We start from the raw sequence: 57,671 nt of genomic DNA on the forward strand, positions 1-57,671 counted from the left end.
AAAATGGATCTAGAGGAGCCTTGGTATTAAAAGCAGGGAATTATGATGTACATGGTACCTTGTTTTTAAAGTACAGTGGTATTGTTCTTAGAGGTGAAGGAGATGGAGTTGATACTTCTAAAAACACAGTCATTAAGGCAATTGGAAATACACCAGAAAATAGAACAATACTAATAGCTGGAGGTAATAAAAATCATGAATTAGATGATGATTGGGTTTGGGGGACACGTAGTTATATAACTAGTGATTTTGTTCCGGTAGGTGCTCATACATTTGAAGTTGATAATCCTTCAATTTATGAAGTAGGTGATAATATAATTATCAATCATCCTTGTACTAAAAAATGGATCGATGCTAATAATGGTGGGGTAGAAAATGATAAAACCAAATTTTGGCATGAAGGAGAACTGCCTATTCTTTATAATCGATACATAAAAAAAATTGAAGGCAATACAATTACAATTGACGCACCTGTTTTTAATCATTTAGATAAAAAGTTAGCGCAAAGTTTTATTTATAAATACAATAGAAAAGGCTTGTTAACAAATATTGGTATTGAAAAATTAAGGATTGATATTCAAACTTTAGGAAGAACAGATATAAAAAATCATGCAGAAAACGCGATTGTTCTGCGTCAAATAGAAGATTCATGGGTTAGAGATTGTACAACATTGCATTTTTGGAAATCAGGAATTTTGACACAAACAGCTTTCAGAATTTCTGTAATAAACAGCAAAGCGTTGGAACCTTATGGAGTTGTTACAGGAGGACAGCGTTATAATTTTAATGCTTCTACCTTTTCTCAACAAATATTGTTTTATCAATGTAAAGCCTCAGACGCTCGTCATGGTTATGTGTCAAACGGTAGGTCTTCGGTTTCTGGTATAGCAGTTGTGGAAAGCACTTGTTTAAGATCTTATACTGCAAGTGAAGGTCACCAAAAATGGAGTCAAGGCATGTTGTTTGATAATTTAACAGAAGCAGAAACTAGAGTTGAGACTGAAGGAGGAAACCGTGTTATGGGTTTCTATAATAGAGGAAATTGGGCTAATGGTCATGGCTGGTCAGCAGCTCATTCTGTATTGTGGAATTGTAATGCAAATGGAAAAGTAATTACTTTACAAAAACCCCCTACAGCTCAAAATTATGCTATTGGTTGTTTTGGTAAGGTTTCAGGAAATGGTCCTTTTGAAGGTCCAACAGGATTTATTGAAGGAACTAATAAAAAAGGTCTGTATCCTCAGTCTTTATTCAAGGCTCAATTTAAAGATCGTACGCATCAAGAATTTAAAGTACTTCCATAGCAATTATAATTAGACTAAAAGAAATAAACTAAATATTTAGTATGAAAAAAATAGTGATTACAACGATTGTCATTTTAACTCAGTTGGTGCTAAAAGCACAGCAGCCACAGTATAAGGCTAATTGGGAATCTTTGTCTAAACATACAAGTGCACCAGAATGGTTGGTGGATGCGAAATTAGGAATATATTTTCATTGGGGGCCTTACAGTGTCCCCGCCTACAGCAATGAGTGGTACGCTTGGTATTTGTATAAATCAGATAACAACCATGTCATTCAACATCATAAAAAAACATATGGAGATCCTAAAGAATTTAATTATCACGATTTTATTCCCAAGTTTACGGCAGAACATTTTGACGCCAAAAACTGGGCTAAATTGTTTAAAAATGCAGGAGCGCGCTTTGCAGGGCCTGTAGCACAGCATCATGACGGTTTTGCAATGTGGGACAGTAAAGTTAATCCATGGAATTCAAAAGATAAAGGTCCAAAAAAAGATATTACAGGAGCTCTATTGTCTGAATTAAAAAAAGAAGGATTAAAAACGATTACTACTTTTCATCATGCTAGAAATTTGCAACGAAATGCTGATAATCCAGAAGAATGGGAAGGTTTTACAAGTCATTTTGCCTACAATCCAAAATATGTAACATCTACTACAGATCCTGAGTTAAGAAAATTGTATGGAAACATGCCGGCTGATGAATTTCATGAGTATTGGTATGCCCAATTAAAAGAAGTTATTGATCAATATTCTCCAGATATTATTTGGTTTGATTCATGGTTAAATATGATACCAGAAGAACATCGAACTGCATTTGCTGCCTATTATTTAAATGAAGCAAAGAAAAAAAATCAAGAAGTTGCTATTGTTTCTAAACAAAATGATTTGCCTAGAAATTTAAGTATTTTGGATATTGAACAAGGAGGGAAAAAGGATGTTTCAGAATCTGTTTGGATGACTGATATAACTATAAGTATGGGGTCTTGGTGTTTTACAGAGAATTTAAAATACAAGTCGGCAGGTTTAGTACTTCGTAATATGATTGATGTTTGGAGTAAAAATGGGATTGTATTATTAAATCTTTCGCCACGAAAAGATGGAGTTATTCCTCAAGAACAACGAGAGGTTGTGTTAGAAGTTGGGGCCTGGTTGAAAAAATATGGAGAGGCAGTTTACAATACACGGCCATATCAAATTTATGGGTTTGGTAGAGCTAAAGAGTCTGATGGTCATTTTGGCGGTCAGTCTGCCGTCAACGAATACAATGCAAGCGATATTCGTTTCACTAGATCTAAAGATAAGAAAACGGTTTATGTATTCTTTTTAGGAAAGCCTAAAGCAGGTGATGTTATTGGGTTAAGAGCTCTTGGTCCACATCGTTATCCTTTATATTCTAAATTAAAACGAGTAACGTTATTGGGCAGTCAAGTGGAGGCCAAATTTAAAGTCGATTCAGACAATGTTTTTCTGACGATTCCTGATGCCGAGATGAATGATTTGACGACTGTTTTTAAGTTTGAACTAGAGTAAAAATTTATGAAAATTCAAATTTTAAAAAGGCCTATTCTTGTTTTATTGGGATTTTTTTTCTTTTTACTTAATTCTTGTAAAACGGAAAGTGATTCTAGGTATAAAATAAAAAAAGAAGTTGTAAAAACTTTTACAGAGGATGGTGCTTGGTGTTGGTTTTCTGATCCTAGAGCTATTTATGTACATGGTGATTTAAAAGGAATTCAAACAGGTTGGGTAAAATCAAACGGTTCAATAGAAACAGGTTTTTTAGACCTAAATGGTGTTATTAAAAAGCAAGTTTTAGCAGAGGAATTAGATAAAGATGATCATGCTAATCCTAGTTTTGTGGAACTATCTAATGGTAACACTGCGGTATTTTATACCAAGCATTTTGATAATATCGTACGGTATCATTCTAGAGAAATGAAACCAAACGCTAGTACAGATACTTTGTTTAGTAATCTAGTTAGAATAGATCCCTTCGATGTTTTAGAATTAGAAAAATTCCCTTTAAACAGAACCACATATGCCAATCCGTTTGTTTTAAAAGAAGAGGAAGGTGCCTTGTTTTGCTTTGGAAGATGGACTGGATTTAAGCCAAATATGATGTGGTCATTTGACAATGGAGAAACTTTTTCAAAATCTAGAGTACTTATCACAAATTACCCTTTCGATCCAGAAAATAGACCTTATGTAAAATATTATTCAGATGGAAAGTCTAAAATACACATGGTATTTACCGATGGGCACCCAAGAAATGAACCTCTTAACTCTGTTTATTACGCCTATTATGAAAAGGGTGCTTTTTGGAGAGTAGACGGCTCTAAAATATGTACGATAGAGAATTTACCGTTTGAACCTAAGGATGCCTCTGTTGTTTATAAAGCAGATGAAAATAATGGACGGAGTTGGGTTTATGATGTAGCCTCAGATATTAGTGGAAATCCTATAATAGCATACGCTAGGTATCCCAATGAGGAAAATCATATATATCAGTATGCCAAATACGATGGAAACGAATGGTTAGATGTTACAATTTGTAATTCTGGTAAATGGTTTGGGAATACACCTGAAAATCAAAGAGAGTTAGAGCCGCATTATTCAGGAGGAATGACAATAAACCCTTTTAATACAAATGTAATTTATACTTCGGAGACCATTTTTGGAGTTTTTGAAATTGTTCGCTACAAGTTTAACAAACAGGGAGCTATTGTGAAAAGAGAACTAATTACAAATAATTCAAAAAAAGACAATGTTCGACCATTTATCCCTAGAAATTATAAGAAAGGCGATCCTGAAGTTGTACTGTGGATGGAAAATGACAACTATATTCATTATACAAATTATAAATCAGCAATAAAGTTTTATAGGTACCAATAGTTAGCCCTTTTAATTAAGTGAAAGAATCGAATTTGAAAAACATTAAAATAAATAGAATATGATAAAATTAGAAAAACTCAATTTAAAATATATATTGATGATTTCCACGATTTCAGCACTAGGAGGTTTGCTTTTTGGTTATGATTGGGTGGTTATTGGAGGCGCTAAACCATTTTACGAACGTTATTTTAATATTTCAGACATTCCAGCTTTACAAGGGTGGGCAATGGGAAGTGCTTTAATCGGTTGTATTTTTGGAGCTATGGTTGCTGGAAAGATTACTGAACGTTTCGGTCGAAAAAAACCTTTAGGGTTAGCAGCTTTATTATTTTTAGTATCGGCTGGTGGTACTGGTTGGTTTAATGATTTTGATTTGTTTATTGTTTTTAGAATAATTGGAGGTTTTGGTATTGGCTTGGCTTCTACTATTTCTCCTTTATACATTGCTGAAGTTGCTCCATCAAATTATAGGGGGCGTTTGGTATCTCTTAATCAATTGGCTATTGTAATAGGAATATTGGCTGCGCAAGTAATTAATTTTTTAATTGCAGATCCAGTTACAGAAGGTATGTCTACTATCGAAATGGTAAACTCTTGGAATGGTCAAACAGGATGGAGATGGATGTTTTGGGCAGAATTAGTGCCAGCTACTTTGTTTTTTGTACTTATTTTTTGTATTCCTGAAAGTCCACGTTGGTTGTCTAGTAACAATCAAGTAGAAGCTTCAAAAAAAATATTAGCAATTATTGGAGGTAATGATTATGCAGAAAAGGTGCAAAATCAAATAGGGTTAGCTTTAAAGGATACGGTAGAAAAAGTAAGTTTAAAAAAGTTGTTTACGGGTAAAAATCGAAAACTTGTTTTTATAGGGATAATCTTAGCATTTATTCAACAATGGTGTGGTATTAATGTGGTATTTAATTATGCTGAAGAAATTTTTGCCAATGCTGGTTATGGAGTTAGTGATGCGTTGTTTAATATTATTTTAACAGGTGTCGTTAATTTAGTATTTACCTTATTGGCCATGCAGGTTATAGATAAATGGGGAAGAAAAAAACTATGGCTTTTAGGATCTTTAGGTTTAATGATACTGTATATTTTGATAGGTTTGTTTTACTTTTTCGAATTGAAAGGTTTTGTACTTGTAGTGTTGGTTGTAATAGCGATTGCAATTTATGCACTAACCTTAGCTCCTGTGTTTTGGGTTTTGGTATCTGAGATTTTTCCAAACAGAATACGAGGCGCAGCACTTTCGTTAACAACTACAGCTTTATGGATAGCATGTTTTATGTTAACCTACAGTTTTCCTTCCTTAAATAATATTCTTGGAGCCTTTGGTACGTTTTGGGTGTATAGTGGAATTTGCTTAGTGAGTTTTCTTTATGTGAAATTTAAAATACCAGAGACTAAGAATAAAACCTTGGAAGAATTAGAAGATATTTTTGATAAATAATATTACATACTAGTAAAATAACAATGCATATAAAAAATCTATAACTACCTGTTGGGTATGTGCGAATATTTTGTACTTATGGGAACTTGTTGTTTTATAAAATGTGATATGTTACTGAAAAATTTATATAATAAAATCAATTAGTCAGTTAAAAGCGGATATCAAAAAGAGAACCACGAAAATAACAATATGGTAAGCATAGCTTCTTTGTCTAAAGTAGACGAATTACTTACAGGACAAATAAAATTTATTGTTTAAGTTTACGCTGTTTTTAAAAAATATAACATGAGTCAAAATTTTAATATTCCCGTAGAAAAAAGTTACAATGCAAAAGACACTCGTTATGATAAAATGAGTTATCGTAGGTGTGGTCATAGTGGACTGCTATTACCTGCACTTTCGTTAGGACTTTGGCACAACTTCAGTTTTACAGATGATTTTGAAAATGCGAGAGACATTTTGCAAACGGCCTTTGATCATGGAATTACTCATTTCGATTTAGCTAATAATTATGGACCTCCGTATGGTGGTGCAGAAGCTAATTTTGGGAAAATATTTGAAAAAGATTTCAAAGCCTATAGAGATGAATTGATTATTTCAACAAAAGCAGGCTATGATATGTGGCCGGGACCTTATGGGAATTTTGGATCCAAAAAATATTTAATTTCTAGTTTAGATCAGAGTCTAAAAAGAATGGGCTTAGACTATGTTGATATTTTTTACCACCATAGGCCAGATCCAGATACGCCTTTAGAAGAGACCATGGGAGCCTTAGCGCAAATTGTACGTCAAGGAAAAGCGTTGTATGTAGGTTTGTCAAACTATCAAGCTCCGGAAGCAGCAAAGGCATTTAAAATTCTTGAAGATTTAGGCGTACCTTGTTTAATTCATCAACCACGTTATAATATGTTAGATCGTTGGGTTGAGGATGGTTTGCTAGATACTTTAGAGGATAGTGGTGTTGGATCTATCGTGTTTTCACCTTTACGTCAAGGAGTATTGACGAATAAATACCTAAATGGTTTTCCAGAAGATTCCAGAGCTGTTAAAGATGGACGCTATTTAAAAACCGATCAAATTAAGGAAACACTTGATCAGGTAAGAGCTTTAAATGAAATAGCCCTTGAAAGAGGTCAGACTTTAGCGCAAATGGCCATTGCTTGGTTGTTAAAAGATAAAAGGATAACCTCTGTATTGGTGGGGGCTAGTAGAAGTTCACAATTGCTAGATTCTATAAAAGCACTAGATTGCCAAGAGTTTGATGCAGCGACATTAGAAAGCATAGAAGAAATTTTAAAATAAGTCAATTTATTAAATACTTGAATGGCTGATTAGCTTAGTTATTTGAAGTTTTATTTTCATAAAAAAAGCCTCTCAACAAATTGTTGAGAGGCTTTTTTTGATCTATGGTCCACAAATAAATCATGCAGAAGCTGATAATCTGTAGCACTAATAAATAGAGCCTTCTTAAGAGACAGGACAATACAGGATGGCTTTGAATCTGCTTATCTATAAATTATACCCTATAATTTATAAAGAAAAAAATGAGGCCTAATTTGTTGATTAAATTTATTTTATTGTTAGCAGTATGTCTGTTTAACTGTAGCATTCCCAAACAGAAGATTGCTGTAAAAAAGACAGATGTAATTGAAGAATTAAAGAAAGGATTTAAAGCGCCTTCTAAAAAATATTACCCTGAAACTTGGTTTCACCTCAATGGAAATAATATTAGTAAAGAAGGCTTAACCTTAGATCTTGAAGCCATAAAATATGCAGGACTTCAGGGAATTCATCTTTTTAATAAAAATGGACGTCCGTATCCTGGTGTCGATCCTATTAAAATTCTATCTCCAGAATGGGAAGACATGATTCGGCATGCAGCCGATGAATGTGAACGTTTGGGGTTGAAATTTACCATGCAAAATTGTCCGGGCTGGTCTATGGCAGGTGGGCCTTGGGTTCCAGTAGCAGAAGCGCAACGTGAAATGGTAGAAACAGTGTATAGGTTTACAGGAGGGAAAAAGCAGGAAAAAACGTTACAATTAGATCCATTGTACCATACTCCAGATTACGATTATAAAGACATTCAGCTTTTGGCTTTTCCTACGCCAGAAGGAGATGATGCTGAACCCTTGAATCCTATAGCAATAGAAACAAATAATTCTTTGGTTCCTTGGAAAGCTATCTTTAATCCCGATTCAAAAATTAAAGTTACGCGTACTAAAACACAGTTGGATAAACCTTTAGAAGCCTATAGAGCTCAAGGGATTTCAAAAGTTAACAAGAAAGATACTTGGGTGAAAACTAAATTTCAACTCCCGGTTACATTACGCACTATTATTTTGCCTCAGTCTCGTCATATAATTATGGGCAAAGAATATCCTAAGGTAGATGTTGCTATTAAAGTGGAGGCGCTTATAGAAGGAAGGTTTGTTGAAATAACAACGGTAAATCTACCAGATGCAAATTGGAATGATCGTCGAAAACACCTAACGTTGGCAATACCTGAAACAACTGCTACTGCCTTTGTTTTTACTTTTAAAGGTATGCATAGCATTGCGCCAGAATTTATCCGTTTAAGTTCAAAATCAAAATTACATAACCACGAAGCCAAGGCAGCAAAAGTATTAAGGCGTCTTGAAAAAGAGGTAGCGTATCAGTATTCGAAAAATTCTATAGTGAAAGGAAATTCGATCGTTTATTTAAATGATAAAATGACTTCGAAGGGAAGGCTAAATTGGGAAATTCCTGAAGGAAATTGGACTGTAGTTCGCTTTGGTCATATCAATATGCTACTTACAAATAAACCTGCGGTGCCCGAAGCTACGGGTTGGGAATCGAGTAAGTTAGATAAAATGGCCATAGAAAATCATTTACGAAATGGAATGATTGGAAACCTGATGAAAGAGGGTGGGCCAATTGGCAATGGAAAATTACATGGATTATTAATTGATAGTTGGGAAAGTCATGTCCCTACTTGGACGATGAATTCTAACGCAATGTTTCAAGAATTTAAACAACGTCGGGGTTACGATTTAAAAAAGTATTTACCGGCTACCATGGGGTATATTGTCGATAGTCCTGAAATTACGACCAAATTTTTACGAGATTTACGTCAGACTATGGACGATCTATTTATCGAAAACTTCTTCCAGCATTTTGCCACCATAGCGCATGAAATGGGAGCAGAGGTTTATACGGAAGGAGCAGGAGGAGAGGTTTTACCTATAGATCCTATGCGTTATTATGGTGTAAGTGATATTCCCATGACCGAGTTTTGGTATCCTAAGGCACCTTCAAGTCAAAATGAATTTGCCAAACCTATTTTATCCGCTGCCTCTGCTACACATTTATACAACAAGCCTGTTTTAGCCGCTGAAGCCTGTACACAATTAGGAGTCAAGTGGAATGAGCATCCATTTAGCGTAAAGTATTTGATAGATTACAATTTCACAAAAGGGGTCAACCATTTGGTTTTTCATACCTTTTCTCATACACCTCAAACCAATGTATATCCTGGCTCAAGTTTTGGAGGGAATATTGGTTTTCCTTTTGTAAGAGGTCAAACATGGTGGAAATACATGCCCGATTGGATGAGGTATTTAGCACGTAATCAATATATGTTACAGCAAGGAGAATATGCCGCTGATGTGCTTTGGTATTATGGAGATCATTTTGACCGACCTCCGTTTGATTTGAATGATTTTCCAAAAGGTTATCGTTATGATTATTTAAATGAAGAAATTTTACAAGAAAAAATTGCAATAAAAAACGGGAAAATACATGTTAAAGATGGTGGTGATTATCGTGTTATTCTTTTAAGAGATTCCAAAGACATGTTGTTGTCAACAGCTGAAAAATTGAAAGAATTAGTCGAAAATGGAGCCGTGATTGTTGGAGAGAAACCAATAGATTCTCCTAGTTTAATGGACGATGATCATGATTTGAAAAAACTTATGGTAATTTCTAATGAGTTATGGGGGCGTACTGAAAGCGGAGTAAGACAAGTAGGCAAAGGAAAAGTATATTGGGGAAAATCTATAAAAGAAGTATTGGAGGCTGAAAAAGTAGAAGGAGATGTATTGGTTCCAAATGGTGCCGATATAAATTGGATTCATCGAAAAACCAAAGAAGCGGATCTCTATTTTGTATCGACAAAAAGTAAAGAACCCATTGCTGTTTCGTTAAGTTTTCGAGTTGAAAATACCTGTCCTCAGTTTTGGGATGCTTTTACGGGGCTGTCGCAAGATGCGATGGTATGGAGTAAAGAAAAAGGAAGAACAAATGTAGCTGTTTCCTTAGAAGCTAGTGGAAGTGCGATTCTGGTTTTCCCGAAGGGGGCTAAAGAGCCTTTTTGTTCAAAAGTTGTTTTTGGAAATCAAACTATTCTTAGCTCAGAAAAAGGCTGGTACAGACAACAAAGCGAAGAGGAATTTACTCGTCTTAGCTTCAAAGATAAAAAAATAAATACCTCAAAGTCTGGAATATATACCTTGTTTAAAAATGGCAAAGAAAAAAAGCTAGACCTTGTAGTTGATAAAATTGCACTTCAAAATAATTGGAAAGCGGAATTTGAAAAAGGTTGGGATACTCCAAGTTTCATTGAGGTTCCTAAATTAATGTCTCTTACAAATTTCAAAAATGAAGCCGTTAGACATTACTCGGGAACCGTAAGTTATACCAAAAATATTGTTGTAGAAAATATAGCAAAAAGGAGCACTATTGATCTTGGTCAAGTTGAAAATATAGCAGAATTATTTTGTAATGGGAAAAAAGTTGGTGTTCGTTGGGCATCACCCTATATTTTTGAGTTGTCTGATTATCTTAGAAAAGGCGATAATTTATTGGAAGTTAAAGTCACAAATACTTGGAGAAACCAATTGATTTACGATCATACTCGAGCCAAAGATCAAAAGAAAACATGGACTACCAATGGACCTAAAAAAGGTGAAAGCAAATTAGAAAAATCAGGATTGATAGGACCTGTTGTTTTGAATATGATTGAACAGAATTAATAAAAGGAAAGAATGAATGGCATGAAAAAAGGTTCTACTATTTTAGTAGAACCTTTTTTAAACTAGTATCATTTTGTAGCCCGTAAAAAGGATTTTTAAATTGAGAGGAACTAAACTCTTTCAATAGGTTTGTCTTTTATTTCTTCATAAAACTGCGCATTGACTACTTGAACATAGGGCGCTAAAAATAAGAAGCCAATACCCAAAGTGAAAATACACAATATTGCCAAACCAAAAATTCTTAACAGGATTCCTGCATATTTCATTTTATAGCCATACATCATATCTTGACTTTTTTGAAGTACTTCACGTGGAGCTAAATCAGGATTTTCTGCTAAAATATAAAAGGTCATTGCGTAAGAAATAGCAGCGATTATTCCAGGTATAATTAATAAAAGTGTCCAAAGAAGTATAAATAAAAGCATTAATAAATAAGTAACCAATGCGTTCCCGAAATTGTGAAAGCCTTCGAATATTTGTTCAAAACGAGTTTCTTCTTTTCTAACAATGGATAAAGCAAAAATGGCAATTCCTAAAGCTAGGGGGCCACTAATTAAAATAGAGCCTACGGAAGCCAATGGCGCTTTTTCTGCAATGACTTGAATGGCTGCTGAAATACAAAAGATGACTAGGTAAGTTCCTACTGCAATTCCCCATTTCCCAGTTAGGGAATCTTTGGCATCTTGCATAATTTCGTTGGTGGTTTTCATAAAAATATGTTTTTGGGTTGTTGAATTAATTTTTTAGAGTTCGTAGGATTTACTTGCGTCTAATTTTACAAATATAAAAAGTAAAATGGTGAATCCCCAAAGTCCTGAGCCTCCATAACTAAAAAAGGGTAGCGGTATTCCAATGGTAGGAAATAATCCAATCACCATTCCGATATTAATCAAATAGTGGAAAAAGAAAACGGTGGCAATTCCATAACCATATACACGGCTAAAAGCAGTTTTTTGACGTTCTGCAAGTTGAATGATTCTTAATACAAATACGGTAAATAGAATTACGAGTAAAGAAGTTCCCATAAATCCCCATTCTTCTCCAATGGTACTAAAAATATAATCGGTGTGCTGTTCAGGTACAAAATTTCCTTGCGTTCTATCGCCTTGTAAAAAACCTTTTCCAGAAAATCCACCTGATTTAATGGTAAGCACGGATTGATCGGTATTGTAACCGATTCCTCGTGTATCGTTATTTTTTCCTAGTAATATATTAAATCGATCTCGGTGTCGTTGTTCAAAAATATTATTGTAGACATAATCGACACTAAAAATAAACAAACCAACAATGGCAAAAAGACTGAAAATTTTACTCCAATGAAATTTCAATGAAATTTTCCTGTAAAATTGGACATATAAAACAAAAAGAACGATGAGTAAATAGGAAAAAAACAAGATGCTGTTGAAACCAAAAGCAAGGGTTAAAATAAATAAAATTATGGCAGCTAGTCCTATGGCGATATAATAAATAGGAAGCCCTTCTCGGTATAATACAAAAAAGAAAGAAGTATAAATTAAAGCAGAACCTGGATCAGGTTGTAGGGTAATCAATACCGCTGGAAAAAAAATGATGATAAATGCCTTAATTTGATTTTTTACCAGTTGTAAATCGTATTGTTTGTCGCTTAACAATTTGGACAAAGCCAATACGGTAGCGAATTTAGCAAATTCAGAAGGCTGTAAACTGGTGGCACCCAAATCGTACCAGGAGGTGGCTCCATTAATTTTTTTACCAAAAACAAATAGCAAGGCTAGCGATAATAATGAGCCAATATAAATAAAGGATGAAAATTTTTCATAGGTCTTTCCATCAATAAATAAAATAGCAATAATAAGGATAAAGCTTAAGCCTATCCAAAGCATTTGTTTTCCGTATTTAGTTGTGAAATCAAATAAATGTTGCTCTTCATCTCCTACAGAAGCTGCATAGATATTCATCCAGCCAAAAAGCACTAGCAATAGGTAGAGTACAACTAGTGTAAAATCGACACCATAAAATATGTTATTCTTCTGTATTCTCACTTTTGGTTTGCATTATTTTTAGTTGTCTGTTGTAAACGTCTTCTAAACTGGTTTCAAACATGCGTTGTTCGTACCATTTATTGGTTGTTTTTCCAGTTAAATATTTTTCAATCATCAAGCTTGTTATGGGAGCAGCAATGGTAGATCCATAGCCTCCGTTTTCAATATAAACAGCAATGGCAATTTTCGGATTTTTTTTAGGGGCAAAAGCCACAAATATGGAATGGTCTTCAAATTGAATTTTTTGATCATTTACACGAACAAAATTTTCTGCTGTTCCTGTTTTTCCGCATATTTCAATATTTTTTAAGCGCACATGCTTTGCTGTACCCGATTTAAATACATCATGCATTCCTTCAATGACAGGTGTAAAATGTTTTTTATCAATGGTAGTGTTGTGTACCGTGGTATATAAGCTATCCGTAATATGTACGCCATTCTGTTTTTTTAGGATGTGTGGTGTATAATAATGTCCTCTGTTGGCAATTGCAGCCGTCATATTGGCAAGTTGAATAGGAGTGGTTAGTATTTGTCCTTGACCAATGGCATTTGAAATGGTGTAGGTTGCTCTCCATCGACCATCAGGATACCAATGGTTGTACAAGGCTGCATCTGGAATAAGTCCTCTTTTTCCTTGCGGTAAATCATAGCCTAAAAATTCTCCCAAGCCAAAACTTTTTACATGTTTGCTCCAAGCATTCATCCCTTCGGAAGCAGTAGGATATTTTTCTATGATACGTCTATAAACGTTTGAAAAGTAGCTGTTACAGGATTTAGCAATACCTCGCTGTAATTTGATAGGCATATTATAGATGTTACAGTGACAGCCCATAAAAGCACTTTCACCAGCACCATAACGATAGCCATGAAAACATCTAAAAGGTGTTTCAGGAGTAATAACTTCTTCTTGTAAACCCACTAAACCTTGAATCATTTTAAATGGTGATCCAGGCGCATATTGTGCCAACAAACTTCTGTCGTACATGGGTTTGTTAATGGTGTCTCCAAAAAACTGAACAGAGTATTTAGATCGGAGTCGACCTACCATATAATTAGGATTGTAGCTTGGTGCTGTGATCAATGCTAGAATTTCACCTGTAGCGGGTTCAATGGCTACAATTCCTCCACGTTTTCCTTGTAAAAGTTGTTCTCCGTATTGTTGGAGCTCGCTGTCTATGGTCAAAGTTAAATCTTGTCCGGCAATAGGTAAAGTGTCGTAGATGCTATTTTTGTAGGGACCGGTTATTTTATTAAATCGATCGCGCTGCATGTATTTTACACCTTTTACACCTCTTAATTGTTTTTCGTATTGTTTTTCAATACCTGTGGTTCCTATCAATTCTCCAGCCTGGTAATAAGGATTTTTTCTTGCCGTTTCATCGTTTACTTCATTTACATAGCCTAAAATATTGGCAGCAGAATTTAAAGGGTAATATCGTAAAGATTTTTTGACAATATAAAACCCAATATACTTGTGCATTTTTTCTTGCAAATAGGCATAGTTTTCTTTAGAAATATGTGCTAGAAATACAGAAGGTAGTCGTGGGGACCAATGTCTTGCTTTTTCGTATCTTTTTTTAAATGACTCTTTGTCGATTCCAATTAGTTGGCAAAATTCTAAGGTGTCTAAAGGCTGTACTTCTTTGGGGATAACCATTAAGTTGTACGATTGCTTATCAGTAACTAATAAAACATTATTTCGATCTAAAATATAGCCGCGTTCAGGGTAGTCATAAATTCTTTTTACGGTAGAACTTTGCAGGGAATTTGTATTGTGTTCCTGATTCACCACTTGTAGAAAAAACAGTTTGGCAATAAAAATACCCGCTGTTAATAGGATAAAAAATGAAAGTAAGTATCCTCGTTTCACAAAGTGTAAGTTTAAAAATTAGACTGTTTTTTTCTTGGTAATAAGTACCAAACTTAAGATGCTTAAAATAATGGTAAAGATACTTGTCGTGAATGATTTATACAAGACGAGTGATAGGTTTTTAAAACTGAAATAATCTAAGTAGAATAGGATAAAATGATGTGCAAAGGTTAGGGTTGCTATGTAAATAAATATTTTAATAGACTGCTCGGAAGTCAATTTAAATAGTTTGTAATCGATGTCAAATTTGTTGAGGACTAATTTTAATACATAGAGCCTAATATAGGCTATAAATAGGGTTGCCGCTGCATTGATTCCTCCTGAATTTGAAAAGAAGTCGACACATAGCCCAAGTAAAAATGCTACGATAAGGAAATTAGTTCGCTTTTGTTCAAGCGGATATAGAAAGACAAATAAGATGTACAAGTTCGGATTGATGTACCCAAAAAAGTTGATATTATTTAAGACTAATACTTGCAAAAGCAAAAGAAAAATAAAGCGAATAGCTATGGATAGGGTATCTCTAGTCATTTTGGTTTTCTAATTTTTCAATTTCTTCTTTGTCGTTGTTTTTGATGACATGCACATAGCCCAAATTACTCATGTCTGTAAAAAGTTCAACTTCTATGTTTTCGTAATTTTTATTATTGATTTTAAAATCAGAAATACGACCGATAAGTATACCTTCTGGAAATAAAATTGATTTTCCTCCACTCACTATCGTGTCGCCAATTTGAATTGGTGCTTGTCGTTGTATATCTTGAAGTTGAGAATATCGATAATTTTTCCCGTTCCAATCTAAAGTTCCAAAGTAATGACTTCTTTTTAGTTTTACGTTTATTTTAGATTTGCTGTTTAAAATAGAAAGTACGGTAGCGTAATTGGAAGAAATATTATTGATGACTCCAATTATTCCGTGGCTTGTAATAACACCCATATCAATGCTTAAACCATCATTCGTACCTTTGTCAATGGTTAAAACATTGTTTCTTTTTTTGAAATTGTTACTGATGACTTTTGCCGTTATAAATTCATTGGTTTGTAAGGTAGAATCTAAGGGTATTGTGTGGATTTGTTCAGGTATGCTGGCCAATTGATTTCTGAGCAATGTGTTTTCTTCCGCCAATCGAAGATTTTCTTTTTTCAAAGTAGTGTATTCAAAAAAGGAATTAGAGGTTTCAAAAAAGCCGCCAGTTATGGCATTTGCAGAATTTATAAACTGACTTTTGTGGTACGATCTAGATTGAACGGTTAATAAAAACGCAAATACTTCTAGCAATATAAAAAGCAAGAAGTATTTGTATTTTTGAATAAAGTATGCAATATGCTGCATGTTCGTTAGGTGTTATTTATTTTCATGTCCCTTGGGTATGAAAATTCAGTTTTAATTTATTTGAATGACCTTGGTCTCTAAAATCAAAAAACTATTTCAACAACACGCTCTTGTAGGTGTCTATTTTTTTTAAGGCAATACCAGTCCCTCTAACAACAGCTCTTAATGGATCTTCAGCGATATAAACAGGAAGGTCTGTTTTTTTAGACAAACGTTTGTCTAAGCCTCTCAACATAGATCCACCACCGGCTAAATAAATTCCAGTATTGTAAATATCTGCCGCCAATTCTGGAGGTGTTTTTGATAAGGTTTCCATTACCGCATCTTCAATTCTAAGAATAGATTTGTCTAATGCTTTGGCAATTTCTCTATAAGAAACTTGTACTTGTTTTGGTTTACCGCTCAATAAATCACGACCTTGAACCAACATGTCATCTGGCGGTGTATCTAAATCTTCCGTAGCGGCACCAATTTGAATTTTAATTTTTTCAGCAGTCGTTTCACCAACAAATAAATTGTGTTGGGTACGCATATAATATGTAATATCACTAGTAAATAAATCACCAGCTACTTTTACAGATTTATCACAAACAATACCTGCTAAGGCAATAACAGCAATTTCTGTAGTTCCACCACCTATGTCAATAATCATATTTCCTTTAGGTTCCATGATATCAATTCCAACCCCAATTGCCGCAGCCATTGGTTCGTAAATTAAATAAATTTCCTTGGCATTCATATGCATGGCAGAATCACGTACCGCACGTTTTTCTACTTCTGTAATTCCAGAAGGAATACATATTACCATACGCAAGGCAGGTGGGAATAATCTTTTTTTAATGGAAGGAATACTTTTGATAAATTCCTTAATCATTTCCTCAGAAGCTTGGAAGTCAGCAATAACTCCATCTTTTAAGGGGCGAATTGTTTTGATGTTTTCATGGGTTTTACCTTGCATTAAACTGGCTTTTTGTCCAGTAGCAATAATTTTACCCGTAGTTCTATCTCTAGCTACAATTGAAGGGCTGTCAATGACAACTTTTCCGTTATGGATAATTAGTGTATTCGCTGTTCCTAAATCAATAGCAACATCTTCAATCATGAAATCAAAAAAACCCATAGTGTTTTTTAGTGTATTTAGTTAATTTAAAAAGATGTATTCACCGTTTTGGCGAATACATCCCTCAAATTTAGTGAATTAATGTTTAAAATGGCGAGTTCCAGTGAAAACCATTCCGATATTCTTTTCGTTACAATAATCGATAGATAATTGATCTTTTATAGAACCTCCTGGTTGAATAACTGCATCAATTCCAGCGTTTCCTGCAATTTCTACACAGTCAGGAAATGGGAAAAAAGCATCACTTGCCATTACGGCTCCGCTTAGGTCAAACCCAAATGTTTTTGCTTTTGCAATGGCTTGTTCTAAGGCATCAACTCTAGATGTTTGTCCGGTACCTCCTGCACACAATTGTTTGTTTTTAACAAGAATAATTGTGTTCGATTTTGTGTGTTTACAAATTTTAGAAGCAAATAATAAATCGTCAATTTGTTCTTCTGAAACCAATCTGTTGGTTACGTTTGTCAAACCTTCTTTTGTGTCAGTAACTGTATTTGGATCTTGCGCTAAAACACCGTTTAAGGCCGTTCTATAGCTAATAGCAGGTAACTCTACATTTTTCTGAACTAAGATAATTCTGTTTTTCTTTCCTTTCAAAATTTGTAAAGCTTCTTCAGAATAAGAAGGAGCAATGACAACTTCGCAAAACAAACTATGAATTTCTTCAGCCGTTGCTTTGTCAATTTCTTTGTTGGCAATTAAAACCCCTCCAAAAGCAGAAGTTGGATCACCAGCCAAAGCATCAATATATGCTTGAACCAAAGTTTCTCTTTGTGCAAAACCACAAGCGTTGTTGTGTTTTAAGATGGCGAAAGTTGGCGCTTCGTTTTTAAATTCTCTAATTAAGTTTACGGCAGCATCAACATCTAATAAATTGTTGAATGATAATTCTTTTCCGTGTAACTGGTCAAATAACTGATCCAAATCACCGTAGAAGAAACCTCTTTGGTGTGGGTTTTCTCCGTAACGTAATTGTTTAGAAATATCAAAACTTTGTCTGAAAGTTGGCTCTTCTACGTTTAAGTAATTGAAGATAGCCGTGTCGTAGTGACTTGATACTGCAAAAGATTTAGCAGAAAAAGCTTTACGTTCTGCCAAAGTTGTAGCACCGTTGTTTTTTGTTATAATATCTAGGAAATCATCGTATTGATTCATAGAAGATACGCAAATAACATCTTTAAAGTTTTTTGCAGCAGCTCTAATTAAAGAAATTCCACCTATGTCAATTTTTTCAATAATATCTTCTTCAGAAGCACCGCTAGCTACAGTTTTTTCAAAAGGATATAAATCCACAATCACAATGTCAATTTCAGGGATTTCAAATTCTTCAATTTGTTTTTGATCTCCTTCGTTTTCACGTCTGTTTAAAATTCCTCCAAAAACTTTAGGATGTAAAGTTTTAACTCGGCCTCCTAAAATAGAAGGGTAAGAAGTTAAATCTTCTACACGAACTACATCGATTCCTAGGTCTTTGATAAATGTTTCTGTTCCTCCAGTTGTATAAATAGTTATGTTTAACTCATTTAATTTCTTTACGATAGGTTCTAACCCATCTTTGTGAAAAACTGAAATTAAGGCAGATTTTGCTGTTTTGCTAGTGCTCATTTTATGTCTTGTAAAATTTTGTGCAAAGTTACTAATTAAGTAATGCTTTCGCAACATAAATTTAATATCAAAATCAATTAATTTTTAGCGCTTTAGAATGGCTTTTTTGTCTTGATTTTTCAATAGAAACAAGAAGATTCTTTTTTGATAAATAAATTGCCTATTTTCGTTAGGGACTTCAAAAAAACACCAGTGTGAGCAAACGTAAAAGTATTCGGTTTTTTTTATTGAAATTTTTCTCGACGTATTTTTTACTATTCGGGTTGTATTCTTTGTACTTGAACAAGACACAAATTAAATCGCCAATTTATAAATGCGCTCCAATCACTAATCTAGTAGCTAGTCAAACGGAAGGCTTGTTGAATTTTTTCGGATATAATGTTCGTGCGGTGGCACATGAAAGTGAATTGTCGGTAAAATTATTGGTACATAATGTTTATACCGCTAGGGTTATTGAAGGTTGCAATTCTATTAGTTTGATTATCCTTTTTATTGCGTTTATTGTGGCTTTCCCCGGATCTTTAAAAACAACAGTGTTGTATGCCTTGTTAGGCAGTGTGCTTATTTATGGGGTTAATATTTTTAGGATTGCTTTTTTAACAATGGCATTGTACAAATGGCCATATGAGCAAAAACTGCTGCATAGTTTGGTGTTTCCAAGTATTATTTATGGAATGGTATTTCTACTTTGGGTAGTTTGGGTGAATGTGTTTTCTAACTATAAAAAATTGAAAGATGCGAAGAAGGTATAAATATCCACTTTTGTTTTTGCTGTTCGGTTTATTGGTTTTAGTTAGAGCCTATGAAGATGCTTTATTCTATGATCCTTTTATCGTATATTTTCAAAACGATTATTTATATACCCAAATGCCTGAATACAAAACAGGTGAATTATTTTTGAATTTAGGGTATCGGTTTTTTCTAAACTCAATGATTTCTTTGGCGATCGTATATGTTGCTTTTGAAAAAATAGGCTATGTAATTCTGTCCTCAAAACTATACCTACTTGCTTTTTTTGTGCTAGGTGTCGTTTATTATATTTTACTGGCAAACGATTTTAATAACGGGTATTTATTGCCTTTTTATATCAGAAGATTTATAATTCATCCGTTGTTTTTGTTGCTGTTACTTGCGGCGCTGTATTATGAAAAATTAACCGATGTTGAGCCGACACTTTAAAAGTTTAGGCGCTTCTTTTTTTCTGTTTCTTTGCTTTTTTACTTCCACCATTTAAACGGTAGGTATAGCTAAGTACAATATATCTTCCCAAACTTTGGTTGGTAGTTTCTTCAAAATAATTCAAATTACTTCGTCTAGAAATATCTACATTTTTATTTAATAAGTCGATAAGTACTAATTTTACAATACTTTTTTTGTTTTCCGTTAAAGCATAAGAGATAGCTGCGTTCCACAAAGGTATTTTTTGATTGGAAACAAATTGGTTGTCTGTAAGTAGGTTGTAATCGAATTGAGAATTGACGTTTAATCTTTTTGAAATTCGGTAGTCGACCATGGCAAAATAATGCTGCTTGATAAACTTACGGTTCAAATCTTGTGTGGTGGCCGTCATGTCAACAACTTCCTCTTCGTCTAAAGAAAATTTCGTTTCATTAACGGTATAGCTAGCACCTACTTTTACGTCAAAAATATTTTTATTAAAGTTTTCAAAAGACAGGTTTACATTGTAATTATGTGAAATTACGTCGTTGTTTTTTCTGTTGACTAAGGCATTGTAGGTACTTAGGTTTCCTCTTAGTTTTAGATTGGTTCTAAGGCCAATTTTATTTATTTTTTTACTTATAGATACAAAAGCATTTGCGTTTTCTTTAGTGCCTTTATTTGCATAATCTCTAGTTCTAATGTATTCATATTCTTCATCCGTTTCTATAGTTTGAATAATGGCATCATCCGTATGTGTATAGGCAAGTTTTGAAACAAATATTAAAGAAGATTTGTAATCGTTGATGATAGATCGAAAGGAAATATTATTTAACTTTTCCGTTTTTAAGTTCGGATTTCCTTTTCTAATATAGTTTGGATTTACATCATTTATTACTGCTGTTATTTGCGAGTTTCTAGGGCTATTAATACTTTTTTTGTAGGTTAAATTGTATTTTCTTCCTTTTTTTGGAGTCAATTGAATCCGAGCGGTAGGGTTCACATAAAATTGTGATTTGTTGTATTTGTCTTCTCCTACCAAGCCGAAAGTACGATCTAGTTGCAACAATTCTGCACCGGCAAAATAATTTACTTTTTCAGTATTGTAGGTGTGTTGCACATTTGTAATATATCGGTATTCATCAAAATCTTGATCAAATATTAAAGGAAATTTATTTTCAGTTGCGTTTTCTGTTTCCGTTTTGTTTTGATTGATATTTTCTCTTGATGTTTTAATATCGGTAACACTTTCAATTTTAAAATAGTGGTCGTTACCTAGTGGTTGTGTAAATTTAAATGAGAATATGAAATTGTTATTTAGTACCGCATCATCTCTTTCAATTTCAGTTAATTTAGAAACAGGGCTGTCGGTGTTGTATTTTGATAAACGTTCTGTGTCTTGTGTGTTGTTTATATTTTGTTTGTTAAGAACATCTTTTACACCGATGTTAAAACTAGTTCCTATGCTATCTAGTTTTTTGTAATAATTGGCTTGTATGTTGGCTGAATTTTGAATTTTTTCTAGTTCAGAATCAGAAAAAGTGTAGGTTTTGACTTCGTTATCAGAATTGAAAATGGAGTCGTTTCTTCCCAATAAATAGTTGGAACGTGTGTTTTTAAATCCTCCTTTAATATAGAGACTGCTTGTTTTTTTTGATTGATTTTTATAGTTGAAATTTAAACGATGGTTTGTTGAGGTATTGTGGTATTGTCTTTCGTTGGCAGAATCAAATGAGGAATTGGGATTGAATGTAGTTCTTTTGGTATTGGAAATTCCATGGTTTTCTGAAGATGAATATGAATAATCTGTGTTGAATGATTCCTTTTTCTGAAATTCATGACCATAATGTACTCCGGCTAGTGAGGTTTGCAAATAACCACTTAGACTTTTTACTCTAGGGCTAGAATCATTGTCGTCAGATTCATCTGCAAGACCGTCAGAGTTGTTTAAGAAACTTTGAATGCTAGATCCGGTAACATTAATATTGTTGAATTTACCAATGGCAGAAAATTGTGATTTAGAATCAAATTTATTGTAGTTAAGGTTGGTGAAATAGCGATTGTCTAAGCCCATACCTGCCGATAATTTTCCAAAGCCTCTTTTTTTCTTTGTCTTTTTTAAAGAGAAATTGATGACTACCTGTTTGTTTCCATCTTCAACACCTGTCAGTTCTGATTCGTCACTTTTCTTATCAATAATTTCAATTTTGGCAATGGCATCGGCCGGTAAGTTTTTTAAAACCATACTTGGATCTCCTCCAAAAAATTCTTTTCCATCCACAAAAATTTTCGTCACCTCATTTCCATTGGCACTTATTTTTCCGTCAGATTCTAATTCTACACCAGGAAGTTTTTTTAGTAAACCTTCAATGTTTTCATCATAGTTCACTTTAAAAGAACTGGCATTATAGGCAATGGTGTCTTTTTTTATTTGAATAGGAATCACTGCAGTGATGGTAACTTCATCTAATAAATCAATATTTTCCTCTAAAATCACTGTTTTAAAATCGAAAGTTTCTTTGCTTTTAATTACTTGTTGGAAATATGCTTTGTAACCAGTTGAAAATAATTGCACCAATAAAGTGTCTTTTGAGTTTTCTGTAATTTCAAAAAAACCTTTTATATCTGTGGTGGTGAAATTGATCATTGTTGAATCCTTAGGATGCAATAAGGCAACAGATACAAATTCTAAAGGTTCGTTTTGTGGGTTGATTACGGTTCCTTTAATTTTTCCTGATTGAGCAGTTATTGAAGTTGTTAAAAGAAAAAGGAAGGCACATAATTGAAAGATTCGAGTTTTGGAAGTGTTAGAACGCATTAGTTGTACAGAGTGGTGTTTAGTTTAGAAATATATAGTTTCATTTTGCTTATCAAATTTGATGCCGTAAAAATCAATAATACGCTATTGTGTTGGTATGCAGTTTTTTAAATAATGTATTTTATACGTTTGTAATTGGTGTACATACTTGACGCCCATGGTAGGGTTTGTTTTTGATGTTCAATAAGGATGTTTTTTTGCAATAAATTTATAGAAATCAAAAAGCAATTTCTGAAAACAAAGGCTGGTTGGCGTTCTATGGACTATAAAAATGCCATAGAGTTTAATTGGCTACTTTTATTTATTTGTTGAAAGATGATAGAAATGCAGTTAAAGAAAGGTGGTTAACAAAAAAAATGCTTTCGAAATTAATCGAAAGCATTTTTAAATAGGTGATAGAAAGGAATTTTACATCATTCCTGGCATCCCAGCAGGCGGGTGACCGTGGTCATCTCCTCCAGCATTTGATTTTATTTCTGTAAGTGTACAAGCTGTTGTTAAGATCATTCCTGCAACAGAAGCTGCATTTTCTAAAGCAACACGAGTTACTTTTGTTGGATCGATAATTCCAGCAGCTAACATTTCAACATATTCTCCAGTTTTAGCATTGAAACCGAAATCTCCTTTTCCTTCTAAAACTTTAGAAACAACAACAGATCCTTCTCCTCCTGCGTTTTGAACAATTTGTCTTAATGGTTCTTCAATAGCTCTGTTTAAAATATTAATTCCTGTTGCTTCATCTGGGTTTTCAGTAGCAATAGCTAAAAGACTTGATTTTGCTCTAACAAGGGCAACACCACCACCGGCAACAATTCCTTCTTCAACAGCAGCGCGAGTTGCATGCAATGCATCATCTACTCTGTCTTTTTTCTCTTTCATTTCAATCTCACTTGCAGCGCCTACGTACAATACAGCAACACCACCAGCTAATTTAGCCAAACGTTCTTGAAGTTTTTCTTTATCGTAATCTGAAGTTGTGCTTTCAATTTGAGATTTAATTTGACCAACTCTTGTAGAAATAGCTTCTGTTTCACCAGCGCCATTTACAATAGTTGTATTGTCTTTGTCAATTGTTACTCTTTCAGCAGTTCCTAACATATCTAGGGTCGTTGCTTCTAAAGTCAATCCTCTTTCTTCAGAAATTACAACACCACCTGTTAAAATTGCAATGTCTTCAAGCATGGCTTTTCTTCTGTCTCCAAAACCAGGTGCTTTTACAGCAGCAATTTTTAAAGCGCCACGTAATTTATTCATTACCAAAGTAGCCAAAGCTTCTCCGTCAACATCTTCAGCAATAATTAATAATGGTTTTCCTGATTGAGAAATTGGTTCTAATACAGGTAATAATTCTTTTAAAGAAGAAATTTTCTTTTCAAATAATAAAATGTAAGGATTTTCTAAATCAACCAACATTTTTTCTGTGTTTGTTACAAAGTATGGAGATAAGTAACCTCTGTCAAATTGCATTCCTTCAACAATATCTACATAAGTATCTCTACCTTTTGCTTCTTCAACAGTAATAACTCCTTCTTTACCAACTTTGATAAAAGCTTCAGCAATTAAATCACCGATTGTTTCGTCATTGTTTGCAGAAATAGAAGCTACTTGTTTGATTTTATCTGATTCGTTTCCTACAACTACAGATTGACTTTGTAGGTTGGCAACAATTTCAGAAACTGCTTTGTCAATTCCTTTTTTAAGATCTAAAGGATTGGCTCCTGCAGCAACATTTTTTAATCCTTCTTTTACAATTGCTTGTGCCAAAACGGTAGCTGTCGTTGTACCATCTCCTGCTAAGTCATTGGTTTTAGAAGCGACTTCCTTTACCATTTGTGCTCCCATGTTTTCAATAGGATCCTCTAATTCAATTTCTTTTGCAACAGTTACACCATCTTTTGTAATTGCAGGTCCGCCAAATGATTTTTCAATTACTACATTACGTCCTTTAGGACCTAAAGTTACTTTTACTGCATTTGCTAAAGCATCAACTCCTCTTTTAAGTCCGTTTCTTGCCTCAATATCAAATTTAATTTCTTTTGCCATTGTTTTAATTTTTGTTTTTAGCTATTCGCATAGGGCTTTTAGCTAAAATGAATTATATAAGTTTTAGTTTGTTTTTTAACGTAAAAATTTAGCGCTGAACAAAAGTTCATTGCTATCGTTAATTAAACAATTGCGAAAATATCGCTCTCTCTCATGATTAAATAATCGGTACCTTCTAATTTCAGCTCAGTTCCAGCATATTTACCGTACAATACGGTGTCACCAACTTTAACTGTTAAAGGCTCATCTTTTGTTCCGTTTCCAACGGCAACAACAGTTCCTTCAGATGGTTTTTCTTTTGCTGAATCAGGAATAATCAATCCAGATGCAGTAGTAGTTTCAGCTGCTTTAGGTTCTACAAGCACTCTGTCTGCTAATGGTCTAATGTTTACGTTACTCATTGTAGTTATATTTTTAAGGTAAATTTTAATTGTTTTGTTTAGTAAGTGTCTAAAAGTATGCCAATTCTAACATTCTGACAAAATGTAAAAAAAAATGCCAAGGTGTCATTTACCTTGGCATTTTTACTGTCAACTTTAAGTTGATGTATTGTTATTCTGCAGCTTCTTCAGTCGCTTCTTCTTTCAATTGAGGAAGTTGTGCTGGAGCTTCGTCAGAAATTTCTCTATCGTTGATTCTGTTTTCAATTTGAGAGTTTTCAGAATTACCTTCTCTAGGAATGGCAAAGTTTGATAATAAAATCAAAGCCATTAGCGTAATTGCTAAAGTCCAAGTTCCTTTGTCTAAAAAGTTGTTTGTGCTTTGAACACCTCCCATTGATTGAGATCCTCCTCCTCCAAAAGAAGATGAAAGTCCACCACCTTTAGGGTTTTGCACCATAATTAATAAAATTAATAGTACGGCTACAATAAGTATTAAGCTAAGGAACAGTGTATATGTCATGATTTATTTGTTTTAATGTATTCTATATTCTTAATTTGGTCTGCAAAGAAACCACTTTTTTCTGGATATTTCAAAATTAAAATCTCATATGCTTTGATTGCATTTGAATATTTTTTTTGTTCTAAATAAACTTTGGCCAAAGTTTCGGTCATGATGCCTGAATTATCCAAAACTATTTTCTTTTCTGAGGAAGGTTTGGCTTCTTTGTCTATAGGTTGAATACTCGGATTGTTCTCTATAAATAAGTCAATTAAATCTAACTTGTTTTCTAACTTGCTAGTGCCTAAATTTTCATCTCCTCGCTGAATTGGCTTTGTGGCACTAAGCTGTAACCATTCTGTAAAAGAGTGGGTTTCTTTTTTTGCAAATTCAAGTGGTTTTCCTAACTCAAGTTTGTGTTTTATGGTAGTGAGTTTGCTCTCTGTTTTTTGAATTTTTTCTGAAGTCTTGGCAAAAGGAATTGTTTTGTTTTGGGCGTCAAAATCGGTAATATAATCAAACAAAACAGCTCGATCTGTTGTTAGGGCTGCTGTTTCTTTAAGGACTTTATTGTACTTAAAATTATTGTTTTGCTTTAGACCTTTTAAATAAATGGCTTTGGCAAGTTGAAAGTAAGGATATTCTTTCGTGATATTTTCTATGGCTTCAATTTCATTTTCTGAAATGTTTTGCGAGCTAGATGCGAAGTTTAAAAAAATATTTTTTTCCATAATTACCAATTGGCTACAGAAGCATTAAATATATCTTGGGTAATTCTTTCAAAAATTTCTTCTAAAGCAGCATCTAAACTACTTCCACTCAAAATGTCATTGGCTGGATAGTCATAGAAATGTGTGAATTTTCTTTCAAAATTCTTAGCTTCATCTAAGTTGTTGTAAAAACGTACATTGATAACAATCGTAAGTCTGTTTTCTGCAGCTGTTTGATCTGCAGTGGCCGTCATTGGAGTGATAGAATAGTTGGTTACTTCTCCTTCAAAAAATAAATCTCCTTTAGATTTTATCAAACTTAAGTTGGTTTGTCTTACAAATAAATCTTGTAAGGCTTGTGTAAAAGTCTGACTTAAACCAGGTTCAATTAAGGGAGCATTGTTTGGAAAATAATCAATTTGTATGGTTTTTGCATCTCCAGTATTACCACCTGTAAAACTATAAATACCACAACTAATAGTGGTTAAAAATAAGCTTAGGCTAACAAATAATACAACTTTCATTTTCATATACTCCATTTGGTTTTACAATAGTACAAATATTGTGATCTAATTTTAAAGATCGTACTGTTTAATTTTTCGATACAGTGTACGCTCTGAAATTCCTAGTTCTTTTGCGGCTAATTTTCTTTTGTTCTGATTTTTTTCTAATGATTTTTTTATCATTTCTATTTCTTTCTCATGTAAAGATAGCGATTCGTCTTCTTCAATAGTTTCTATGTCTTCATAGTTGCTTTGAAGTGGCGGGTTTGTTTGTTGAATTTGAATCAATTCAACATTGTTTGTTTGAGAGAAGTTTTTTTCTTTGCTTTGAATTTTATCAATAAGATGTCTGTTCTCCTGTACAACCTGATCACTGTTTTCATTGTTTAGTAAATCTAGCGTAAGTTTTTTAAGATCATTAATGTCTTTACGCATTTCATACATGGCTTTGTAAATCAGATCTCGGTCTTCTTCAAAAGATTTTGAATTGCTGTCGTCCGCATTAACAAGTGCTGGTAGGTTATTGTAATTAGGTAAATATTGAATTAATTTATTTTTGTCAATGGTTCTGCTCTCTTCAATTACTGAAATTTGTTCCGCTATATTTTTTAACTGACGAATGTTTCCAGGGAAATTAAAATTGATCAGTAGGTTTACAGCGTCTTCTGTAAGTCTAACCGTTGGCATTCTATACTTTTGGGCAAAGTCAGAAGCAAATTTTCGAAACAATAAATGGATGTCATTTTCTCTATTTCTTAAAGGAGGAAGTTCTAATTCTATGGTACTCAATCGGTAGTATAAATCTTCTCTAAATTTTCCCTTTTGAATGGCTTGCTGCATTTTTAAATTGGTTGCAGCTACAATACGAACATCTGTTTTCTGAACATTGGAAGATCCTACTTTGATAAATTCTCCATTTTCTAACACACGCAACAAACGAACCTGCGTCGTTAAGGGAAGTTCTCCAACTTCATCTAAAAAAATGGTTCCACCATCAGCGACTTCAAAATAGCCTTTTCTTGTGGTTGTTGCACCTGTAAAAGCTCCTTTTTCATGTCCGAAAAGTTCACTGTCTATGGTTCCTTCAGGAATAGCACCACAATTCACAGCGATATAATTTGCGTGTTTTCTGTGTGATAATTGATGGATTATTTTAGGAATGGTTTCTTTACCAACACCACTTTCACCTGTTACTAGAACAGAAATGTCTGTTGGTGCTACTCGAATTGCTTTTTCAAGAGAGCGATTTAACTTTTCATTGTTTCCAATAATTTCAAAGCGCTGTTTTATAGCCGTTAATCCTTCCATGTAATGTTTTTTTTAGGTTAAACTGCAAATGGTATTTCTTGTGGTTCACTTACCGCTTTTCCAATTAAGGTTGCCGAAGTACAGTCTTCAATTTTCACCATGACATAGTCGCCTACTTTTTCATTTCCTTTAGGGAAAACCGCAACATAATTCTGCGTATTTCTTGCCATCCAATGTTGGTCAGATTTTTTAGAAACACCTTCAATTAAGACTTCCATTGTTTTTCCTATATATCTATCGGTGTGTTCGCTACTCAATCTTCGTTGTACAGCAATCACTTCGTTCAGTCTTCTTTTCTTTGTTTTTTCAGGAACATCATCTTCCAATCTTTTAGCAGCTAAAGTTCCAGGTCTTTCAGAATAGGCGTACATAAAACCATAATCGTAGCCTACATATTCCATCATGCTCAAGGTTTCCTGATGCTCTTCTTCAGTTTCTCCACAAAAACCAATAATCATGTCTTGAGAAATGGCAACTCCAGGAATAATTCTTTTAATATTGTCAATCAATTCCATGTATTCTTCTCGGGTATGCTGTCTGTTCATTCTTTTTAAAACAGTGGTGCTTCCAGATTGTACAGGTAAATGCAAATACCTACAAATGTTTGGATGTTTCGCGATTACATGTAAAACCTCAAGTTCTAAATCTTGTGGATTGCTAGTAAAAAAACGAACTCGTAATGTTGGAAATGTTGTGGCGACCAAATCTAATAAGTTAGAAAATCCAACGGCAGTTGCTTTGGCAATGTCTGAAGCCTTTTCAAAGTCCTTTTTTAATCCTCCACCATACCAAAGGTAGCTGTCTACATTTTGTCCTAAAAGTGTTATTTCTCTAAAATTACGGTCTTTTAAGTTTTGAATTTCTTCAATAATACTTTGTGGGTCTCTACTTCGTTCTCTTCCTCTGGTAAAAGGAACCACACAAAAAGTACACATATTATCACAGCCTCTAGTAATAGATACAAAGGCAGAAACTCCATTAGAGTTTAAACGTACAGGAGCAATATCTCCATAGGTTTCATCTTTAGAAAGAACCACGTTTACGGCATCTCTTCCTTCGTTTACCTCCGCTAGTAAATTCGGTAAATCTTTGTATGCATCTGGACCAACCACCAAATCAACAATTTTTTCTTCATCTAAGAATTTAGATTTTAAACGTTCTGCCATACAGCCTAAAACGCCCACCTTCATTGTTGGGTTGATTCTTTTTATTGAATTGTATTTTTGTAGCCTTTTTCTAATGGTTTGTTCTGCTTTATCTCGAATAGAACAGGTATTTACCAATACCAAATCGGCTTCTTCTATAAATTGAGTAGTGTTAAAATTATTTTCTGCAAGGATGGAAGCAACAATTTCACTGTCATTTAAATTCATTTGACAGCCGTAGCTTTCTATATAAAGTTTTTTGGTGTTTCCTTTGATGTCATTTGTCAATAAAGGGTGACCTTGTTTGTTGGCGTCTATGATTTTTTCTGTCTCCATGTAAGCTAAAAATTGGACTGCAAATATACAATCAAAAAATAGGAATAGTGACATTGTGTCAGAAAATAAAAGGTTAAAATTAAGTGAAGAAATAAGATTTATTTTAATTTATTCGAAACTTAAATTTGAAATTTAAAAAAACTCTCTACTTTTGCAAACAGTTATATAGGAGTGATTTTACTGAATTTTACAGAAAAAATACTTTAAAATGACATTCTAAAAATATTTACGAAGCAATTTATGGCAAAGAATTTAGTAATAGTTGAGTCACCAGCAAAAGCAAAGACAATTGAGAAATTTTTGGGAAAAGATTTCCAGGTAGAGTCCAGTTTTGGACATATTGCCGATTTGCCTTCAAGTGAGTTGGGGATTAATGTAGATGGAGATTTTAAACCCAGTTATATTGTTTCGGACGATAAAAAAGCAGTCGTTAAGAAATTAAAATCTTTAGCAAAAAAAGCAGATACTGTTTGGCTAGCGAGTGATGAGGATCGCGAGGGAGAAGCAATTGCTTGGCATTTAAAAGAGCAATTGAAATTAACAGACGACAATACCAAACGTATTGTTTTTCATGAGATTACAAAGAAAGCCATTTTAAAAGCAGTTGAAAATCCAAGAGATATTAATTACGATATGGTAAATGCGCAACAAGCGCGTAGAGTACTAGATCGTTTGGTGGGGTATGAATTGTCACCCGTATTGTGGAGAAAAGTGAAAGGAGGTTTGTCGGCAGGTAGAGTACAATCTGTATCCGTTCGATTGATCGTTGAAAGAGAAAGAAGTATCCGCGAGTTTCAAACTTCAGCACATTATAAAGTGGTTGCTGAATTTTTAAACAGCGAAGGAAAGAAATTCAAAGCCACAATTCCTAAAAACTTTGATTCAAGAGAAGAAGCAGAAGCCTTTTTAAAATCTGCTGCCGATGCTGATTTTTCTATAGTAGATTTACAAAAGAAACCTGCTAAGAAATCACCAGCTCCGCCATTTACAACATCAACGTTACAACAAGAAGCTTCAAGAAAATTGGGGTATTCAGTGGCAAGAACCATGCAAGTTGCACAACGATTGTATGAAGCCGGTTTGATTACTTATATGAGAACAGATAGTTTGAACTTATCTGACGATGCTAGAAAAGAAGCAGAAGAAGAGATTACAAATTACTATGGTGCTGAATACAGCAATCCACGTGTATTCAAAACAAAATCTAAAGGCGCACAAGAAGCGCATGAGGCGATTCGTCCAACGGATATGAAACGTCATTCAGTAAATGTTGAGCACGATCAAGATCGTTTGTACGATTTAATTTGGAAGAGAACTTTAGCTTCTCAAATGAGTGATGCACAATTAGAAAGAACCAATGTAAAAATAGAGAATACCAAAAACGAGAAGATTTTTTCTGCAAATGGAGAGATGATTAAGTTTGAAGGTTTCTTAAAAGTATATTTAGAAGGAAATGATAATGAAGAGGAAGAGCAAGCAGGAATGTTGCCTCAATTATCAAAAGGGGAAGCTTTAGAATATGATTTTATAACAGCTACACAAAGATTTACAAGTCCGCCTTACCGTTTTACAGAAGCTTCTTTAGTAAAACGATTGGAAGAGTTAGGTATTGGTAGACCTTCTACCTATGCACCAACTATTTCTACCGTTCAGCGTAGAGGTTATGTTCAAAAAGGTGAAATTGATGGCGTTGAAAGAGAATACGAGCAATTTGTTTTAAAATCTGGAAAAGTAACAAATAACAACCTTGTTGAGCGTGTGGGGTCTGATAAAGGGAAGTTGGTTCCTACAGATATTGGAAACATCGTAAATGATTTCTTGGTTGCTAATTTTTCAAATATTTTAGATTTTGGTTTTACGGCTAAGGTTGAGGCTGATTTTGATAATATTTCTGAAGGAGACCAGGATTGGATTGCCATGATTAAGGAGTTTTATGAAGCTTTTCACCCTACAGTACAGGATGTTTCTGAAAATGCTGAGAGAGAAAGTGGAGAAAGAATTTTAGGAAAACACCCTGAAACAGGAAGAACTATTTTGGTTCGTTTAGGGAAGTTTGGTCCGATGGCTCAAATTGGAGATCCTGAAGACGAAGAGAAATTATTTGCATCTTTATTAAAAGAGCAAACTTTAGGAACTATTACTTTGGAGGAAGCTTTAGAGTTGTTTTTACTTCCTAAAAACTTAGGCGTATACGAAGGAGAAGATGTTGTGGTGTCAAATGGTAGGTTTGGACCTTATATCAAGTTTGGAACGATGTATGTTTCTTTGGATAGAGGAGAAGATCCTATGGCTGTAGATATGCCTAGAGCAACTGAATTGATTGTCGCTAAGCAAAAAGCAGATGCACCAATTGCGGAATACGAAAATTTACCGGTTCAAAAAGGAGTTGGTCGTTTTGGCCCCTTTATTAAATGGAACAGTATTTTTATCAATGTGAATAAAAAATACGATTTTGACAATTTGAGTTACGATAATATCGTTGAATTAATTGAAGATAAAAAGCGTAAAGAAATTGAAAAAGTAATTCACAATTGGGAAGAAGAAGGAATTCGTTTAGAAAAAGCCAGATGGGGACGTTTTAATATTCTTAAGGGAAAATTAAAAATTGAATTGCCAAAAACTACGGATGCTAAAAACATGACTTTGGAAGAGGTTCTTGAAATTATTGAGAAAAAGACTCCGAAAAAGAAGCCTAGAAAAACAGCAGCTAAGAAACCAGCAGCTAAGAAAAAAGTTGTCAAAAAGAAAAAGTAGTTACGATCCACTTAATTTAGTTAATGAACTTAGATTTTTTAATACCCCTAGAAAATGAAGTTTTGGAAACGATTCAATCGTATCCAGAACATGCATTAGCGCATTCTATTCAAATACATACAGAAGAACAAGGCTTGCCAGAGCTTTCAAACGTTACAATAGCAATTGTTGGGGTTTTAGAGGGAAGAGGTGCTGTAAATAATGATACAACTGGATATGGTTTGTCAAGTGTTCGTGAATATTTTTACAAACTTTTTCCGGGTAACTGGGGATTGAATATTGTTGATTTAGGAAATGTCCCTCAAGGGAATTCTTTAAGTGATACCCATTTTGTTTTAAAAGAAGTAGTGGCTTCTTTGGCAAAAAAGAATATTTTACCGGTAATTATTGGCGGTGGTCAGGATCTAACCTATGCAAATTACAGAGCGTATGATGCTTTAGAGCAAATGGTAAATGTGGTTGTGGTTGATTCTAAATTTGATTTAGGGAATTTGGAAGATTCTTTAAATTCACAGTCGTATTTGAGTAAGATTGTTATGGAAGAGCCTGCCAATTTATTCAATTTTAGTAATATTGGTTACCAAACTTTTTTTAATGCTCAAGAAGAAATTGATTTAATTCAAAGTCTGTCTTTTGATGCCTATCGATTGGGAGAAGCGAAAGATTTAAAAATTGTGGAGCCCATTATGAGAGATGCCGATATAGTGAGCATTGATATGGGAGCGGTTCGAAGAAGTGAAGCGCCAGGAAATGCGAATGCAGGACCTAATGGTTTTTATGGAGATGAAATTTGCGCGATTTCAAGATATGCAGGTATCAGTGATAAGGTGACTTCTTTCGGAGTGTATGAATTCAATAATAGATTGGATAATTCAGGCCAGACAGCACATTTAGTCGCACAAATGATTTGGTATTTTATTGAAGGCGTAAGTTGCAGAGCTAAAGATTATCCCTATTGTACAAAGGAGAAATATTTAAAGTACATTGTGCCGTTGGAAGGGGATGTGATGAATTTTTATAAGAGTCATAAGAGTGGTAGATGGTGGTTGGAAATTCATACTTTAACTGACAATAAATACAAGAGGCATGCGTTAATACCTTGTACTTATCAAGACTATTTGGACGCTACAAATCAAAACATACCGGAAAGATGGTATAAAGCCTTGAAGAAATTAGGTTAGTATTGCATGTAATACGTAAGAAATTATATTAAAAAGTACAATATTTATTGGCATAAAATCATTGTTTTTGATAAAAAAAAATGATAGGTTTACGTCGAAATTTGAAAGACAAGGATAAAATATGAGGAAATTAACATTATACATAGTACTAGTTTTAGTAGTATGTAGTTGTGGTTCAAATGATAGAGGAGAGGTAGTTGGTGCAAAATCATCTACAAAGTGGTTTACAGAAAAACCGTTCGGGATGGTGTTAGTTCCTGGAGGATCTTTTACTATGGGGAATTCTGACGAAGACCCGTTTGGAGGTATAGGAACTTCGGCAAGAACCATTACGGTTGGAAAATATTTCATGGATGAATCTGAAATCACCAACAGTGAATATAAAGAATATGTACAATGGGTACGCGATTCAATAGTTAGAACTGAGTTGGCTTTGATGGCTGATGAAATGCGATATTTGGATGCAAGTACAGGTAATAGTGTTGATGAAGGAATTGCAAGATATGCCTTTGTAGAACCAGATACAACAACGGAAGATGCTACCGTGTATGAAAAATACATGATTGAAAACTATGGAGGGATTAACAATGTAAATTCTATTACGGAAGGAAGATCTTTAAATTGGAGAGAACCAATTCTTTGGGGAAAACAAGATTATCCTGATGCAGCTTATGCTGAAGTAATGGACTCTATGTATTTACCTTTGGAAGATACTTTTGAAGGAAAAAGAATTTTGAAAGTAAAGAAATTGGTGTACACATATTCTTGGTTCGACAAAGCGGCTGCGGCTCAAAGTAAAGTTGGGACAAGAAAAGATTTTATTCAAACAGAAGATGTTTCGGTATATCCTGATACAACGGTATGGGTAAAAGATTTTAGTTATTCTTATAACGATCCAATTCATGAAAACTATTTCTGGCATCAAGCTTATGAGGAATACCCTGTAGTTGGGGTAAACTGGTACCAAGCAAAAGCTTTTTGTAATTGGAAAACAAAAAAGAAAAACGATTACTTAGCCTCAAGAAAACACCCAATAAAAGTTCCTAATTTTAGATTGCCAACAGAAGCAGAATGGGAATATGCTGCCCGTGGTGGTTTAGACAATGCTACTTACCCTTGGGGTGGACCTTACACCACAAGTGATAGAGGTTGTTTCTTAGCGAATTTCAAACCTGTTCGTGGTAATTATGCAATTGACGGTGCTTTGTATACCGTTGAAGCCTATTCTTACAATGCAAACGGCTATGGTTTGTACAATATGTCTGGAAATGTTTCTGAATGGACAAATACATCGTACAACGCAGGGTCTTATCAAGTAGGATCAAGTATCAATGCAAATGTTGTGGATAGAGAAAATAAAAGAAAAGTAATACGTGGAGGTTCTTGGAAAGACATTGCGTATTTCTTACAAGTTAGCACAAGAGATTATGAGTATGCAGATTCTTTAAAAAGTTATATTGGCTTTAGAACTGTTCAAGATTTTTCTGGTCTAGCAAATTAAAAAGATGAATTAAAACTAACCCCTAAAATAAATTACGAATATGGCACAGTCAGTAAAAAGCAAGAAAATATTAAATATGGTCTACGGACTAGGAGCATCAGTGGTATTAATTGGTGCCTTATTTAAAATATTACACTTTCAAGTAGGTGTATTAACCGGTGGAGTAATGTTAACTGTTGGTTTGTTAACAGAGGCATTTATCTTTGCTTATTCAGCTTTCTTTGAACCTATTGAAGAAGATTTGGATTGGACTTTAGCGTATCCTGAATTAGCAGGAGGTAAGGCCAAAGAAAAAAATGAAACAGCAGATGGTTTGTTGACCAAAAAATTAGATGATATGTTAAGACAATCTAATTTAGATGCTGAATTGGTAGAGAGTTTAGCTACAAGTATTAAAAATTTTAAAGGAGCCGCAGATAGCATTAATACATCTGTTGATACGGTGGCAAATACTCATAAATACAACGAAGAAATGGCTGTAGCTGCCGTTCATTTAGAATCGTTAAATAGTTTGTACAAAGTTCAGTCTGAAAATACTGAGCGTCAAGCATTTTTAAATGAGTCTATGTTGAAACATTCAGAGAAGTTGGAAACGCAAATGGAAGCATTGGCAAACAACTTGTCTTCTTTAAATTCAGTTTATGGAGGAATGTTAACTGCGATGAACAAATAATAATTAGTACTAATATTAAAAAAAGCTAATTAATTATGGCAGGAGGAAAACAATCAGCAAGGCAGAAGATGATCAACTTGATGTACCTTGTATTTATCGCAATGTTGGCGTTAAATATGGGTAAAAAAGTACTATCATCCTTCGGATATTTAAATCAAAAAATAGAAACAGCAAACGAAAAATCAATTAGTGACGTAGAAAGTACTTTAGAGGGTTTAAGCGTAAAGGCTTCAGAACAACCTGAAAAGTATGGAATTATAAATGATAAGGCAATTCAAATTCACGATTTATCAATGGCACTTTTTGGTCATGTACAAGGAGTAAAGGATACCTTATTAAATACTTTAGCTCCTGAATTACATCATGATTACGAGTCAATGGATACGGAAACGGCTGGAGATGAGTATTTCTTTACAGGAGAAAAATTTACCAAAAACGGAGAGTTATTTATTTCGAAAATAAATGAATTTAAAGAAGGTGTAAAAACAATTCTAGGTGAAGAGTCTAAAGAATATGCTGAAATTAAAACGGATGTTGAAAAACGTTTTGATATTAGCGATCAAGAAGTAGAAGGAGCAAAACAACCATGGTTAAGAAATAGATACGAAGGATTTCCCTTAGTAGCTACTTTAACAAATTTATCGGTAATTCAATCAGATGTAAAAGCGACTGAAAAAGATATTTTGGCTGTTTTAATGGGAAAACAATTAACAGCAGATGCTTCTATTAGTCAAAAAACATATAGAGCTATTGTGTTGCCTTCTAAACCTGCTTATTTTGCAGGAGAACAATTTGAAGGATCAATTGTATTAGGGAAATACGATGCTAGTTTACAACCAGATCGTTTGACCGTTAATGGGAAAAATTATACAGGTCGTGATGATAAAGGTGCGGCGCTCGTAAAATTTAAGACCGGAAGTGTAGGAGAGAATAAAATTATTGGAGAGTTTGTTTTTCAACAAGATGGAAAGCCTGTAGTAATTCCAATTAATTCTACCTATTTAGTGGTAAATAAACCAAATTCTGCAGTGGTTTCTGCTGATAAGATGAATGTGGTGTATCGTGGCGTACAAAATCCAATTACGATTTCTATTCCTGGTATTGCAGATAGCGATGTAAAAGCATCGGCAACAGGATTGAAAAAAGCAAGTGGTATTGGGAAATACACATTGTCTCCAGGTAAAGGGAAAGAAGTGGTAATTAATGTGTCAGGGAAAACTCCAGATGGGACGGTAATTAAATCACCTCCAGTAACTTTTAGAATAAAAGACATTCCACCACCAGCAGCTTCAATAAGAAAACAAATTGGTAGCATTCGTATGCCTAAATCTAGTTTGGCAAAATCTGTAATTGATGCGGCCTTGATAGATTTTGATTTCGATTTGAAATTAAAAGTTTCTGGATTTAAAATAAAAGTACCTGGTCAATCTACAGTAGTTGTCAACGGAACAAGATTGGATGCAAGAGCACAAAAAGCATTGACAAGAGCTAGAAGAGGTGATGTTATTAGTATTTTTGATGTAAAAGCTAGTATTATTGGAAATTCAAGCTATAGATTAAAAGGAGTATTGCCTTTGAGTGTTGAGTTAACGAACTAACAAATTAAGAACAATGATGAAATTGAAAAGTTATTTACTATTAGGGGCGGTGTTTATGTTAACGTGTAACGTTAATGCTCAAGCTGATTTTAATTTACTGAATGCAAATACACCCGATGAAATTGGTCAGGTGCCTGAGGCGAGAAAATTAGCGAACAAAGACAAACCTTTGCCTTATGGTTATATTGATGATCGAGATATTTTATATTCTAAGGTTATTTGGGAGCATATCGACTTAAATGAGCGTATCAATTTACCATTGTACTATCCTATTGATTCTACTTATGTAGATAGTAGTAGAAAATCGATGTTTTATACCTTGTTAAAAGGAATAAAAGATGGTGAAATTAGCGAAGTTTATGATGATTCTTTTTTCAAGTCAAAATTGACAATGAAAGATATCAATCAAAAATTAACAAGAGTTGATACTTCTGATTATGCTTATGAATTGTTAAATGAAGGTCAGACGAACATCAAGGATTATGTAGATGAAATTTCAATAAAATCAGAAGATATTGATGGGTATAGAATCAAAGGAATTTGGTTCTTCGACAAACGTCAAGGAGAAATGCGTTACAGAATGTTGGCCATTGCACCTATGGCGCCAGATGTTCAGATATTGGGAAGAGATGACATCGATGGAAATGAAAGTTTGCCTTTGTTTTGGGTTTTTTATCCAAATGCTCGAGAAGTATTGCATAAAGGAACTGCCTTTAATGAAAACAATCATAGATCGCCAATTTCATTTGATCAAATATTAAATGCCAGACGTTTTACAGCTGTTATTTTAAGAGAAGAAAATTTATACGGAAACAGAGCGATTACCGAATATATTCGTGGAAATGCTTTGTTGCAGATTTTAGAATCGGAACGTATCAAGGAAACAATTCGAAATAAAGAATTGGATATGTGGAATTATTAATTAGTTCTACACCTAAAGAGTACCGCAAAAAGATCTATTTATTAGGTCTTTTTGTGTTTTTAAGAAGTTTTAAATGAAAGTAAATAAAAGATGGAAGTAGATTATATAATTGTTGGTTTTGGTTTGGCAGGAATGGCTTTTGCAGATATTCTAGCAGACAATAACAAAACATTTTTGGTGTATGAAGATGCTTCTCAAACCTCTTCTAACGTTGCTGGTGGTGTATACAATCCGGTCGTTTTAAAAAGATTTACTCCAGTATGGCAAGGAAAGCAGCAGATTGAAGATGCATTGCCTTTCTATAAAAAATTAGAAAATAAATTTTCTGCTATTTACGATCATACCTTCGATACCTACCGTGTTTTTAAATCGATAGAGGAACAAAACAATTGGTTTGTAGCTTCTGAAAAACCCTTGCTGAATTCTTTTATGGATGATAAAATCGTCAAAAATTCAAATACAGGCATTATTGCCGATTATGGATTTGGTCGATTAAAAAATACGGGAAGAATAGATACGAAATTGGTGTTGCAGGATTATAAAAAATTATTGGAGCAACAAAAATCAATTCGATATGAAACCTTTGACTACGATGAACTGAATTTTAAAGAAGAAAAGGTTCACTATAAGGACGTTTTAGCCAAAAAAGTTGTTTTTTGTGAAGGCTATGGTTTGCATAAAAATCCATTTTTTCAACATTTACCAATGAATGAGGCCAAAGGAGAATTGTTAACTATTTATGCCCCAGAATTGGATGTAGATTTTTTAATAAAAGCTTCGGTTTTTGTTTTGCCATTGGGTAATCATCAGTACAAAGTAGGAGCTACTTTTAATTGGAAAGACAAAAGCTTAAAAGCAACGGAAGAAGGTAAAAAAGAATTGTTAGAAAAATTAGATAGTTTTATCAAAGTTCCATATAAAGTGCTAGCACAATCGGCAGGTATTAGACCTACGGTTAAAGACAGAAGGCCTTTGGTAGGAATTCATAAGGAGTATAAAGAATTGGCCGTTTTAAACGGCTTGGGAACACGTGGGGTAATGATAGCGCCTAAAGTAGCTAAAGAACTCTATGAGTATTTAGAAATGGCTACGCCGCTAGATCCTGAATGCGATATTCAACGGTTTTATAAAAAATAAATTATTTTTTTTCTTGGGCTTTGTATTTTACAAAAATATTGATCCAAATAATTCTTGAAAATTTTAGGTTTATGGGGCCGGTAATTAATAGTAAAATAATAATAGCTAAAAAAGACTCTAATAAATCAAGCCCAAAAACTAAGTTTGAAATCACAAATATTAGAATGGAAAGTCCAACAGTTAATCCGTAAGCTACATACATTGCACCATAAAAAAATGATGGTTCCATCATGTATTTTAAATTACAGTTAGGACAGTGCTCGTGCAATTGGGTTAACTTTGAAAGCTTGAATGATCTTTTGTCAATAAAAAACTCTCCCTCATGACATTGTGGACATTTGAATTTTAAAATACTATATAATTTACTTCCCTTTTTAAGAAACATATCGACGAGTTTTTTGCTAAAACAAAAATACCAATTATCTAATTGATGTAATCAAATTCAACCAAATAAATAACTAGAAAGACTATTTCATTTTGAAGATTTTAATCTAAAAATTTATAATAGCTTTGCAAAACTAAAAAACACGATATATACATGTTAAACGTTCATAATTTAACGGTCTCATTTGCCGGCTCAGATTTATTTTCTGGAATTACATTTAAATTGAATAAAGGAGATAGAATTGGATTGATTGGTAAAAATGGAGCAGGAAAATCAACACTTTTAAAGGTTTTGTCCAAAGACGTTGAAACGAGTGGTGGTACCATGGCTTTTGAGAAAGACGTTCGAATGGGTTTTTTACGTCAAGATATTGATTTTGTTGAAGGAAGAACCATACTTGAAGAGGCTTACCAGGCGTTTACTGAAATAAAAGAGATTGAAGTAAAGCTTGAAAAAATAAACGAACAGTTAGCTACTAGAACCGATTATGAAAGTGAAGAGTATACGAAGTTAATTCACGATTTAACAGATTTAACAGAGCGTTATGAACTTTTAGGAGGGTATAACTACCAAGGAGATACGGAAAAAATATTACAAGGTTTAGGTTTTCAACGTGACGACTTTGACAAGTTAACGGATACTTTTTCTGGAGGTTGGCGTATGCGTATTGAATTGGCCAAATTGTTATTGCAAGACAATGACATTTTGTTGTTAGATGAGCCTACCAATCACTTGGATATAGAATCTATTATTTGGTTGGAAAATTTTTTAAAATCATATTCAGGTGCAATTGTATTGGTTTCGCATGATAAAATGTTTTTAGACAATGTAACAAATAGAACCATTGAAATTTCTTTGGGACAGATTTACGACTATAAAAAGCCCTATTCTGAATTTTTGTTATTAAGAGGTGAAATCAAAGAAAAACAATTACAAGCCCAGAAAAATCAAGAAAAAGAAATAAAAGCGAAACAGCAATTAATTGATAAATTTAGAGCAAAGGCAAGTAAATCGGCCATGGCACAATCTTTAATTAAGCAGCTTGATAAAGTAGAAAGAATTGAAGTAGATGGTGATGACAATGCAACCATGAATATTCGTTTTGCCATTTCTAAGGAACCCGGTAAAATTGTTGTAGAAGCCGAAAAAATGTGCAAAAGCTACGGTGATAAACATGTTTTGGAAAATGTTGATTTGTTAATTGAAAGAAATAGTAGAATTGCTTTTGTGGGTCAAAACGGACAAGGAAAATCTACTTTGGCTAAAATGATGGTGGGAGATATTCCTTTTGAAGGACACCTAAAATTAGGGCACAATGTAGAAATTGGATATTTTGCTCAAAATCAATCAGAGCATTTACCGCCGGAAGAAACGGTTTTGGAAATTATGGAAAATGCGGCAACAGATTCTAACCGAGCTCGTGTTAGAGATATGTTGGGGTCCTTTTTGTTTGGTGGTGATGCCGCAGATAAAAAAGCGAAAGTGCTTTCTGGGGGAGAACGAAATCGTTTGGCGCTTTGTAAATTGTTACTAGCACCTTTCAATGTACTGATTATGGATGAGCCTACCAATCACTTAGACATTGCTTCAAAAAATGTATTGAAACAAGCTTTGAAAAAATTTGATGGAACCTTAATTATCGTTTCGCATGATCGTGATTTTCTTCAGGGGTTAACAGATACAGTTTATGGGTTTAAAGACAAAGTCATTAAAGAATATTTAGGAGATATTGATTATTTCTTAGAAGAACACAAATTGGAGAATTTGCGCGAAGCAGAAAAGAAAACCAAAGTAGTGGTTAAAAAAGAACCAAAGAAGGAAGCTTATAAATTAAGCAGAGAAGATGAGAAGGAATTAAAACAACTTAAAAATAAATTAAGTAAAGTTGAGCGAAGTATTTCAGATATAGAAAAGGAAATTTCTAATATGGATGCAAAATTAGCGGAGGATTACGAAAAGACTTCTGCAGAGCCAACTTTCTTTGAAAAATACCAAGCTAAAAAAGACAGTTTAGATAAATTGATGGAGGATTGGTCAGAGTTGGATGATCAGGTGAACGCATACAATTCATAAACATGCGTAGTTCTTCTGAAGCAAGTAAATTGGAACCAATTTTTCTTCCTCTTTTAGAGGAAAAGAAAGTTTCTGTTTTTATTAAAAGAGAAGATCAGTTGCATCCTATTATTTCTGGAAATAAATTCAGAAAATTAAAGTACAACATAGGTAAAGCTCAAGAAAAAGGCTACAAACAACTGCTGACTTTTGGAGGGGCTTTTTCCAATCATATTTTAGCAACTGCTGGTGCAGGGAAAGAATATGGAATGGAAACCATCGGAATTATTAGAGGAGAAGAGCTCGGTGTTCATGTTGAAAAAACCTTGGCAGGAAATGCAACCTTACGCCAGGCTGCTGTGTTTGGTATGCAATTTCAATTTATTTCAAGAGGCGATTATCGTTTAAAAGAAATCCCTGGATTTCTAGAGAAACTAAGAAAGCAATACCCAGAAGCCTACATAGTTCCAGAAGGAGGTACCAATGATTTGGCTATAAAAGGTTGCGAAGAAATCCTAAATTCGGATGATGATAAATTTGATGTTGTTTGCTGTGCCGTGGGTACAGGAGGAACTATTTCGGGTATAATCAACAGTGCCTTTGTACATCAAAAAATTCTAGGATTTCCTGCTTTAAAAGGCGATTTTTTAAAAGATGAAATCCTAAAATACAGTCCTAATACTAAAAATTGGGATCTGATTTCTGAATATCATTTTGGTGGTTACGGAAAGGTATCAAAAGAGTTGGTCGATTTTATCAATGATTTTAAAGAAGCGAATCAAATTCCACTAGATCCGGTTTATACGGGAAAAATGGTATATGGAGTTTTAGATTTGATAGAAAAAGACTATTTTTCAGAAGGATCAAAAATATTACTGATACACACGGGAGGCCTACAAGGTATTTCGGGTATGAATTCAGTGTTAAAGAAAAAGGCGTTGCCCTTATTAAAATAAAAATTTATGAGAATTGTAAAAGCTTCCGTTTCTGTTGCCCTCTTGCTATTATTTGTTAGTTGTGGGTCTTCAAAATCGGTTTCAAAAGGAAAAAGAATTCCTCTTCCAAAGGTGGTTATTGAAAAACCAAAGGACAAAAAAGTAAAAAAAGAAGTAGATAAGTTAGTCAAGAAAAAAGCCAATTTGGACGTGCGTACCGTTGCCTATATTAGCAAATATGCAGAGGTGGCCATGGAGGAGATGAAAAAGAATAAAATTCCAGCAAGTATTACTTTGGCGCAGGGTATTTTAGAATCAGGAAGTGGGGTTAGTCAATTGGCACTAAAATCAAATAATCATTTTGGTGTAAAATGTCATGTTGGTTGGAAAGGAGATTATGTAAAGCATGATGATGATGAAAAACAAGAATGTTTTCGGAAGTATAAAGAAATAGAGACGTCCTATAAGGATCATTCTGAATTCTTAAAAACACGTTCTCGATATGATGCTTTGTTCAAACTAAAAAAGGATGATTACAAAGGCTGGGCAAAGGGTTTAAGAAAGGCTGGCTATGCAACAGATAAAAGATATCCGGAAAAATTAATTCGTTTGATTGAGACCTATAAATTGAATAACTATGATAAAATTGTTTTAAAAAAGAAAATTAAGGACGATCCAAAAGAGAGATTTAAAAAGCATAAAATACGAAAAGGTGATACTTTATATTCCATTTCAAGAAAACACAAATTAAGTGTTGAAGAGTTAAAAGCATTGAATAATTTAGATTCCAATACCATTAGTATTGGAGATGAACTAAGAGTAGAATAAAAAAAAGACCCAATGTAAGGGTCTTTTTTTTATAATTATGCTGCTTGTTTATGCTTGCGGCTTTTTTTGCCTTTTTCACCCTGAGGTCCTTTTCCTTTCTCACTCATTTTTCCATGACCTTTTCTACCTTCTCTATGAGATTTCATTTTTAGCCATTTTTCAAATTGATCTTTGTTTAAGATACTTTTGATTTTCTTTTGAGCTGCAATTTTTTCATCCAACATCTTGTTCATCTTTACATAAGCTTCATCAGACGATAGTTGCTTTTTTTGAGATCTATTTGCTTTGTGTTCAGCCATTACCGCTTCTCGCTTTTGAATACCTTCCATAATTAGAGGTTTCAATTTTTGCTGTTGCGAAGTAGAAAGATCTAATGCTAATGTCAATTTCTTAACGGCCAATCTTGATTTTTGCTCTGGAGTAAAATCCATTTTTTTAGACCCGTGTTGTTTTGGCTGCGCCATTGCCATGGTAACTGTTAATACCATTAATACTGCTGATAAAATTACTTTTTTCATTTTTATATGTTTTTAAGATTCTACTCTAAGACCTAAGACTTATTGTTAAGTTTAAATAGCTTAACACTCTTTAACACTAAAAGGAAAAATCCTTCTTAGAACTTCTTAAAATGGGCAATAGGTTCGTTTAAAAAAGTCCTTTCAATAAATTTTTAGCTTTGTCTTTTAAATCACTAGAGCTGTTTTTTGTTGAATCTTTTTCTTTTGAGGTTTTGCCCAATAGTTTATCTACTAATTTCGTTTTTTGCGTACTAACTATTTTTTGTGAAAGTGCTGAAGTTGCAGATTTTAAATCGGGTTGAACAGATGGCTTGCTTACGGCACCTCCAATATGTATAGTAAAAGGAACTTTCATCGTGTTTTGATCGGTAGCCGATAAGCTAGATAACAATCCTGAAACTTCACTTCCTAAGTATTTGGCAGGTAAATCCATGGTTACTTTATAATCCATTTGGTTTTCAAAACTGTGCGACCCTCCTAAGGTAATTGGCATACCGTCGTAGGTCGCAATTTTAAAGGGGGTAAAAATTACCTTTTGTTCAGCAAAATTTAATTTAGCCGCTACTTTTTTAACATCAAGTTTTGAGAAATCTATAAAAGAAAGTTTGCTTTCCATCAAGCTCATCGCTTTCGATTTCGAGGCGTCTACTTTTGTAACATCTAAATTTGCCAAAGCATCTCCTTTTAACGATTTTGTATCGGGAAAGAAATCATTGTCTAGTGCGCCACTTAAGTTAAAATTGGTACTCATTTTTCCGTCAATGGAATTGGCAAAAGGAGCCATAGAAGCAAGTAAATCTAAAGAAGTAAATGAATTGGCAATATCAAAATCTTTGATATTTAATTTAAAATCGAAATTACTTGGTGTCGGCTGGGTATCTACTTTTCCGGTAATTGCAATAGTTCCACCCAACATATTGGCTTTGGTGTTTTCAAAAATAGCCTTTTGATCTTTAATTTTCAATACACCTGTTAATTGCGACAGTACAAGGTTGTCGTACAAAACCTCCTGTGCTTTTACATTGATAACAGCATCAATTTTTGCCGGTATTTTTATTGCTTCCGAAGTAGTCGCAATTTGTAGTGAGTCTTTTTGAGATGCAACAGTGGTCGTGTCAGCTGCAGTTAGCAGGTCGCTAATTTTAAGTTTTTTTGATGATAAATTGAAATTACCTTTTAAATCGTTGTCGCTAAAAATGTAGCCATATAAATTGTCAATACGCCCGTTTATGGACAAATCACTATCACCTGTTTTGGCTTCAAATTTTGTGAGTTTAAAAGATTTAGAATCGAAGACCAATTCTGAAGTCGCAATGGCAATTTCATGAGGCAAGAGCTCTGTTTTTGTTGTGAAGTTTTTTATGCGAATAACACCGCTGTTTTTTATTTCTTGGTATTTGTTTTTATCAATGGCTTCCATATTAAATGCCGTTTGCAATTGGGCGCTTATGGTTCCATGGAGTTCCTGCTCTAAAGCAACCGGATAGGCTTTTGATAGATTGTCAAGGTTGACAACACCTTCTAATTTGGCAGTAACCGTTGGGTTGCTTGTTAAATTGGTTATGATGCTAGATGCTTTAAAAACATCTTTGTCAATTTGAAAACCAAAATCTTTGATGTTTACTTTGATATCTTCCTCTTTACCCGTGGTATTTATAATACTTGTTATAATGGTAATATTGCTGACAGATTTAGGTAAATCAGGGTATTGGAATGAAGCATTTTTAGAGTCGATATGAATGTCGAATTTAGGAATTTCGGTTTCCGCATATTGTCCATGTATTCTTCCTTCTAAATTTAAGCCTCCACTCGCTTTTACATCTTTAAAATTCGAAGCATAGGCTGAAGGAACTAACGATAATAAACTTTTGAACTGAGATTCTTTTGCAGCTATTTTTAAGTCCATAAGAATCCCGGCATCATTGGGTTGAATAAATCCGTCAAAGGAAATATTTAAATCGTTTAAATGGGCTAGGTTTTCTTTAAAGTCTACTTTAAGTGAGTTTAAATCGATGGCCAATACGGCATTCCAATTGATAGTAACTTTATTTAGATAGGGAATTTCTCCCATAGAAAAGGTAAAGGATTCTAAAGTTGAATTTGTATTTAACAACATCGAGTTATCGATGTATTTTCCAGTACCGGTATGATTTAGGTTTTTTAGTACGACACTCATGTCGCTACTGTCATCTTTGTACAAAAAGTCAATATTACTCAGACTGTAGTTTTCAATTTCTAAAGAAAAATTAGACGATTCGTTGCTTGTTTCTTCAACAGTAGCCCCAGTGTCTTTTACAATATTATAATTTACCGCACCTTCCTTGTTGGTAAGAATGGCAATTTGTGCGTTTGAAATACTAATATTTTTGACTTTAGGTTGTTGTGAAATTAAATCTGAAAGATTTGTTTCTAGTAATATGGTTTCGCTTGAAAATAGGGGAGTCTCATCAAAAGGAGCTTTCGGAACAATTGAAAAATCTGATAGGATAATAGTTGCACTTGGAAAATTTTTAAGTAAGCTTATACTAAAACTATCAAAAGAAACATCTGCAGTTAGTGTATTCTTAATTTCCTTGGTAATGATTTCTTCAATTTGACTTTTGAATAAAAATGGAATAGTTATTAATAAGACAATAATGCTTAGAAATACAATGGTAATGATTTTGATCGCTTTTTTCATTCTGATACGTTTTACCAACAAAAATACAATCTATAAATATCTTTTTATTTTTTTTCTTGTTAAATATGAATAAAAAAGAGGAAGCTTTGGAGCAAAAAAAACCCACTCTACGAATAGAGTGGGAAAATTGCTATGAAAAAGAAGTTGGTGCATAACACCAACTTGGTCAAAAGTAATAAAAAATTGTAATGTACCGTTATAAAACAATGTTTTTTTATGATAAAAACGTGTTTTGTAAAAGTATGTTTATAAAATAACGCAATTTTAGAACTTTAGTGAATGGTTTATTGTGGTTAGTGAATGGTAAAGATTCTTTAGTGAATAACTTTTTGTAAAAAAATCATTTTTTTTAAAGAGGCCAACAACTGTGTTATTAGGAGTGTTTTTTGAAGTATCTAAATTTTTATTTGAAATCGATTAAAAATGGGCAGTATTTCGAAAATTATAAGGAGGTGAAAATGGACTATTATTCAATTTAGTTCTCCTTTTTAGAAGTGATGAGAGGTGTATTTATAGGAGTGACTACTTTTCGAGACTAAATATTTGGAAAAATCCGTGGTTTAATTTTTCGTAGGAAATGAATAAGATATCCTCCTTACTTTCAATTTTAGAGTGTTTTTATAAAACAAAAAAAGGAACCCCTTTTGAGGATTCCTTTCTATTATATTTTTGTGAATTGAGTTTAAGCCAACTCCACAAATAAACCTTCTTCTGTTTTATTAACAGATGCCAAATTATTTTTTGTTAATCCTTTTATGGTTTTATCCCATTTTTTATTTGATAATCCTGATTGGGTTTTTAAATCAGCTAAGGCTATTTTCTCAGCTTTTGTTACAATGGCCAATACAGATTTTTCTTCCTCGTTCAATTCTACAGAAGGAGCTTTTTTCTCAGGTCTCATTTGAGGGAAGAATGAATCGTATCTCGTGAATACCCTTTGTTTACTGTTGTTTTTAAGAGTTGTGTATTGTGTCGTGACAAATACGTGACGAAAACTGTAGTTGTATCTGATATAATGTGCGATTATGAAATATGTTCGGGAAATTGGTATTTCGCCTCTAAGTCTTTAATTAATTCTTTATCTTCTATTTCAAAGATTCTTTCTTGTGTGATTTCAAGTTTAGCAAAAGGATGTCCTAAGAATTCTTTATATAAAATTGTTAAAACGGTGTTTGTTGGTTTTAACTTATTACTTTTTTTATTAAAATCAGTTTTAGAATCTCCTGAAACCCATCCAGTAGGTGTAAGATGCCAATATGTATATTCATTACTTGTAGCCATAGTTTTTTTGTAAAAATACTTAATTATTTGCTAAACCATAATAAGGAATAAGGTTTTTCGTTAATGAGTTAATTTCTGTTTAATGATTTCCCCTTTCCAAGTGTTATTACCTTGGTAATATACCTCAACCCAAATATTAGCAGGATTAAGATAATTCTGATTGCAATCAAATTCGCAATAGGTTTTAACCAAGTAACCAAAGTTACCAATGTTCTTGAGAAGGTATGGTTGATAGATACCCTGACGGATTACTTTACAGTTTTCTTTTTTGTTTATCGCCTTTTGAACATATTGTAGGGCTACATCATATGCCTCTTTTCTCCAATGTTCTGAGGATTCAAATTCTCCTGATGTAGGTTCCTTACTTTTGTTATTATTAGGTTCAGGTATTTGATTGGTTTTATACTTGTCTAGTATTTTATTATCTATTTTTCTTATTCCTTTATATATAATCTCTGCACCATCTTCTAGTGTGTATATAATATTACCGTCTTTTCTAATTGTTACCTTTTTGAAGTATGGTTCGTTTAGATTGAATACTGTACTTGACCCATCAATGATTTTTTTAGGGATATTATATTCATCTATTTTAAAAGGAAGAGTAAGTGTATTTTCATTTTGATAGTTTATGATTACTAAGGTTATGATTTTCTTTTGTAAATCGAAAGAATGAAAACTTTTCTTTTCTACTTCAAATATAGTGTCTATCTGATAGGATTTGTTTTTGTTCCTTTTTAATTCATCATATCTGTTACTACTATATGAATATACTAAAGAGTTATCTTCTTTTTGTGTAGGATTTTCTTTTTTAGGTCTAGATTCTTCTTTTGGTTCTTCTCTTTCGTTTGATTGGTAATTCTTAAATCCTAATACACCAATGATACCAATCAACCCTAGTATAATTATGTTTTTATTCTTCATAGTGATAGGGATTTTAAGTTGATTGATACCCTACGACTTGAATCTTCAAGTATAGGTCTTATAAAGGTTTGAGTGAATCTGTTTTCAAGAGGTTGTCTTGTTTGGAATAGTGTTTTACCTATTGAATAGATAAAAGTTGACTTCATCATAATTAGTGTGTTTCTAATGACAACCTAGTACCAAGATTGAAAGGTTATAAAATGAATAAGGCATGGTACCATAGCCCACTCTTGGACGAGGTACTGGTATACCTATCAAGTAAAGTGAACTAAGCCCATGCCCATAAGAGACACGGGCATTAGTTCATCCTTTTCCTACTTGATTGTTAAAAATTACCAGTTTTTGTCCAAGTTATTAGATGACTAATGCCTTTCGGTTATTATATGTAAAGAACTTTATTTTCCTATATGTTGTTTGTTTTAGTGATGTTCAAATATATGGGAATTTTGTTAATCCCTGATTGTGTTTTGTTAAATCTATTTTATTCCATCCTTAGTTTAGACTAACTTTCGTCCTTGTAATATATTTTGTAAAATTTTCGTCCGTCTTTTTCTATTCCTTGTTCTATTAAGTCTTTATCACCATGGATATAGATATGAAAATTTTTATCTAGTTTTAGAACTTTTTTAAAAGCTCTAATTTGTTTTTTTACAGCTTGTGAAGATATATCGAAATTATCAGAAAGGATTATATCATTAGTGTTCCTATAAGAATTATCAAAACCTTGGAAGGATTCAATTAATTCTTTGTTTTGGAAAACCGTTTTTTCAAATTCATTTTTTTCAAATTTATCATTCGTTTTAAAATATTCAACAGAACGATTTAATAAGTCAATTTGTTCTGCTTTTGTTACTTCAAAATCCTCTGTCATCTGCTTTGTAACAAATTGTTTAGTAATCCCTAAGAATTGATTCGTTTGATGAAATTCATTCTTTACAGGCTCAACACCTAAGAAGTCATCTTTCCAATATTGTGCTTCAATATTACGATTAGTGTTATCAATAATAGAAAGAATAAAACCAGTTTCTTTTTGAGTATTAAAAATTAACACTCCTTTATCTAATTTATTAATGTTAATTCCTTTTCGAGATTCTATTTCAAATCCGTCTATGATTGGTTCAACCTCTAAAAAAGTGTCTTTATTTTCAGATTTGAATAAACCTATACCATCAAGAATTTCACCATCTAAAACACAGTTTTTAAAATAAACCAAATAAAATTCTCCACCTTTAATTTTAGGATGTGTACTTTGGTTGTATAAATGTCGAGCGATATTAGATGATTGCTCTATAAGTAAACTAGGGTCTGTGAAAATTTTTGAAGTATAAGAATATGTTTCGTTATAAGATAATTCTGTATCGTGATAAAAACGATATAGTTCAGCAGATTTGAATTGAGATAAAAAATAATGGGATAGAAGTAGAGTTGTTTCTTTATCAAGAATTACCTCTTTTTTTGAAATCACAAAATTTTCATCTGCAACTTTATTCCCAACTTTGTGAACAACAAGCTTCTCAATAGAGGCTTCAATAAAATTAATGGACATATTTAAGAATTCTTAAGTTTATAATCTAAAAAATTATTGTAAACTGTAGATTTTTGTTTATCCATTTCAGACAATAATTTGTGTTTCAGCTTTATTTTAGCTCTAGTATCTAAAGAGTTATTGGGTTTAAAAGATGAAATGTTTAATTCAAATTCAGACTTCCCACCTTTTTTAGTATAATCAGGAAACCCGAAATCTATTGTGAAAGTCCCTGTTTGTCCCTTAAAGTCATAAGAGTAAACAGAGTCTATACTCCATATGATTAAGTGTTTATGATAACTACTGTCCTTTATAAACTCTTTTTTATCAAGTGATTTACCAGATAAAAGGATTTTATTGAGTTTTTCCATCCATTTTATTTTATCAGGTAAAACAGTGTCTTCAGGTTTAATCGAAAATTCTTTTATATCCTGAAAATCAAAATAATCTGAATCTAAACTACTTGTTAACCTAAAGAAAAATATAAAACGTTCTTCATTCGTAAAATCATTAAAGAAAATTTTTCTAGGTTCTTCTTTTTGGGCAACTATATTTTTTTCTTTATATTTTTTGATTTGTTGTTTTACTACAAATTCAGCAAGTTCTTTAGTCTCAGGGGCTGTATGTGATATTATGATTCTTCCCGTTCCAGTCTCATCTTTAATAATCTCAATTTTTGCTTCAAATAAATTAGTTTGTTCATACCAAGATTTGTTTATGTCATTTCTTTTAATACTAAATTGAGCCCTAAGATGATTGATGTTTGATTCAACCGGTGAAAACCTAATGGGTTGTTCTAATGAACAAGTAGGTAGGTTTATTTTTAAAAAATTCTCTACTTCTACTGACATCATATCAGGTACGAATATTTTGGAGTTTTGAACCCAGTTTATGTCACTAGAATTAACTTTAGGGTTATCTTCTCGTGTAGAAAAAGCTTCTCTTATTTTATCAAACTCGCTTGGAGATAACAATAACGTTTGGAGTAACGGGACCGTGAATTCCTTATCAGAATTTAATGCAAAGATTCCTCTCTCTTTTAAAATCCTATTCAATTCTGCTGAAGTTATATACTTTTGATTTACAAACCCTCTTAAATATTCTCCGAAGGGAATTATTTTTTTTATGTCTTTATGTTCTGAATTCATTTATTAGGATTTAAAAAGCATTAATAGGGTTCATGAAATTAACAACCTTAATATTTTTTGTGTATTCACTTGCTTGAAACTTCTGTTTTGTTTGAGTCACTATCAAATCGTGTTTTACTTCATCAAAATCATGAAAAGCTATTATAACTTCTCCTACGAGTTCAGTAGAAATATCTTTCGATAGTCCAATAAGTCTCATCAAGTCATCTTCTTCAAAATTATCTATGGTAGCTAGAATTAAAGATTTTTCTTTGTCATTATTTTTGTTGACTAATTTGATGGGTATAATACTTGAATTTAAATACTCAACAGGTAATATTTTTCCGTCATTTATTCTAGTTATTGGGTTAATATTTTGTCCTGTGTTAGGATAATAGAAAGAGTAGTTGTATTTGTCACTTTTCGTTTTAATAAACTTCATTACTTCTAAAATAAAAACAACACGTTTATTATCTAGAATAAAAATCACTTTATTGGTGTGAGTATCTAAGACCCTTGAGTTTGAAACAGAACTAATTAAATCATCATTACTTTCAGGGTTATTATTTAACCAAATTAATATTCCAATATCATTAACAAATGAAGTTTGGAAACTGGAAATAACGTTGCTCTTGATTTCAGAGCCATCATAACACTCTAATGCAATAATCAAATCATCCATATATTCTTTGAATTTTTGAGAAGAGCTATTAGGGTATTTTGATGTTTTGTATTTCGCAGAAATTAATATATTATTAAGTTGACCTGAAACTAAAGGATTTGTATAGGAATATAAAAAATCTACACCGTGAGTTTTTCTCGGATTACCATTTTTATTTTTATGTGATTCGTTAAGGCAAGGGATATCAATACCCTTAGATAGATCATTCCACCCCACAATTGTGAAAAATTTTTCTACAATATTCTCTCCATATTCCCCAATTTTTTTTGACCATTCTCCCATAAGCTTTTTTTTAGAATTTTCTATAAAACTAATCAATTTATCTTTAAGATGATAATGAAAAATTCACAGTAATAGAAATGGGACTAGAATATAGACCAAAGTGTCCCTTTGAATAATTAATAGATAAAAAAAGTTTGTTTTATCATCCAATCCCTTTATTAAGGACGTCTCTAGTGAGTTTTATTTTGTTTCAAGTAAAATACTATTAGTCTTAGATTACATTTTTACTACGGTTGTCCTTTCGAGGTGAATAGGAGAGATATCCCTTATACACTTATCCCAAAATTTGTGGCATTAAAAAAGGCACCTAGTATATATAACAAAGTGCCTTTTTAAATAATTAATGGGGGACAAAATTTATTAATATTAATTTATATAATTATATACATTCAAAATATTAATTTTATCATCTAATTCCTTAACTAAGGACTTCTCTAGTGAGTTTTTATTGGACTCAAGTAAAATACTATTAACTACATATTTCATTTTACTACGCTTACTCCTTGGGTTTTTGACATCAAAGGTTAAATCTGAAATAGAATTAATAACCTTGTCATATCCAACATATGATAAACCACAGGATGCTAAATATTTTAAAACACCGTTGTATTCCTTCAATAAAAAAAGGGGTTCATTTAAGGATTCGAACTTCATAACTTTATCATATCCATTATCCCATTTTCCTAATAACATATTCCAAGTGTTTTTATTGTAAAGTGTTCTAACCTTGATTTTCCTTTTTTTTAGATGGTATTTTAAATTTCGTCTTAATCTTATCTCATACCTTATGATGTTTTTATTTCTGATTTCTTTTGAGAAAGTTCTATAAAGGTCTTTGTCTTTATTTTTAATCTCTTTGATTTTATCATAGAAAATTAAAGATTTAGAAGAATACTTAGTGAAAAATGTAACTGAGTCTTTATACCTACAATATTCAAGTCTTGGATAGGATTTAAGGCATTCTATATATTTATGAATAGGATGTTCTAATTCTATATTTACACCAATGTCAACCCTAGTAAGTATTGCTTTTCTAAAATCTACTCCTAAATTATCCGATATTTCTTTAATCGCTTTCATAGTGCTTTCTCTATCTAATGCCTTAAGATTATTACCGAAATAGAATTTTGATAATGACCCTCTGAAATAAAACTTGTGAGGTATCTTATCCTCATTACATTTAATCCTAATAGAAAGATTAGACAAAGGGACTACAATTGTAAACCCTCTGTCATTCTTCCATTCCTTTCCCTCATCTGATTCCATTACATCTTTAATGGATGTAATGTCATCTTTACTTAAGTCCATATAACCACTTATTGTATCAATCATATATTCTAATTGTTTCTTTGTTAAGGAAATTTGTTAAGCTTATTATTATAAAGGTTTATGATGCTGGACTTTTTGAAATAAAGGTTTTTTAACTATGTATTCACTAATTATTTTTCTGTTTTTTTTAGGAATTAGTCTGTAAAGATTTATTTTTTCGTCATAAATTCTAATATCAATGTCTGATTCTCCCATATTTATAGCCTCTTGAATGTCATAAAATAATATGATACCCTTGGCTTTTGTCTTTGTTAAAACTGTATATAAATGGTATTCATCTGTATGTCGTAACATTATCAGGTTTATGTATACAAAACTAATATTATTATCATTGATGTAATTTTCTAAATCATCACATTTAAGAATGTAATCTACAGTAGTAAAAGCTTCGACCCCCTCTATAAGAGCTCTTTGGTCTGAAAGTAATTCTTCGAATAATCCACCTGATGTTTCTGCGATATCATCCTTATACACTAGTATTAAAGCTTTTTCGTTACTTTTTTCTGGATGTTCGATTTGGTGTTTTATTAAATTTCGACAAAATAATTCTCCATTATATCCATCTTCTGAGTGCACTCTTAAAATTGTTACTTCTTTAATTCTGTTTAAAATTTTTCTTTCTAATTTCTTCATAATTTCTAGTTTTTTAAGTTTATTAAAGTGTTGGATACAAGAGTGTCAACCTCATCATTAGTTTTGATAGGATTACTCAGAATAAAGTTTTCTAAATCCCTCCGTTTGATAAAGATTAGTTTTCCTGAGGGTTTGGAATGGGGGAGTTGTTTGGAACCAACCAACTTTTGCATATAGGAAAGACTTACTCCTATTACAAATGCCGATTCTTTAATTGTGTAGATACGTTTCCGATAAAGATGACTTTTCTTTATCTCACGTTTGAGAGATTTTACCTCTTTTACTAATTCTTTGATCTTGACCATATTTAAAATATTTAAAATTAATATGGTGTAAATGTCTTAACTAATAGAGGTTTAGTCGATAAGTGGAAAGTGAGTTATAAGTGAGTACTTATTTCTTGAATGATTTTAAAAGTGATATCATCATTAGGTATCATTACTCTTTTATCTGCCAAAACAGAACTTAATTGTTTCTCTTTATAAGGGTTTTCTTTTTTGTTAATAAAGTGTGATGAAATAACCTTGTATTTGAAGTTTTGTGTCTCGTTATCTAAGATGTTGTTTTCGATTAATAAAGTGATTAAATGTGTTAACTGTATTTCGGTTCCTAACCATCGGATTTTACTATCCCAGTTAGTTTCGAAATGTGATTTAAATGTGTCTTCATCTTCATTGATGAGTTTGTTATTTAATAACAAGGTATAGATTAGATTAATAATGTTTTCCTTGTTAATATTACTATTGAAAATGAATTGAGTATTACGGGTTTTAGTTCTTGAAGGATTGTTATTGTTTGTTTTAATCTTAGAGAGTCTAGTGTCAATAATTCTTTTTAATTTGATTAATCGAATCTTTATCTCCATGAATTCACTAGTCATATTGTCTTCTGTCTCTAGAAGTAGATTGATGATATCATTACTATATCTTGAAAAATATTCTTCATAATAAAAGGAATCTTCAATTTGGTCTTCATATCCTCCATCATAAAAATCTTCTAACACTAAATAACTAAAATGTGTTTCAAAGTTGTGAATTATTTTGTCCTCAAAATTCTCAACCAATGTTTTTATCTCTTGTAGTTCCATAATCTAAAATTCTAAATTCAACATACTGTTTACTGCCCTTTGTTTTTCTTCATCAATTACCTTAGCATATACCTGTGTACTTTTTATATCCTTGTGACCCATTAGTTTTGATACTGTGAATATATTAATTCCTGAACTAACTAATAAGGTTGCGAATGTATGTCGTGCACAATGAAAGTGTACCTTTTTGTCTATTTCTGCTAATTTAATAAGTTTTTTTATAGTTCTATTCATTGAACAGATATGTTCAGAAAGATTAAATACGGATTCCTTATTATGTTTTTGGTTTAATAATATATTATTACAAGTTTGGTTTAAGGGTATTCGAACAATGTTTTTTGTTTTTTTCTGTTTGAGTTGAATAGTGTTATCTTTTATATCAGTCCATTTTAAAGCCTTAATATCTGAAGCCCTTAATCCACTATAACAACTGAATAAAAAAGCATTCTTTGATTCATTATCCCAAAAGGGAGTGTCATTTACTTTTTGAATTTCTTTTTTAGTCAAATAAACAATTTCGGTTTCTTCTTTTTTAGGTCTTTCTATATATCTCATAGGGTTTTCGACTATGATATTATCCTTAATAGCCTTATTGAGAGTTGCGTTTATTTTATTGATATAGGTTACAATAGAATTATTAGAAAGATTTTGTTCCTTTAAGTGAATAATAAAATTTTCAATCCAATTTTTAGAGATATTTTCAAAGGTTAACCTTTTACCTTGAAACTCTACTAAATGTTTTAAGGTAGTGTCCCAAGTTGATTTAGTGTTTCCATCTTTAGTATTACCGAAATTCTCAAAGTATAGAATAAAATTGGCTTTTTGTAGTTGTCTTGATACCAAACCATTTTTTTTATTACCTAATTCGATTTCTAGTTTAGCCCTTACTGTTTCAACTATTCTATCTTTTTGTTTTTTTTCTTCTTTGGAGTCGGTAGGGTAGTAGGTTATATCTTTTACGGTTTCTCTTGCCCTTTTACCGTCAGAGATATAATCTAGTTGTTTTTTATAAGGACGATTTTTTTTAGATAATGATTTATTACCAATGTACCTTATTCTTAAGTTTACTGACATATCATTTTGTTTTAGTGTTCTAAATTTAATAGATAATAACGACTCAAGTGACAGATAAGTGACACTATTTAGTATGTTATCTGCTATTATCTGCAACAAAAATAGGTTGCCGAGTGGCAACCTATGATGAGTATAAACTAGGTACTTAATAAGTACTAAGTTATAATGATATGATAATTGGAACTAAACCAACTCTACAAATAAACCTTCTTCTGTTTTATTTACAGATGCCAAATTGTTCTTAGTCAGTCCTTTAATGGTTTTGTCCCATTTTTTATTTGATAATCCTGATTTGGTTTTTAAATCCGATAACCCGATTTTCTCAGCTTTTTCTATAATTGCCAATACAGATTTCTCTTCCTCATTCAATTCAACTGTTGAAGCTTTTTTCTCTGGTCTCATTTGAGGGAAGAACAATACTTCTTGAATTGATTGATTGTTGGTTAAATACATGATCAAACGGTCCATTCCAATTCCTAAACCAGATGTAGGTGGCATTCCGTATTCTAAGGCTCGTAAGAAATCTTCATCAATAAAGTTTGATGCTTCGTCATCACCTCTTTCTGCTAGTTTCAATTGCGCTTCAAAACGTTCTCTTTGATCTATTGGATCATTCAACTCAGAATAGGCGTTGGCAACTTCTTTACCACAAATCATTAACTCAAAACGCTCTGTTAATTCAGGATTGTCCCTATGTTCTTTACATAAGGGAGACATTTCTTTCGGATAGTCGGTAATAAAGGTTGGTTGAATGTAATTTCCTTCACATTTTTCTCCAAACATTTCATCAATCAACTTTCCTTTCCCCATGGTATTGTCAACTTCAATACCCATCTCTATGGCCGCAGCTCTTAATTCATCTTCATTTTTACCGGTAATATCAAAACCTGTAAAATGTTTGATAGAATCTGCCATGGTAATTCTTGCAAATGGCGCTTTAAAGCTAACTTCATGTTCTCCAAAAACAACATCTGTAGTTCCGTTCACTGCTAGTGCACAATGCTCTAACAAGTTTTCGGTAAATTCCATCATCCAGTTGTAATCTTTA

47 protein-coding genes and 1 pseudogene (2 of these 48 cut by a window edge) are annotated in these 57,671 nt (G+C 32.8%); 18 read left to right on the forward strand and 30 right to left on the reverse strand.

The window, feature by feature from the left end:
* The 6 genes from FGM02_RS10350 to FGM02_RS10375 form a co-directional block, all read left to right on the forward strand.
* On the forward strand, nt 1–1,304 hold the 3' portion of the coding sequence (locus FGM02_RS10350; RefSeq protein WP_139958309.1) for a peptidoglycan-binding protein. The gene continues 319 nt to the left of window position 1, outside the view; 1,304 of the gene's 1,623 nt are visible here — the last part of the coding sequence; its start codon lies beyond the left edge, outside the window; its stop codon occupies nt 1,302–1,304.
* A gap of 41 nt (nt 1,305–1,345) precedes the next feature.
* The gene (locus FGM02_RS10355; protein WP_139958310.1) at nt 1,346–2,836 is read left to right on the forward strand and encodes an alpha-L-fucosidase; all 1,491 of its coding nucleotides are present in this window, start codon (nt 1,346–1,348) and stop codon (nt 2,834–2,836) included.
* Between the two features lie 6 nt (nt 2,837–2,842).
* A complete protein-coding gene (locus FGM02_RS10360) occupies nt 2,843–4,198 on the forward strand; it encodes a BNR-4 repeat-containing protein (protein WP_139958311.1) in 1,356 nt (451 codons plus the stop codon).
* Nucleotides 4,199–4,256: 58 nt separating this feature from the next.
* Nucleotides 4,257–5,651 carry a sugar porter family MFS transporter gene (locus FGM02_RS10365; RefSeq protein WP_139958312.1) on the forward strand — a complete coding sequence of 465 codons (1,395 nt, stop codon included), beginning with the start codon at nt 4,257–4,259 and terminating at the stop codon, nt 5,649–5,651.
* Nucleotides 5,652–5,936: 285 nt separating this feature from the next.
* Nucleotides 5,937–6,953, forward strand: a complete 1,017-nt coding sequence (gene mgrA / locus FGM02_RS10370; protein WP_139958313.1) for an L-glyceraldehyde 3-phosphate reductase — start codon at nt 5,937–5,939, stop codon at nt 6,951–6,953.
* Nucleotides 6,954–7,195: 242 nt separating this feature from the next.
* Complete coding sequence (locus FGM02_RS10375) at nt 7,196–10,666, forward strand: glycosyl hydrolase (protein ID WP_139958314.1); 3,471 nt, start codon at nt 7,196–7,198, stop codon at nt 10,664–10,666.
* Nucleotides 10,667–10,776: 110 nt separating this feature from the next.
* Here the strand turns inward: FGM02_RS10375 and FGM02_RS10380 are convergent, their stop codons facing one another.
* The 7 genes from FGM02_RS10380 to purH all read right to left on the reverse strand — a co-directional run bounded on the left by FGM02_RS10380 (nt 10,777) and on the right by purH (nt 18,615).
* Complete coding sequence (locus FGM02_RS10380; protein ID WP_139958315.1) at nt 10,777–11,376, reverse strand: DUF975 family protein; 600 nt, start codon at nt 11,374–11,376, stop codon at nt 10,777–10,779.
* Nucleotides 11,377–11,409: 33 nt separating this feature from the next.
* Entirely contained in the window at nt 11,410–12,687 is a 1,278-nt protein-coding gene (rodA, locus tag FGM02_RS10385; RefSeq protein WP_139958316.1) for a rod shape-determining protein RodA, read from the reverse strand.
* Nucleotides 12,668–14,557, reverse strand: coding sequence for a penicillin-binding protein 2 (mrdA, locus tag FGM02_RS10390; RefSeq protein ID WP_139958317.1), 1,890 nt, complete (start codon nt 14,555–14,557; stop codon nt 12,668–12,670). Before mrdA ends, rodA begins: the two co-directional genes overlap by 20 nt.
* An 18-nt stretch (nt 14,558–14,575) precedes the next feature.
* Nucleotides 14,576–15,088 carry a rod shape-determining protein MreD gene (gene mreD / locus FGM02_RS10395; protein WP_139958318.1) on the reverse strand — a complete coding sequence of 171 codons (513 nt, stop codon included), beginning with the start codon at nt 15,086–15,088 and terminating at the stop codon, nt 14,576–14,578.
* Nucleotides 15,081–15,890 (reverse strand): rod shape-determining protein MreC, encoded by an 810-nt coding sequence (gene mreC / locus FGM02_RS10400; RefSeq protein WP_139958319.1) that lies wholly within the window; start codon nt 15,888–15,890, stop codon nt 15,081–15,083. The genes mreD and mreC overlap by 8 nt, the downstream gene beginning before the upstream one ends.
* Before the next feature lie 91 nt (nt 15,891–15,981).
* Nucleotides 15,982–17,010, reverse strand: coding sequence for a rod shape-determining protein (locus FGM02_RS10405; RefSeq protein ID WP_139958320.1), 1,029 nt, complete (start codon nt 17,008–17,010; stop codon nt 15,982–15,984).
* A gap of 78 nt (nt 17,011–17,088) precedes the next feature.
* Entirely contained in the window at nt 17,089–18,615 is a 1,527-nt protein-coding gene (gene purH / locus FGM02_RS10410; RefSeq protein WP_139958321.1) for a bifunctional phosphoribosylaminoimidazolecarboxamide formyltransferase/IMP cyclohydrolase, read from the reverse strand.
* Between the two features lie 194 nt (nt 18,616–18,809).
* Between purH and xrtF the strand changes: the two genes are divergently transcribed.
* Both xrtF and FGM02_RS10420 read left to right on the forward strand, forming a co-directional pair.
* Complete coding sequence (gene xrtF, locus FGM02_RS10415; RefSeq protein ID WP_139958322.1) at nt 18,810–19,367, forward strand: exosortase family protein XrtF; 558 nt, start codon at nt 18,810–18,812, stop codon at nt 19,365–19,367.
* Nucleotides 19,351–19,794, forward strand: a complete 444-nt coding sequence (locus FGM02_RS10420) for an exosortase F system-associated membrane protein (RefSeq protein ID WP_139958323.1) — start codon at nt 19,351–19,353, stop codon at nt 19,792–19,794. Before xrtF ends, FGM02_RS10420 begins: the two co-directional genes overlap by 17 nt.
* Before the next feature lie 4 nt (nt 19,795–19,798).
* Here FGM02_RS10420 and FGM02_RS10425 read toward each other — a convergent pair whose 3' ends face one another.
* The 8 genes from FGM02_RS10425 to miaB all read right to left on the reverse strand — a co-directional run bounded on the left by FGM02_RS10425 (nt 19,799) and on the right by miaB (nt 29,518).
* On the reverse strand, nt 19,799–22,591 hold the full coding sequence (locus FGM02_RS10425; protein ID WP_139958324.1) for an outer membrane beta-barrel protein: 2,793 nt from the start codon (nt 22,589–22,591) through the stop codon (nt 19,799–19,801).
* 408 nt (nt 22,592–22,999) lie between these two features.
* A complete protein-coding gene (groL, locus tag FGM02_RS10430) occupies nt 23,000–24,634 on the reverse strand; it encodes a chaperonin GroEL (RefSeq protein ID WP_139958325.1) in 1,635 nt (544 codons plus the stop codon).
* Between the two features lie 122 nt (nt 24,635–24,756).
* Nucleotides 24,757–25,035, reverse strand: a complete 279-nt coding sequence (locus FGM02_RS10435) for a co-chaperone GroES (RefSeq protein WP_139958326.1) — start codon at nt 25,033–25,035, stop codon at nt 24,757–24,759.
* Nucleotides 25,036–25,186: 151 nt separating this feature from the next.
* Nucleotides 25,187–25,537, reverse strand: a complete 351-nt coding sequence (secG, locus tag FGM02_RS10440) for a preprotein translocase subunit SecG (RefSeq protein ID WP_139958327.1) — start codon at nt 25,535–25,537, stop codon at nt 25,187–25,189.
* Complete coding sequence (locus FGM02_RS10445; RefSeq protein WP_139958328.1) at nt 25,534–26,247, reverse strand: tetratricopeptide repeat protein; 714 nt, start codon at nt 26,245–26,247, stop codon at nt 25,534–25,536. Before FGM02_RS10445 ends, secG begins: the two co-directional genes overlap by 4 nt.
* A gap of 2 nt (nt 26,248–26,249) precedes the next feature.
* Nucleotides 26,250–26,750 carry an LptE family protein gene (locus FGM02_RS10450; protein ID WP_139958329.1) on the reverse strand — a complete coding sequence of 167 codons (501 nt, stop codon included), beginning with the start codon at nt 26,748–26,750 and terminating at the stop codon, nt 26,250–26,252.
* Nucleotides 26,751–26,801: 51 nt separating this feature from the next.
* On the reverse strand, nt 26,802–28,037 hold the full coding sequence (locus FGM02_RS10455) for a sigma 54-interacting transcriptional regulator (RefSeq protein WP_139958330.1): 1,236 nt from the start codon (nt 28,035–28,037) through the stop codon (nt 26,802–26,804).
* A gap of 17 nt (nt 28,038–28,054) precedes the next feature.
* Nucleotides 28,055–29,518, reverse strand: coding sequence for a tRNA (N6-isopentenyl adenosine(37)-C2)-methylthiotransferase MiaB (gene miaB / locus FGM02_RS10460; protein ID WP_139958331.1), 1,464 nt, complete (start codon nt 29,516–29,518; stop codon nt 28,055–28,057).
* 240 nt (nt 29,519–29,758) lie between these two features.
* Between miaB and topA the strand changes: the two genes are divergently transcribed.
* The 7 genes from topA (at nt 29,759) to FGM02_RS10495 (ending at nt 39,284) form a co-directional block, all read left to right on the forward strand.
* Nucleotides 29,759–32,272: a type I DNA topoisomerase gene (gene topA / locus FGM02_RS10465; protein ID WP_139958332.1), complete on the forward strand. Its 2,514-nt coding sequence runs from the start codon at nt 29,759–29,761 to the stop codon at nt 32,270–32,272.
* Nucleotides 32,273–32,295: 23 nt separating this feature from the next.
* Nucleotides 32,296–33,453, forward strand: a complete 1,158-nt coding sequence (locus FGM02_RS10470) for a formimidoylglutamase (protein ID WP_139958333.1) — start codon at nt 32,296–32,298, stop codon at nt 33,451–33,453.
* Nucleotides 33,454–33,574: 121 nt separating this feature from the next.
* On the forward strand, nt 33,575–34,954 hold the full coding sequence (gene porK / locus FGM02_RS10475; protein WP_139958334.1) for a T9SS ring complex lipoprotein PorK/GldK: 1,380 nt from the start codon (nt 33,575–33,577) through the stop codon (nt 34,952–34,954).
* A gap of 40 nt (nt 34,955–34,994) precedes the next feature.
* Nucleotides 34,995–35,627, forward strand: a complete 633-nt coding sequence (gene porL / locus FGM02_RS10480; protein ID WP_139958335.1) for a type IX secretion system motor protein PorL/GldL — start codon at nt 34,995–34,997, stop codon at nt 35,625–35,627.
* 35 nt (nt 35,628–35,662) lie between these two features.
* Complete coding sequence (gene porM / locus FGM02_RS10485) at nt 35,663–37,225, forward strand: type IX secretion system motor protein PorM/GldM (RefSeq protein WP_139958336.1); 1,563 nt, start codon at nt 35,663–35,665, stop codon at nt 37,223–37,225.
* 13 nt (nt 37,226–37,238) lie between these two features.
* On the forward strand, nt 37,239–38,147 hold the full coding sequence (gene porN, locus FGM02_RS10490) for a type IX secretion system ring subunit PorN/GldN (protein WP_317133623.1): 909 nt from the start codon (nt 37,239–37,241) through the stop codon (nt 38,145–38,147).
* A 90-nt stretch (nt 38,148–38,237) separates the two neighbouring features.
* Nucleotides 38,238–39,284 (forward strand): NAD(P)/FAD-dependent oxidoreductase, encoded by a 1,047-nt coding sequence (locus tag FGM02_RS10495; RefSeq protein ID WP_139958337.1) that lies wholly within the window; start codon nt 38,238–38,240, stop codon nt 39,282–39,284.
* 1 nt (nt 39,285) lies between these two features.
* On the opposite strand, the gene FGM02_RS10500 is transcribed toward FGM02_RS10495, so the two are convergent.
* Complete coding sequence (locus FGM02_RS10500) at nt 39,286–39,669, reverse strand: DUF983 domain-containing protein (protein ID WP_139958338.1); 384 nt, start codon at nt 39,667–39,669, stop codon at nt 39,286–39,288.
* 153 nt (nt 39,670–39,822) lie between these two features.
* On the opposite strand from FGM02_RS10500, the gene FGM02_RS10505 reads away from it, so the two are divergent.
* Genes FGM02_RS10505 through FGM02_RS10515 form a run of 3 tightly spaced genes read left to right on the forward strand, consistent with a single transcriptional unit; the run spans nt 39,823 to nt 43,484 of the window.
* Complete coding sequence (locus FGM02_RS10505) at nt 39,823–41,742, forward strand: ABC-F family ATP-binding cassette domain-containing protein (protein WP_139958339.1); 1,920 nt, start codon at nt 39,823–39,825, stop codon at nt 41,740–41,742.
* Nucleotides 41,743–41,744: 2 nt separating this feature from the next.
* A complete protein-coding gene (locus tag FGM02_RS10510; RefSeq protein WP_139958340.1) occupies nt 41,745–42,677 on the forward strand; it encodes a 1-aminocyclopropane-1-carboxylate deaminase/D-cysteine desulfhydrase in 933 nt (310 codons plus the stop codon).
* Between the two features lie 6 nt (nt 42,678–42,683).
* On the forward strand, nt 42,684–43,484 hold the full coding sequence (locus FGM02_RS10515) for a glucosaminidase domain-containing protein (protein ID WP_139958341.1): 801 nt from the start codon (nt 42,684–42,686) through the stop codon (nt 43,482–43,484).
* Between the two features lie 35 nt (nt 43,485–43,519).
* Here FGM02_RS10515 and FGM02_RS10520 read toward each other — a convergent pair whose 3' ends face one another.
* The 14 genes and pseudogenes from FGM02_RS10520 to lysS all read right to left on the reverse strand — a co-directional run.
* Nucleotides 43,520–44,002: a hypothetical protein gene (locus FGM02_RS10520; RefSeq protein ID WP_139958342.1), complete on the reverse strand. Its 483-nt coding sequence runs from the start codon at nt 44,000–44,002 to the stop codon at nt 43,520–43,522.
* Nucleotides 44,003–44,129: 127 nt separating this feature from the next.
* On the reverse strand, nt 44,130–46,682 hold the full coding sequence (locus FGM02_RS10525; protein WP_139958343.1) for an AsmA-like C-terminal region-containing protein: 2,553 nt from the start codon (nt 46,680–46,682) through the stop codon (nt 44,130–44,132).
* Nucleotides 46,683–47,364: 682 nt separating this feature from the next.
* A pseudogene (locus FGM02_RS10530) lies at nt 47,365–47,595 on the reverse strand (lysine--tRNA ligase); the annotation flags it as partial.
* A 110-nt stretch (nt 47,596–47,705) separates the two neighbouring features.
* Nucleotides 47,706–47,963 (reverse strand): hypothetical protein, encoded by a 258-nt coding sequence (locus FGM02_RS10535; protein WP_139958344.1) that lies wholly within the window; start codon nt 47,961–47,963, stop codon nt 47,706–47,708.
* A 60-nt stretch (nt 47,964–48,023) separates the two neighbouring features.
* Complete coding sequence (locus tag FGM02_RS10540; protein ID WP_139958345.1) at nt 48,024–48,884, reverse strand: hypothetical protein; 861 nt, start codon at nt 48,882–48,884, stop codon at nt 48,024–48,026.
* A gap of 502 nt (nt 48,885–49,386) precedes the next feature.
* On the reverse strand, nt 49,387–50,430 hold the full coding sequence (locus tag FGM02_RS10545) for a nucleoid-associated protein (protein ID WP_139958346.1): 1,044 nt from the start codon (nt 50,428–50,430) through the stop codon (nt 49,387–49,389).
* Between the two features lie 2 nt (nt 50,431–50,432).
* Nucleotides 50,433–51,557, reverse strand: a complete 1,125-nt coding sequence (gene gapS4b, locus FGM02_RS10550; protein WP_139958347.1) for a GapS4b family protein — start codon at nt 51,555–51,557, stop codon at nt 50,433–50,435.
* 10 nt (nt 51,558–51,567) lie between these two features.
* Complete coding sequence (gapS4a, locus tag FGM02_RS10555; RefSeq protein ID WP_139958348.1) at nt 51,568–52,500, reverse strand: GapS4a family protein; 933 nt, start codon at nt 52,498–52,500, stop codon at nt 51,568–51,570.
* A 366-nt stretch (nt 52,501–52,866) separates the two neighbouring features.
* A complete protein-coding gene (locus tag FGM02_RS10560; protein ID WP_139958349.1) occupies nt 52,867–53,832 on the reverse strand; it encodes a phage/plasmid replication domain-containing protein in 966 nt (321 codons plus the stop codon).
* A 45-nt stretch (nt 53,833–53,877) separates the two neighbouring features.
* Nucleotides 53,878–54,462: a hypothetical protein gene (locus FGM02_RS10565; protein WP_139958350.1), complete on the reverse strand. Its 585-nt coding sequence runs from the start codon at nt 54,460–54,462 to the stop codon at nt 53,878–53,880.
* A 5-nt stretch (nt 54,463–54,467) separates the two neighbouring features.
* Entirely contained in the window at nt 54,468–54,767 is a 300-nt protein-coding gene (locus tag FGM02_RS10570; protein WP_139958351.1) for a helix-turn-helix domain-containing protein, read from the reverse strand.
* A 74-nt stretch (nt 54,768–54,841) separates the two neighbouring features.
* Nucleotides 54,842–55,549, reverse strand: a complete 708-nt coding sequence (locus FGM02_RS10575) for a hypothetical protein (protein WP_139958352.1) — start codon at nt 55,547–55,549, stop codon at nt 54,842–54,844.
* A gap of 3 nt (nt 55,550–55,552) precedes the next feature.
* Nucleotides 55,553–56,623, reverse strand: a complete 1,071-nt coding sequence (locus FGM02_RS10580) for a tyrosine-type recombinase/integrase (RefSeq protein ID WP_139958353.1) — start codon at nt 56,621–56,623, stop codon at nt 55,553–55,555.
* 183 nt (nt 56,624–56,806) lie between these two features.
* Nucleotides 56,807–57,671 carry the 3' portion of a lysine--tRNA ligase gene (lysS, locus tag FGM02_RS10585; RefSeq protein ID WP_139958354.1) on the reverse strand. Its footprint extends 833 nt past the window's final position, so the window shows 865 of its 1,698 coding nt (coding positions 834–1,698); its start codon lies off the right edge, out of view; it ends in the stop codon at nt 56,807–56,809.

This window comes from Flavicella sediminum (genome assembly GCF_006381105.1).
Taxonomy (GTDB): Bacteria; Bacteroidota; Bacteroidia; order Flavobacteriales; family Flavobacteriaceae; genus Flavicella; species Flavicella sediminum.

What these genes read in the sequence shown, in the direction of transcription:
- FGM02_RS10355 (WP_139958310.1), top strand. Translation starts at nt 1,346, where the DNA reads ATGAAAAAAATAGTGATTACAACGATTGTCATTTTAACTCAGTTGGTG.
- FGM02_RS10360 (WP_139958311.1), top strand. Translation starts at nt 2,843, where the DNA reads ATGAAAATTCAAATTTTAAAAAGGCCTATTCTTGTTTTATTGGGATTT.
- FGM02_RS10365 (WP_139958312.1), top strand. Translation starts at nt 4,257, where the DNA reads ATGATAAAATTAGAAAAACTCAATTTAAAATATATATTGATGATTTCC.
- mgrA (WP_139958313.1), top strand. Translation starts at nt 5,937, where the DNA reads ATGAGTCAAAATTTTAATATTCCCGTAGAAAAAAGTTACAATGCAAAA.
- FGM02_RS10375 (WP_139958314.1), top strand. Translation starts at nt 7,196, where the DNA reads ATGAGGCCTAATTTGTTGATTAAATTTATTTTATTGTTAGCAGTATGT.
- FGM02_RS10380 (WP_139958315.1), bottom strand. Translation starts at nt 11,376, where the DNA reads ATGAAAACCACCAACGAAATTATGCAAGATGCCAAAGATTCCCTAACT.
- mreD (WP_139958318.1), bottom strand. Translation starts at nt 15,088, where the DNA reads ATGACTAGAGATACCCTATCCATAGCTATTCGCTTTATTTTTCTTTTG.
- mreC (WP_139958319.1), bottom strand. Translation starts at nt 15,890, where the DNA reads ATGCAGCATATTGCATACTTTATTCAAAAATACAAATACTTCTTGCTT.
- FGM02_RS10405 (WP_139958320.1), bottom strand. Translation starts at nt 17,010, where the DNA reads ATGGGTTTTTTTGATTTCATGATTGAAGATGTTGCTATTGATTTAGGA.
- purH (WP_139958321.1), bottom strand. Translation starts at nt 18,615, where the DNA reads ATGAGCACTAGCAAAACAGCAAAATCTGCCTTAATTTCAGTTTTTCAC.
- FGM02_RS10420 (WP_139958323.1), top strand. Translation starts at nt 19,351, where the DNA reads ATGCGAAGAAGGTATAAATATCCACTTTTGTTTTTGCTGTTCGGTTTA.
- FGM02_RS10425 (WP_139958324.1), bottom strand. Translation starts at nt 22,591, where the DNA reads ATGCGTTCTAACACTTCCAAAACTCGAATCTTTCAATTATGTGCCTTC.
- groL (WP_139958325.1), bottom strand. Translation starts at nt 24,634, where the DNA reads ATGGCAAAAGAAATTAAATTTGATATTGAGGCAAGAAACGGACTTAAA.
- FGM02_RS10435 (WP_139958326.1), bottom strand. Translation starts at nt 25,035, where the DNA reads ATGAGTAACGTAAACATTAGACCATTAGCAGACAGAGTGCTTGTAGAA.
- secG (WP_139958327.1), bottom strand. Translation starts at nt 25,537, where the DNA reads ATGACATATACACTGTTCCTTAGCTTAATACTTATTGTAGCCGTACTA.
- FGM02_RS10445 (WP_139958328.1), bottom strand. Translation starts at nt 26,247, where the DNA reads ATGGAAAAAAATATTTTTTTAAACTTCGCATCTAGCTCGCAAAACATT.
- FGM02_RS10450 (WP_139958329.1), bottom strand. Translation starts at nt 26,750, where the DNA reads ATGAAAGTTGTATTATTTGTTAGCCTAAGCTTATTTTTAACCACTATT.
- FGM02_RS10455 (WP_139958330.1), bottom strand. Translation starts at nt 28,037, where the DNA reads ATGGAAGGATTAACGGCTATAAAACAGCGCTTTGAAATTATTGGAAAC.
- miaB (WP_139958331.1), bottom strand. Translation starts at nt 29,518, where the DNA reads ATGGAGACAGAAAAAATCATAGACGCCAACAAACAAGGTCACCCTTTA.
- topA (WP_139958332.1), top strand. Translation starts at nt 29,759, where the DNA reads ATGGCAAAGAATTTAGTAATAGTTGAGTCACCAGCAAAAGCAAAGACA.
- FGM02_RS10470 (WP_139958333.1), top strand. Translation starts at nt 32,296, where the DNA reads ATGAACTTAGATTTTTTAATACCCCTAGAAAATGAAGTTTTGGAAACG.
- porK (WP_139958334.1), top strand. Translation starts at nt 33,575, where the DNA reads ATGAGGAAATTAACATTATACATAGTACTAGTTTTAGTAGTATGTAGT.
- porL (WP_139958335.1), top strand. Translation starts at nt 34,995, where the DNA reads ATGGCACAGTCAGTAAAAAGCAAGAAAATATTAAATATGGTCTACGGA.
- porM (WP_139958336.1), top strand. Translation starts at nt 35,663, where the DNA reads ATGGCAGGAGGAAAACAATCAGCAAGGCAGAAGATGATCAACTTGATG.
- porN (WP_317133623.1), top strand. Translation starts at nt 37,239, where the DNA reads ATGATGAAATTGAAAAGTTATTTACTATTAGGGGCGGTGTTTATGTTA.
- FGM02_RS10495 (WP_139958337.1), top strand. Translation starts at nt 38,238, where the DNA reads ATGGAAGTAGATTATATAATTGTTGGTTTTGGTTTGGCAGGAATGGCT.
- FGM02_RS10500 (WP_139958338.1), bottom strand. Translation starts at nt 39,669, where the DNA reads ATGTTTCTTAAAAAGGGAAGTAAATTATATAGTATTTTAAAATTCAAA.
- FGM02_RS10505 (WP_139958339.1), top strand. Translation starts at nt 39,823, where the DNA reads ATGTTAAACGTTCATAATTTAACGGTCTCATTTGCCGGCTCAGATTTA.
- FGM02_RS10510 (WP_139958340.1), top strand. Translation starts at nt 41,745, where the DNA reads ATGCGTAGTTCTTCTGAAGCAAGTAAATTGGAACCAATTTTTCTTCCT.
- FGM02_RS10515 (WP_139958341.1), top strand. Translation starts at nt 42,684, where the DNA reads ATGAGAATTGTAAAAGCTTCCGTTTCTGTTGCCCTCTTGCTATTATTT.
- FGM02_RS10520 (WP_139958342.1), bottom strand. Translation starts at nt 44,002, where the DNA reads ATGAAAAAAGTAATTTTATCAGCAGTATTAATGGTATTAACAGTTACC.
- FGM02_RS10525 (WP_139958343.1), bottom strand. Translation starts at nt 46,682, where the DNA reads ATGAAAAAAGCGATCAAAATCATTACCATTGTATTTCTAAGCATTATT.
- FGM02_RS10535 (WP_139958344.1), bottom strand. Translation starts at nt 47,963, where the DNA reads ATGGCTACAAGTAATGAATATACATATTGGCATCTTACACCTACTGGA.
- FGM02_RS10540 (WP_139958345.1), bottom strand. Translation starts at nt 48,884, where the DNA reads ATGAAGAATAAAAACATAATTATACTAGGGTTGATTGGTATCATTGGT.
- FGM02_RS10545 (WP_139958346.1), bottom strand. Translation starts at nt 50,430, where the DNA reads ATGTCCATTAATTTTATTGAAGCCTCTATTGAGAAGCTTGTTGTTCAC.
- gapS4b (WP_139958347.1), bottom strand. Translation starts at nt 51,557, where the DNA reads ATGAATTCAGAACATAAAGACATAAAAAAAATAATTCCCTTCGGAGAA.
- gapS4a (WP_139958348.1), bottom strand. Translation starts at nt 52,500, where the DNA reads ATGGGAGAATGGTCAAAAAAAATTGGGGAATATGGAGAGAATATTGTA.
- FGM02_RS10560 (WP_139958349.1), bottom strand. Translation starts at nt 53,832, where the DNA reads ATGATTGATACAATAAGTGGTTATATGGACTTAAGTAAAGATGACATT.
- FGM02_RS10565 (WP_139958350.1), bottom strand. Translation starts at nt 54,462, where the DNA reads ATGAAGAAATTAGAAAGAAAAATTTTAAACAGAATTAAAGAAGTAACA.
- FGM02_RS10570 (WP_139958351.1), bottom strand. Translation starts at nt 54,767, where the DNA reads ATGGTCAAGATCAAAGAATTAGTAAAAGAGGTAAAATCTCTCAAACGT.
- FGM02_RS10575 (WP_139958352.1), bottom strand. Translation starts at nt 55,549, where the DNA reads ATGGAACTACAAGAGATAAAAACATTGGTTGAGAATTTTGAGGACAAA.
- FGM02_RS10580 (WP_139958353.1), bottom strand. Translation starts at nt 56,623, where the DNA reads ATGTCAGTAAACTTAAGAATAAGGTACATTGGTAATAAATCATTATCT.